The sequence below is a fragment of the Glycomyces xiaoerkulensis genome, from assembly GCF_002798405.1.
GTDB classification, from domain to species: domain Bacteria; phylum Actinomycetota; class Actinomycetes; order Mycobacteriales; family Micromonosporaceae; genus Glycomyces; species Glycomyces xiaoerkulensis.
Map to the genome: position 1 here is coordinate 1 of NZ_PGGV01000017.1, position 56,729 is coordinate 56,729.

Below are 56,729 nucleotides of genomic sequence, written 5' to 3' on the forward strand. Positions count from 1 at the left end.
GCCATCGCGAGGTCGGCGCAACCGGCCGCGTAGACCTCTTTGGAGTTCTCGGCCCACCATGACGTGCCGTCCCCGCGGCCGGTGGCCGCCTCCTTGCGGGCGTTCCAGGATTTGCGAAGCCCGTAGGCCGACCAGTTCACATACGGGGTCAGATCGGCCTCGGCCAGGCCGTAGGTCCGCTCGGCCTCCCGCTGGTCCAGGTTCGCCCGCACCACCCCGAGCATGTGGTTGAACGCGAACCGCTTCCCACCGCAGTGGGAGCCGAACGCCTCGGCCTGCACCGGGGTCGGGTCGAGCGCGTACCGGTAGGCCTTGATGACTTTCACGACGCGGACTCCGAAGCGGCTTTCATGGCGGCCCGGGCGCGGCGCTGGGCCGACCGGCGGCCGTACAGGCGCGCGCACATCCAGATCAACACCTCGGTCATCTCCGGCACCAAGTCGTCCTCGACCTCGGCCTCATCCAGCACGACAATGGAACGGCCTTGCGCTGCAAGCGCGGCCTCCACCTGCTCGAACCCGAACCTGGCCAGCCGGTCCCGGTGCTCGACCACGATCGTCGACACCGAAGCGTCGGCCAGCAGCCGCCGCAGCTCGACCAGGTTCCCCTCCAAGCCCGAACCGGTCTCGCACACCGTCCGGCCCAGCCCGATCCCGCGCCGCGAGCAGGACAGGGCCACGCGCCCGGCCTGCCGCTCCAGATCGTCCTTCTGGTCGGCGCTGGAGACTCGGCAGTAGGCCACGGCATCGCCGTCGTCCTCGGCCTGCGGTTCGATCAGGATCGTGCCTGTGGGCAGTTGCCGCGCCGGAGCCGGGAGCGTGCCGGAGTGGAACCAGTTCAGGGCGGTCCGGTACGACACGCCCTGCTTCGCGGCCCACTCCTTCAACCTCATGGGCACCATCTTACACTGATTGCATCAGAACAACACAATCGGAGGGACAGCTAACTACCCCCGCGATCGACCGGGCCCGCCGCTTCGGCCCTATATCCTATAGGATCTTGTATTCGGCGTAGTCGAAGTCGGCGAAGCCGCCCTCGCCCGCCAGATCCTGCACCCACAGCCCCGCGAAGGCGCCCGTGAAGCCCCCGATGTAGGAATGCTCGCCGGCCACGCGCGAGGCGTACTCGTCGGAGAGGATCGTCGCGTCGCGTTCGGCCTCCAGTTCGGTCCACTCCTCCTCGCGGTAGGCGAAGCGCAGCACCGGGCCGTCGAAGGCGATGCGGAGGTCGAGCCTCGGGCCCACCTCGGCGACCGGAAGATGATCGCGCCGCCCGCCGTCCGAGGTGACCAGGGTCAGCCGCCGGCTGCCGTCGTCCAGGGCGACCTGGAGGAAGTGCCAGTTGTGGCTGTTGTAGTAGGCGACCACCCCGGCGACCTGGTGCTCGGTGGCCGGGTCGAACTCCATGCCCGCCTCGAACACGCCGCGCCGGGCGGTGACGCGCTGGGCGACCAGGCTCGGGGCGCGGCGGGCGAAGGCCGACTGTCCGCCGGTGATCCGCAGGTGCGAGGGGCGCGCCTCCAAGCTCAGCCACCCCGGGTCCGGGTGGCGGCGCAGGGTGCTCCAGCGCGGGTCGAGTCCGGCGGCCTCGAAGTCGTCGCGGGCCGGGACCTCGGGCCACGGGTGGGGCGGCAGGTCCGGTGCCGGGACCTCGACGGCAGGCTCGGCCCCGGCGACGCGCGGCCACCCGTCGGCCCAATGCACCGGGGCGATCGCGGTCTCACGCCCCAGGACGCAGCGGTCGGTCTTGTCGCGCTCGCGGACGGGCAGGTCGGGGGTCCGGTTGTAGGGGCGCCCGGTCAGGTAGGGCAGGTACCACTCCCCCGCCGGGGTCTCGACCAGGCTGCCGTGTCCGGCCTTCTGCAGCTCGGCGTAGGGCTTGTCCCGGGAGGTGATGAGCGGACCGTTCGGATCGAACCCGTAGGGGCCGGTCAGGTCGCGCGAGCGCGCGACGATCGCGCCGTGGCCGTAGCCGGTGCCGCCCTCGGCCACCAGCAGGTAGTACCAGCCGTCCCTGCGGTACAGGTGCGGCCCTTCGGTGATGCCCGCCGGGGAGTCGGCCAGGATCCGGTGCGGCTCGCCGGCGGGCGCGCCGTCCTCGAGCCGCTGGATCTCGATGCCGGAGAACGCCTTCCCCGGTTTGGACACCGCGATCATGTTGAGCAGCCAGGTGGAGCCGTCGTCATCGTGGAACAGGGCCGCGTCGAAGCCCCTCCCGGGCAGCCGGATCGGGTCGGACCAGGGCCCTTCGACGTCTTCGGCGGTGATGAGGTAGTTCGCGCAGTCCTTGGAGCCGAACGCGAAGCTGTCCATGACGCTGTAGACCAGGTGGAAGCGACCGTTCGCATGGGTCAGGTCGGGGGCCCACACGCCGCCGGAGTCGGGCACGCCGGTGAGGTCGAGCAGCCGCGGCGAGTCGGCGATGCCGCCGAGGGGCCGCCAGTGCCGCAGGTCGCGGGAGTGGTGCAGCCGGACGCCCGGGCACCATTCGAACGTCGAGGTCGCCAGGTAGTAGTCCTCGCCGACGCGCACGATCGAGGGGTCGGGGTGGAAGCCGGGCAGGATGGGGTTGCGGATGCGCTGCTCGCTCACGGTCGATTCCTTCCAGTGCTCTCGGATGCGCCCTCGGCGTCCTTCAATCCCGGTCGAGGCCGTCGACGAACCGACCGTAGTCGCCGAAGGCCCGTTCGATCGCGGCGGAGTCGAGACCGTAGCGGCCGAGGTCGTAGACGTGCCCCTTGCCGCCGCCGGCGCGGACTTGGGCGCGTTCCAGATTGAGGCGTTCGGCGGTGCCCCAGCGGGCCCCGAGGCGTTCGAACAGTTCGGGGAAGCGCCGCTCGGGCTCGCCGGTCAAGTGCCGGTAGGAGACGTCGACGACGGCCCCGTCGGGGAGGTCGCGGCGGGCGTCGCGGGCCCGGTCGACGCCGGTGGCGAGCATCTCGAGCCAGGTGCTGCCGATCCGGTGCAGGTCGGGGCGGGCGACGTGGACGGACATGGTGGTCTCGGCCAGGGAGCACATGGAGCCCATGACGGTGGCCGGGTCGCGGTGGGTCCACACGATCTGCGCGTCGGGGAACACCTTCAGCAGCGTCCGGAGGTTCCACAGGTGCGCCGGGGATTTGAGGACCCAGCGGCGGCGTTCGCGTCCGTGCTGGAGCACCTGGAGGGCCTGCTTGAGGTACCGGTAGTCGCCGATGGGGTCGCGGTCGAGCATCCACCGCTCGTAGCGGGGCATGTGGGCGCGGACGACGTAGATGAGCCCGTGCGGGAGTACGAAGACGCACTCTTCGGGCTTGTCGGCGCCGAGCTTGTGGATGTGCGGCATCATCGGAGAGGCCTTGACGCTGCCGAGGGCGACCTTCTCGGTCCGCTTGACGTATTCGGCGCGGGTGGCCGCGGGGATGTCGCCGAGGTCGCAGTGCATCAGCTCCCACATCAGCGGGGCCCGGTGGTCGGCGGACTGGGCCAGGACGTGGTGGGCGAGGGTGGTGCCGGTGCGGGGCATGCCGACCACGACGATGGGCCGCTCGACCTGCTCGTCGGCGATCTCGGGGTGCCGGGCGTGGAGCCTGCGGATGCGGAAGCGGTTCTCCAGCCGGCCGGCGATGTCGTCTACGGTGCCCTTCCAGCCGGCGGGGGTGAGTCCTTCGACCTCGGCGAAGCTGGCGAGCACGAAGCGCATCTGGTCGATGAACTCCTCGTCGCCCGAGGCGGTGCCGTCGGTCCTGCGTTCGGCGTCGCGGACGGCGCGGTCGATGATCCGGTCCACCTTGTGCCGTCTGTTCGCGATCGTCGGGGCGAGCACGACGTTGATCGCCTTGAGCCACGGGGCAACTCGGCGCATGCGACCCTCTCCTCTTGGCGCGGTTCAAATATGAAACAAGCCTACATGCAGACGGGGCGCCGCTCCAGGGCCGCGACCGGGGCCCGGGGTCCGCATCCGGTTACCGCGCAGCGGGTCCGGTGCGGCCTACTGCACCTCGAACCGGGCCGGATCCTCCGGATCGCCTTCGATGGGCATCGCGGCGGCCAGTTGCGGTGCCAGCTCGGCGGCGAAGCTGGACGACAGGTGGTTGTCGTCGCGGTAGACCAGGAGGTTGCCGACGACCACCGGGCACTTGCCCTCGTCGACGTCGCAGGTCCACGGGATCGGATCGATCACGGTCGCCTCGGTCTCGGCGACGGCCTCCATCGCGGCCTCGCGCCGCTCGGGGTGGACGATCGCGTCGTCGAGGTCGTTGACGCACTCGGTGGCCTCGTCGGGGTGCTCGGACAGGCAGTCGGGGACGTTGCCGACGCCCCAAGCGGTGTCGGCGAGGACGTAGACGCCGCCGGCCGCGCCGGTGAGGCGCTCGGCGGTCTCCGCCCAGCCGTCGACCCACGCCCAGTCGGGGTCGTCGCCGAGCACGTCCTTGTTGTCGGAGGTGGAGGCGACCACCAGCTCGGGTTCCAGGTCCTCGATCTCGGCGAGGGCCTTCTCGCGCCACTCGGTGCACTCGGTGTACTCGCGTTCGAGCTTGCTGTTGAGCTCGTCGACCACCGGTACGCTGCAACCGGCCTTGGTCAGCACCAGCAGCTCGTAGCCGGAGGCCTGGGCGAGCTGGTTGAGCGGGGGGAACCATTGGGCGGCGTGGGAGTCGCCGAACAGGACCGCCGTCCTGCCGCCCTCGGGGTCGCCGAACCAGCAGTCCTCGCCCAGGTCGGTCTCCTTCTGCTTGACCAGGCAGCCGTTGTCGTACGACTGGGGCTTGTCCTCGCGGGCGTCGTCAAGGGAGGGCCGCAGGTTGGCCGGGACGGCCTCGACCTCGGAGGAGTCCTCCAGCAGTTGCCACACGGTGGCGTCGTTGCCGGTGACCTCCTCGGCGGTGGCGCCGTCCTCCTGCTGGGCCGGCTGGGTGACGGCGACGAACGAGGCCGCCAGCGCGCAGGTCATGAGCGCCCCTCCCATGGCCAGGGCCCGGGAGGGCACCTTGATCAGGGGCTTGCGGGAACGGATCGGATGCTCGATGAAGTGGAACATGAGCACGCTGAGCGCGAACGCCAGGCCCATCATGGGGATGAGGAACCGCAGCCGGGGCTCGGCGCCGAGGGCGGCGGGCGCGATCATGACGACCGGCCAGTGCCAGAGGTACAGTCCATAGGAGATCTTGCCGACGTACTGGGCCGGGGCGATGGCGAGCAGGGTCTCGGCACCGCCGCGGTGGGGGGCGCAGCCGGCGGCGACGACGAGCGCGGCCCCGGCCACCGGCAGGGCGGCGGCGTAGCCGGGGAAGACGGTGTCGTCGTCCAGTGCGAGGACGGCGGCGGCAATCATGGCCAGGCCGGCCCAGGAGGCGGCCGCGGCCACCGGTCCCGGCAGTCTCCGGAGCCTGGCGGCGGCGACGGCGACGAGGGCGCCGGAGGCCAGTTCCCAAGCGCGGGTGTGGATACCGAAGTAGGACCAGACGGGGTCGGCTGCGGTTCCGGTGGCGCTGAGGTAGAACGAGCCGGCCGCGGCGGCGGTGAGCAGGACGGTCACGACCGCCATGCGGCGGCGCCGGGTCCATCGGGCGGTCAGCAGCGCGACCGCGAGCAGGAGCAGCGGCCAGGCCAGGTAGAACTGCTCTTCGACCGCGAGCGACCAGAAGTGCTGCAGCGGCGAGGGCTCGGTGTCGGCGTTGAGGTAGTCGGTGCCCTCCGACGCGAGCCGGAAGTTGACGACGTTCAGCGCCGCCGCGGCGGTGTCGGCGGCGATGTCGCCGAGCCGGGTGCGCGGCAGCCAGAGCCAGGCGGCCACGAGCGTGGCCAGCAGGACGGTGGCCGCCGCCGGTAGGAGGCGGACGGCGCGGCGGGCGTAGAACTTCGTGATCGAGACCCGGCCGGTGCGGTCGATCTCGCGCAGGAGCAGGGCGGTGATGAGGAAGCCCGAGATCACGAAGAACACGTCGACGCCGACGTAACCGCCCGCCGTGAACGGGAATCCGATGTGGGCGGCGATGACGACGCCGACGGCCACGGCGCGGAGCCCTTCGATGTCGGGGCGCCAGTGCTCGGGGCGTTCGGCGGGCCGGGAGGCCCGTGCGTCGGTGGTCGGGTGGTGCTCCGTCGGTCGTTCGCTGGTCGAACGCATAGGTTTCGGTCTCCGGTCGATGTCACCGGGCAAGCCTGTTTCCAGCGGGCACGACTGGGCGGATGTGCAGGGCATCGGGGGCGGATGCCGGGGGACGGTTGGTGACCATAACACTGTCGGCCCCTTGGCATCGCCCCACACCGGGAAAGTGGCGCCGGTCTCGATCGATAACGGTTTCAAGCGATTTCGGGGTGTGTCCGGCGGCACCCCGGCGCGACTAGGGGACGCCCGGGGGCACGGCCGGGGTCTCGCGCAGCAGGCCCTCCTGGGTCGCCGAGGCGATGTGGTGCCCGTCCCGGTCGAAGAAGCGGCCCTGGGCCAGGCCGCGCCCGCCGGAGGCCGTGGGCGACTCGGCGTCGTAGAGGAACCATTCGTCGGCGCGGAACGTCCGGTGGAACCACAGAGCGTGGTCCAGGCTGGTGCCGAGGTACCCGCCGGGGCCCCACACGGCGCCGTGGCGGCTCAGGACGGTGTCCAGCAGCGTCAGGTCCGAGGCGTAGGTGAGGACGCAGACGTGGATGAGGGGGTCGTCGGGGAGCTTCCCGTCGGCCTTCATCCAGACGCTCTGCCGGGCCTCGGCGGGCCGCTGGCCGGAGCGGACGTATCCGGAGCCGCCGAGGTAGCGCACGTCGATCGGGCGCGGGATGCGGTGCCAGATACTCAGGCGCTCGGGGTCGGCCTTCAGGCGCTCGCCGAGGGTCGGGACCTGGTCGGGGTCCGGCAGGTCGGCCGGCGGGGGGTCGGCGTGGTCGAGGCCGGGCTCGCCGATGTGGAAAGAGGCCGACATGAAGAAGATCGGCTGGCCGCCCTGGAGGGCGACGGTGCGGCGCACCGAGAACGAGCGGCCGTCGCGGATGTTCTCGACCTGGTACAGGATCGGCTTGGAGGAGTCGCCGGGGCGCACGAAGTAGCCGTGGAGGGAGTGGACGCGCCGCTCGGCCGGGACGGTCCGCCCGGCGGCGACGAGCGCCTGGCCGGCCACCTGGCCGCCGAAGACGCGCTGGAGCCCGACCTCGGCGCGGGGCCCCCGGTAGAGGCCGGTGTCGATCAGTTCCAGGTCGAGGACGCCGAGGAGCGAGTCCACGGCGTCCTGACCGACGAGCACTTCGGTCACTTAGGTTCCGATCTGGTGGACTCGGACGGTGTTGGTCGAGCCGGGCGTACCGGCCGGGGTGCCGGCGACGATGACGACCAGGTCGCCGGGCACTGCCACGCCGTGCTCCTGCATGGCCTTGTCGACCAGCGAGAACATGGCGTCGGTGTGGTCGACGTGCTCGACCAGGTAGGCGTCGGTGCCCCAGCACAGGGCCATCTGGTTCCGCACGCTTTCCAGGGAGGTCAGGCCCACGATGGGCAGGTCCGGCTTGAGACGGGCCAGGCGCTTGACCGTGTCGCCGGTCTGGGTGAACGCGGCCAGGGCCTTCGCGTTGATCGAGTCGGCGACCTGGGCGGCGGCGGCCGTGATCGCACCGGGCTTGGTCCGGGGCTCGTGGTCCATGGAGGCGGAGTCGATCGGGCCGCTCTCGGTGGTCTCGACGATCTTGGCCATGGTGCGGACGGTCCCGATCGGGTATCTGCCGACCGAGGTCTCACCGGAGAGCATGACCGCGTCGGTGCCGTCGAGGACGGCGTTGGCGACGTCGGAGACCTCGGCGCGGGTCGGCCGGGCGTTCTCGATCATCGAGTCGAGCATCTGGGTGGCGACGATGGCCGGTTTGGCGTTCCAGCGGCACAGCCGGATGATCTCCTTCTGCACCAGCGGGACCTCGTCGAGCGGCATCTCCACGCCGAGGTCGCCGCGGGCGACCATCGCGCCGTCGAAGGCCAGGACGATCTCCTCGAGCCGGGAGACGGCCTCGGGCTTCTCGATCTTGGCGATGATGGGGCGCCGCACCCCGACCTCGTCCATCACCTTGTGGCCCAGGCGGGCGTCGTCGGGGTGGCGCACGAACGACATGGCGATGAGGTCGACGCCGAGGTTGAGGGCGAACTTCATGTCGGAGACGTCCTTCTCCGACAGGGCGGGCACGGAGATCGCGACGTTGGGCAGCGACAGGCCCTTGTGGTTGGAGACCGGGCCGCCCTCGACGACGAGGCATTCGACGTCGGTCTCGTCGGCGCCGAGCACCTCGAGGGCGAGCTTGCCGTCGTCGACCAGGAGCCGGTCGCCCTTGGTGACTTCGCCGGGGAGCTTCTTGTAGGTGCACGAGACGCGGTCGTGAGTGCCCTCGACCTCCTCGGAGGTGATGTGGACGCGGTCGCCAGCCTCCCACCGCTCCGAGCCGTTCGCGAAGGCGCCGAGGCGGATCTTGGGGCCCTGCATGTCGGCCAGGATCGCGACGGGCTTGCCGGCGGCGTCGGAGGCTTCGCGGACCATCTTGTACACGGCTTCGTGGTCGGCCTGGGTGCCGTGGCTGAAGTTCATTCGGGCGACGTTCATGCCGGCGTCGATCAGGCCGGCCATGCGTTCCGGAGTGGCGGTCGCGGGCCCGATGGTGCAGACGATTTTTGCTCTACGAGTCACCCTGCGAGCCTATATCGGGCGCGGATTCGCCTCCGGCGGGTCTCCGCAGATGAGAGGCGGAATTCACCGCCGCCGAATGCGGCCCGAACGCACGAAGAGAATGCGCGGAATTGAGTGCGGCGCATTGGTCGCGCCAATTCGCGGCCGCGCCGCGGCCGGCACTCGATTCCGCGTCCATTCGCGTCTATACGGCGAGCGGTTGCTCTTCGGAGGTGATCGGTTCGGGCAGCGGCACTTCGCCGCCGAGGTAGCGGTGGGCGGCGGCGGCCGCCGCCCGGCCCTCGGCGATGGCCCACACGATCAGCGAGGCGCCGCGGTGGGCGTCGCCGGCGACGAACACGCCGGGCACGTCGGTCTGCCAGTCGGGCCCGCAGTCGATGACGTCGCGCCGGCTGCGCTCGATGCCGAGCTGGCGCAGCAGGAGCTGGTCCTCGGTGCCGGAGAAGCCGATCGCCAGCAGCACCAGGTCGGCAGGGACGAGCTGCTCGGTGCCGGGCACCGGGATGATGTCCCGGCGGCCCTGGGACTTGTCGACCTTGACCTCGCTGAGCCGCATCTGGCGGACATGGCCGTGCTCGTCCCCCACGAACTCGAGCGCGGCGCTGCCGTAGTTGCGGTCGCCGCCCTCCTCGTGCGCCGGGTAGTCGCGGACGATCATCGGCCAGGTCGGCCACGGGTCGCGGTTCTCGTCGCGCTCCAGCGGCGGCATCGGGTACAGGTCGAGCTGCCGGACCGAGGCCGCGCCCTGGCGGTGGGCCACGCCGAGGCAGTCGGCGCCGGTGTCGCCGCCGCCGATGATGATCACGTGCTTGTCGCGTGCGTCGATCGGGGCGAACGGGGCCTTGCCGGCCACGACCTGGTTGGCGCCCACCAGGTGCTCCATCGCCTGGTGGATACCGGCGAGCTCGCGGCCGGCCTGGTCGGTCTCGCGGCCCTCGAGCGCGCCGACGGCCAGCACGACCGCGTCGTGCCGCTCGTTCAGGTCCTCGGCCGACAGGTCGAGTCCGACGTTGACGCCGCAGGCGAACTCGACGCCCTCGGCCTCCATCTGGGCGACCCGGCGGTCGATCTGGTGCTTCTCGAGCTTGAAGTCGGGGATGCCGTACCGCAGGAGCCCGCCGGGCGCGTCGTCGCGCTCGTAGACGGTGACCGAGTGGCCGGCGCGGGCCAACTGCTGGGCCGCGGCCAGGCCGGCCGGGCCGGAGCCGACCACGCCCACCGACTTTCCGGTGGAGCGCTCGGGCGGGCTGGGCTTGACGTTGTCGTCCTCGAAGGCCCGGTCGATGATCTCGACCTCGATGTTCTTGATCGTCACCGGATCGTCGCCGATGCCGAGCACGCACGCGGCCTCGCACGGGGCCGGGCACAGGCGGCCGGTGAACTCCGGGAAGTTGTTGGTGGCGTGGAGCTGCTCGATCGCCGCGCCCCAGCGGCCGACCCGGGACAGGTCGTTCCACTCCGGGATCCGGTTGCCCAGGGGGCAGCCGTTGTGGCAGAACGGGACGCCGCAGTCCATGCACCGCGAGGCCTGGGCGTGGATCACCGCGGGATCGTTGCGCTCGTACACCTCGCGGTTGTCGTGGATGCGCACCGGGACCGGGCGCTTCTTCTGCGTTTCGCGGTCGTGTCGGAGGAAACCGCTCGGGTCAGGCATTCTCGGCCTCCTTCTCGCCCTCGGCGGGCTCGTTGGCCGTCAACCGGCTCTGTTCTTGGCGGGCGAGCACGGCCTTGTACTCGGCGGGGATGACCTTGGTGAAACCGGACGCGGCCCGGGGCCAGTTGGCGAGCAGTTCGGCGGCCACGGCCGAGCCGGTGGCGCGGCCGTGCCGCAGCAGCAGGCTGTGGACCAGGTCGATGTCGGCCGCGCCGAGCTCGTCGAGGTCGACCAGCGTGGTGTTGGTGCGGCCCTCGTCGAGCCGCCAGACGTAGGCGACGCCGCCGGACATGCCCGCGGCGAAGTTGCGCCCGGTGGGACCGAGGACCAGCGCGGTCCCGCCGGTCATGTACTCGCAGCCGTGGTCGCCGACGCCCTCGACGACGGCGATGGCGCCGGAGTTGCGGACGCCGAAGCGCTCGCCGACCTTGCCGCGGATGTAGACCTCGCCGCTGGTGGCCCCGTAAAGGATGGTGTTGCCGGCGATGACGTTGTCCTCGGCCTTGAACGGCGCCCCGGCGTCGGGCAGGACCACGATCCGGCCGCCCGACAGGCCCTTGGCGAGGTAGTCGTTGGCGTCGCCGACGAGCTTGAAGTTCGCGCCGCGGGTGAGGAACGCGCCGAACGACTGGCCGGCGGTGCCGCGGAAGGTCACGTCGATCGACCCGTCGGGCAGGCCCTCGCGGTGGGTGCGGCTGACCTCGGCCCCCAGCAGCGCCCCGACCGAGCGGTCGGTGTTGCGGATGTCGAGCTCGGCCGAGACGGTCCGGCCCTCGTCGACGGCGGGCCTGGCGATCTCCACCAGTTCGGCGCCGAGGGTCTGGTCGATGCCGTGGTCCTGGAGGCGGACGCGGGAGCGCGTGCCCTCGGGCGGGTCGGCGATCACGTTCGACAGGTCGATGCGGGCGGCCTTGCGGGACTCGGCCGGGGCCTGCCGCAGCCGCTCGACGCGGCCGACGGCCTCGTCGAGGCTGCGGTAGCCCAGCCGGGCCAGCAGCTCGCGGACCTCTTCGGCGATGTAGAGGAAGAAGTTGACCACGTGGTCGGCCTGGCCGTTGTAGCGGTCGCGCAGGACCGGGTCCTGGGTGGCCACGCCCACCGGGCAGGTGTCCAGGTGGCACACGCGCATCATCACGCAGCCGGCGACCACCAGCGGCGCGGTGGCGAAGCCGTAGCCTTCGGCGCCCAGGAGGGCGGCGACGACGACGTCGCGGCCGGTCTTCATCGCGCCGTCCACCTCGAGCTTGACGCGGTCGCGGAGGCCGTTGCCGATGAGGGTCTGCTGGGCCTCGGCCAGTCCGATCTCCCAGGGCGTGCCGGCGTGCTTGACCGAGTTGGCCGGGGCCGCGCCGGTGCCGCCGTCGTGGCCGGAGATGAGGATGTTGTCGGCCTTGGCCTTGGAGACGCCGGCGGCGACGGTGCCGACCCCGACCTCGCTGACCAGCTTCACGTGGACCTCGGCGTCGCCGCCGCCGGCGTGCTTGAGGTCGTGGATGAGCTGGGCCAGGTCTTCGATCGAGTAGATGTCGTGGTGGGGCGGCGGGCTGATCAGGCCCACACCCGGGGTCGCGTTGCGGGTCTTGGCGATCCACGGGTGGACCTTCTTGCCCGGCAACTGGCCGCCCTCGCCGGGCTTGGCGCCCTGGGCCATCTTGATCTGGATGGCGTCGGCGGTGGCCAGGTATTCGCTGGTGACGCCGAAGCGGCCGGAGGCGACCTGCTTGATGGCGCTGCGGCGCTCAGGGTCGTAGAGGCGGTCGACGTCCTCGCCGCCCTCGCCGGAGTTGGAGCGGCCGCCGAGGCGGTTCATCGCGATCGCGAGGGTCTCGTGCGCCTCCTGGGAGAGCGCGCCGTAGCTCATCGCGCCGGTGTGGAACCGCTTGACGATGTTCTCGGCCGGCTCGACCTCCTCGATCGGGACCGGCTCCCGCGAGCCGGTCTCGAACTCGAGCAGACCGCGCAGCAGGCCGGAGTCGGAGGCCAGGTCGTTGACCTTGTCGGTGTAGCGCTTGAACACCTCGTACTGGCCGGCGCGGGCGGCGTGCTGGAGCAGGAACACCGTCTCGGGGTTGAACAGGTGGACCTCGCCTTCGCGGCGCCACTGGTAGTCGCCGCCGGGCGGCAGCGGCTGGTCGGGGTCGACCGTCTGCTCGTAGGCGCGTCGGTGGCGCTCGGCCACCTCCTTGCTGAGCGTCTGCAGGCCGATGCCGCCGATGCGGGAGTCGGTGCCCTTGAAGTAGCGGCCGACGAAGCCCTCGTCGAGGCCCACGGCCTCGAAGACCTGCGCGCCGGTGTAGGAGGCGACCGTGGAGATGCCCATCTTGGACATGACCTTGAGGATGCCCTTGCACATGCCGTCGATGTAGTTCTCGACCGCCTGGGCCGGCTCGAGGTCGACCACGCCGACGTCGCACATCTCCTCGACCGAGTCGAAGGCCAGGTAGGGGTTGATGGCGGCGGCGCCGTAGCCGAGCAGCACCGAGGCGTGGTGGACGGTGCGGCAGTCGCCGGTCTCGACGATGAGCGCGACCTTGGTGCGGGTCTGCTCGCGCACCAGGTGCTGGTGTACCGCGGCGGTCAGCAGCAGCGACGGGATCGGCGCGAGGTCGGCGGTGGTGTCGCGGTCGGACAGCACCAGGATGCGCACGCCGTCCTCGATGGCCTCGGAGACGTGGCGGCAGATCTCGACCAGGCGGTCCTTCAGGCCCTTGGAGCCGTGGCGGGCCTTGTACAGGCCGGAGACGCGCACGGCGCGGAATCCGGGCATGTCGCCGTCGTCGTCGATGTGCAGGATCTTGGCGAGCTCGTCGTTGCTCAGGATCGGGCGGGACAGCTCGATCTGGCGGCACGAGTGCGGGCCGGGCTCGAGGATGTTGCCCTCGGGGCCGATCATGTTACCCAGGGCCGTGACCAGGCGCTCCCGGATCCCGTCGAGCGGCGGGTTGGTGACCTGCGCGAACAACTGGGTGAAGTAGTCGTAGAGCAGCTTGGGGCGCTTGGACAGGCCGGCGACGGGCGTGTCCGATCCCATGGACACGACCGGTTCGGCGCCGGAGGAGGCCATGGGCGCCAGGATCATGCGCAGTTCCTCGTCGGTGTAGCCGAAGGTCATCTGGCGGCGGCGCACGATCTCGGAGTTGTAGACCACGTGCTCGCGGTCGGGCAGCTCCTCGAGGTGGATGAGTCCGGCGTGGAGCCAGTCGCCGTAGGCGTGCTCCTTGGCCAGGGCGTCCTTGACCTCCTCGTCGTCGACGATGCGGCCCTCGGCGGTGTCGACCAGGAACATGCGGCCGGGCTGGAGGCGGCCCTTCTCGGCGACCTCGCTGGGGTCGAAGTCGACCACGCCGGCCTCGGAGGCGAGGACGACGACGTCGTCGGTGGTGCGCCACCAGCGGGCCGGGCGCAGGCCGTTGCGGTCGAGGACGGCGCCGATCTGGTCGCCGTCGGTGAAACAGACCGCCGCCGGGCCGTCCCAGGGCTCCATGATGGCGGCGTGGTAGCGGTAGAAATCGCGCCGCTTGGGGTCCATGGTCGCGTTGTGCTCCCAGGCCTCCGGCATCATCATCAGCATCGCGTGCGGCAGGCTGCGCCCGCCGAGGTGGAGCAGCTCGACGACCTCGTCGAAGTGCATCGAGTCTGAGGCGCCGGGCGTGTTGATCGGGAACAGGCGGCGCAGGCGGTCCGGCAGGTGCTCGCTGGCCAGCTCGGCCTGGCGGGCGGTCATCCAGTTCCGGTTGCCGCGGATGGTGTTGATCTCGCCGTTGTGCGCCACCATCCGGTACGGGTGGGCCAGCGGCCAGGCCGGGAAGGTGTTGGTGGAGAACCGCGAGTGGACCAGCGCCAGGACGCTGGCCATGCGCCCGTCGCGCAGGTCCGGGTAGAACTGCGGTACCTGCGCGGGGGTGAGCATGCCCTTGTAGACGATGGTGCGGGCCGAGAGGGTGACGATCGCGGTGTGGTCGAGCCGCCGCTCGCGCATCTCGCGCTCGGACTGCTTGCGGACGGCGTAGGTGAGCCGGTCGAGCTCGATGCCGGCGGCGGACTCGTCTTCGGCGGCCACGAAGACCTGGCTGACGCGCGGCATGGTGTCCAGGGCGGCCTCGCCGAGCCCGGTGGGGTCGACCGGCACGTCGCGCCAACCGAGGACGCGGCAGCCTTCGGCGATGGCGTACTTCTCGATGATGTCGCGGGCGAGCGCGGTGGTCTCCTCGTCTTCGGGCGTGAAGACCAGGCCGGCGGCGTAGCGGCCGGCCTCGGGCAGGCGGAAGTCCACTACCTCGCGCAGGAAGGCGTCGGGGATCTGCATGAGGATGCCGGCGCCGTCGCCGGAGTCGGGATCCGGGGCGGTGGCGCCGCGGTGCTCCATGCGCACCAGCGCGGACAGCCCGCGCTCGATGACGCTGTGGTCGACCCGACCTTGGAGATCCGCGACGAAGGCGACGCCGCAGGCGTCGTGCTCCCATTCGGGGCGGTAAAGACCGGGACCGGTGCTCAAGGCAGAACTCAACCGTGGCCTCCTTCGTCGTCGAGGGCTCCAGCAGAGGTGGGGGCGCTGGAACACGGCGGTGTTTCATACGGGACGACGTCGGCCCGAAAGATGCAAAGTGTCTGACGAGTGTAATCCATGGCTCATCTGCCGGACACCCTCGTCCTACGATCCGAGCAGTCGGCGGCATTTCCCGGGCTCGGGCCCTGGTTGCGGGCACTCACCTCGTAACGGCGCTGTTACCGGTGATGTTCAGGGGAACGGCGTACGACCGCGTCGCGCCGGGTGGTTAGAGTGTTCGGATCGCACGGCCCCTGTTTTCCGGGATCGAGACACCCCCCATGGCGAAGCGTGCGAGCCATAGGTCGTTCCCGCAAGAGTACGTGTTCAAGGAGCATTGCACCAATGAGCTTTCCCCCACCCGGCGCCCACCCCCCGCCGGCCGGCCAGGGCGGACACCAACCGGGATACCCGCAGCAGCCGGGATACGGGCCGCCTCCCCCGCAGCAGCCCGGTTACGGGCAACCGCCCCAGCAGCCCCAGCAACCGCCTCCGGGCTACGCGGCGCCGCAGCAGCCCGGTTACGGAGGCCCCGGGGCGCCCCCGCCGGCCCCGCCGTCCACCGGAGGCGGCGGCATGGCCGGCAAGATCCTCGGCGTCCTCGGTTCGGTGGTCGTGCTCGGGGCCGTCGCCGCCTTCGCCATCCTCAACAACGACGATGACGGCGGTGGCGCCGGTGACGATGGCGACGGCACCGAGAACACGCTTTCGAACGACGAGGTCGAGGCGGCCGAGCAGGCCGAGGTCGGCGACTGCATGTCGAAGGAGTACGGCAGCGCCGTCGGCGAGGACTTCATCGTCGACTGCTCCGACGCGACCGCGTTCTGGGAGATCACCACGGTCGACAACGACGCCGAGATCACGATCTCCGGCGCCGACGTGGCCGACTACCAGGACGCCTTCGACCAGTGCGGCGAGTCGGTCGGCGCCCGGATCCCCGGGCAGGGCTGGACCGACTACAACTTCGTCTACGACCAGGAGACGGGGATCACCGACCAGTTCTTCTGCATGGAGGCGGTGCAGGAGCCCGACGAGCTCGGGCAACTGCCGCAGACGCCCGGGGCCGGGGACTGCTTCAGCGACACCGCCGACGACTGGTACACCCTGGACTGCGCCGACGGTTCGGCGACCCACCGGGTCGCCGACGCCGTCCCGGTCGACCCACCGGCCGAGATGACGCAGGATGAGATCGATGCCCTGTCGGCGGAGTGCTCCGGCGGCGAATACTACTGGGGCGCCGCCGACTTCATGGGTCGCACCGGCGGCGTGATCTGCGCCGATCCACTCTGACCGAGTCCGACCCCGGGGCCGCCGGGCAGCGCCGGCGGTCCCCGTTCTCGACCGAGGCGCGCAGTCGCACGCTCCTCATATGATGGAAGGCGGGACCACAACCCGCGCCCCTGCCCGGCGACGCAACGGAGAACCGACCATGAGCTACCCGCCCCCGAACCCCTACGATCCCAATCAGCAGCCGCCGCCCGGGTACGGACAGCCCTCGCCCCAGCAGCCGCAGCACTTCACCACCGACTCCGATCCGTACTCCCGTCCCGACCCGTACGGACAGCAGAACCCCTACTCGAACCCGCCGATGAACGTGCAGCCCGGCAGCGTGCCGCCCGGAAGCGCCATGGGCCCGCCGCCGGGGCAATTCCCGCCCCCGGGCCAGGCGTTCCAGCCCGGCCAGCCCGCGCCTCCGCCCCCGGGCGGCCGCTCTACGAACACGCCGCTGCTGGTCACGCTCGTGGTGGTGGTCGCGGCGGTCGCGGCCGGGGCCATCATCGTCGGCCTCACCCTGACCGGCGACGACGACGGCGACGACGTGGCCACCGACGACGAGACCACGGTGGAGGAGACCTCCGCCGAGGAGGAGACCACCGAGCCCTCCCCCACCCCCGAGGAGGAGACCACCGAGGCCGTCGAGTCCGAGTTCCGCCTGCCCGAAGTGGACGAATGCATCGAGAACGTCGATTCCGGGTTCTACGTCGTGCCCTGCGACCACGACGACGCCTACTGGAAGGTGCTCCACATCGAGCAGGACCCCGACGACCCGGACCCGGAGGACGAGTGGCACGCCACCGCGGCCCACGACGCCTGCCAGGGCTACGACAACACGAACTACTACTTCACCGACACCGCGGTGGCGGCCGACCGCGACTGGGACCCCGAGATCGACTCGATCACCGCGATCTACTGCGTCCGCGAGGTCAACGGTTAGCGCCCGACGACCTAGGATCGACCCATGCCGCTGAGTCCGCACGAGGTCGACCGTTTCGAGGCCTCCAGGGCCCGCCTGGAGGCCATCGCCTACCGCCTGCTCGGATCGGCGAGCGAGGCCGAGGACGCCGTGCAGGAGACGTTCCTGCGCTGGCAGGCGGCCGATCGCGAGCGCATCGAGTCGCCGGAGGCGTGGCTGACCAAGGTCCTCACCAACCTGTGCCTCAATCAGCTCACCTCGGCGCGCGCCCGGCGCGAGACCTATGTGGGCCAGTGGCTGCCGGAGCCGGTCCTCGAGGGCGACCCGATGCTCGGCCCGGCCGAGACCGCCGAGCAGCGCGAATCGGTCTCCCTGGCCGTGCTGACGCTCATGGAGCGTCTGTCCCCGGTCGAACGCGGCGTCTACGTGCTGCGGGAGGCGTTCTCGTACCCGCACGCCGAGATCGCCCGGATCCTCGACATCACCGAGGCCAACTGCCAGCAGATCTACCACCGCGCCAAGGGACACGTCGCCTCCGGCCGCACCCGCGCCGCGGTCGACCGGGCCGCCGCGCACCGGATCGTCACCGAGTTCCTGGCCGCCGCCGACAGCGGCGAGACCGAGCCGCTGGTGCGGATGCTGACCGCCGACGCGATCAGCGTCGGCGACGGCGGCGGGAGGATTCCGGCCCGGCCCAGGCCGATCGTGGGCGCGACGGCGGTCGCGAAGTTCCTGCGCGGCCTGTTCAAACCCGCCGACTCCAAGCGGGCGCTCCTGGGCGGCCCGATCGACATGTACGCCGGCATCGCCAACGGATCCCCGGCGCTCATCGGCGTCGTCGGCGGCCGCGTCGGCGCGGTCATGGAACTCGACGTCGCCGACGGCGCCGTCGCGGCCGTCCGCAGCGTCGTCAACCCCGACAAACTGGTCCGGGCCGACCGGATCTGGAACGGTGCCGAACCCGGAGAACCGCTGGTCCGGGACTGGTGACCTCCGTCATGGCCGCTGCTGTCATGAAACCGGGCGCCGCCTCGTTCAAGAGGCGAGCGAACCGGACAGGAGCAACACCATGAAACACCGCATTCTCGTCCTCGGCGCCGGATACGCCGGAGTCGGACTCGCCGGGAGCCTGGCGCGCCGACTCCACCCCGCCGAAACCGAAATCACCCTGGTCAACGCCGAACCCGACTTCGTCGAACGGATTCGCCTGCACCAGCTCGCCGTGGGCCGGGACCTGCCGCGCCGCGACCTGGCCGACGTCTTCGCGGGGACCGGCGTGCGGGTCCGGATCGCCCGCGTCACCGCCGTCGACCCCGAACGCCGGACCGTCGCCGTCCACGACGACGAAGCCGCCGACGAGCTCGCCTACGACACCCTGGTCTACGCGCTGGGCAGCACCGCCGACGACGGAGGCGTCCCCGGCGTCGGCGAGCACGCCTTCGACATCGCCGGACGTGCATCGGCACTGCGCCTGCGCGAACACCTGGCGGGACTCGGCCCGGGCTCGGACGTCCTCGTCGCCGGCGGGGGCCTGACCGGCATCGAGGCCGCCACCGAGATCGCCGAGACCCGCCCCGAGCTTGAGGTCGCGCTCGCCACCCGCGGCGAGATCGGCGACTGGCTCGCCCCGAAGGCCCGACGGCACCTCCAACGGGCCCTCGACCGGCTGGGCGTGGCCGTCCGCGAGCACACCCCGATCGAACGGGTCGAGGCCGAACGGGCCGTCGCTGCCGACGGGACGTCCCTTCCGGCCGCGGCGACCGTGTGGGCGGCCGGGTTCGCCGTCCACTCCATCGCCGCCGCCGGCGGTCTCGAGGTCGCCGACACCGGCCGGATCGTCGCCGACCGCACCCTGCGATCGGTCTCACACCCGGAGGTCTACGCCCTCGGCGACAGCGTCCACGTCATCGGCGAGAACGGACGGCCGCTGCCGATGTCCTGCGCCTCGGCCGGCTTCACCCGCATCCAGGCGGCGGACTCGATCGCGGCCCGCCTCACCGGACGCCGGGTCCCGACCGCCAAGCTGCGGTACGTCGGCAATAACATCGGCCTCGGCCGTCGGGACGCGGTCTTCCAAGTCGTCGGCTCCGACCTGCGCCCGAAGTCCTGGTGCATCCGCGGGCGGAAGGCCGTGGCCCTGAAAAACCTCGTCTACCGGGGCACCGCCTGGAACGCGACCCACCCGACCGCCGGACCGCCGCAGCGGCGGCGCCGCCTCGCCGCATCCGACCGGACCACCGCGGTGGCCGCCTAGGAGGACACTTGCCGATCGACCGCACCGCGACCGAACGGTTCGAGACCGACCGGGGGCGACTGGCCGCTCTGGCCTACCGCCTGCTCGGTTCGGCGGCCGACGCCGAGGACGCGGTGCAGGACGCGTTCGTCCGCTGGCAGGCCGCCGACCGGGAGTGCATCGAGTCGCCGGAGGCGTGGCTGACCAAGGTCGTCACGAATCTGTGCCTCGACCGGCTCCGCTCGGCGCGGGCGCGGCGCGAGCGCGCCGCGGGCGACCGGCTGCCCGAACCGCTGCTCGAGGGCGACCCGATGCTCGGCCCGGCCGAGACCGCCGAGCAGCGCGAATCGGTCTCCCTGGCCGTGCTGACCCTCATGGAGCGTCTCTCACCGGTGGAACGGGCCGTCTACGTGCTGCGGGAGGCGTTCTCGTACCCGCACGCCGAGATCGCCCGGATCCTGGACATCACCGAGTCCGGCAGCCAGCAGCACGCCCACAGGGCCCGCCGCCGCGTCGCCGCCGCGCGGCACGACACCGAAGTCGACCGCGCCACCGCGCGCCGGATCGTGGAGGCGTTCCTCGACGCCGCCGCCTCGGGGCGCACCGAGGAGCTGGTCGAGCTGCTCACCGAGGACGCGACCGGCTTCTCCGACGGCGCCGGACTGTTCGAGCACCCGATGTGGTTCGCCACCCGGGAGCGGGTGGCGACCGCCTTCCTCCGGGGCTTCAAACCGTCCGATGCCAAGCGGCGGCTGGCCGGCGGGACCCCCGCGATCCACCTCGACCGGGTCAACGGCGCCCCCGCCGCACTCGCCGTGGTCGGCGACCGGGTCGTGGGCGTGGTCGCATTCGACATCAGCGACGGCGGGATCGCGGCCGTGCGCGGCTTCGCCGCCCGGGACAAGTGCGTCAGGATCACCGCCGCCTGGCGGGAACGCGAACCGGGGGATCCGTTCATCGCCCGGTGGTGACCGGGTTCATAACCGGCGTCTGTCAGATTTCGCTACCCCGTCCGGTTCAGGGGACGAACCGACCGAGACAGGAGACAGACCATGAAGCACCGCATCGTCGTTCTCGGGGCCGGATACGCCGGAACCACCGCCGCCGGACGCCTCGCCCGGCGGTTGCACCCCGACGACACCGAGATCACGCTCGTCAACGCCGAGGCCGACTTCGTCGAACGGGTCCGCATGCACCAGCTCGCGACCGGCCAGGACCTCAAGCGGCGCCGGCTGGAGCAGATGCTCGACGGCACCGGGGTGCGGGTGCGGATCGCCCGCGTCACCGCCGTCGACCCCGAACGCAGGACCGTCGCGCTCGCCGACGACGAGCTCGCCTACGACACCCTGGTCTACGCGCTGGGCAGCACCGGCGCCGACCGCGGCGTCCCCGGCGTCGCCGAGCACGCCCACCAGATCGCCGGCCGCCGGTCGGCACTGCGGCTGCGCGAGCGGCTCCAGGGCCTGGCCGCCGGTGGAACGGTCATGGTCGTCGGCGGGGGGCTGACCGGCATCGAGGCCGCCACCGAGATCGCCGAGGCCCGCCCCGAGCTGGAGGTGGCCCTGGCCACCAGGGGCGGCCTCGGCGACTGGCTCGCCCCGAAGGCCCGGCGGCACCTGCGCGGGGTGTTCGGCCGGCTCGGCATCACCGCTCACGAGCGGACCGAGGTGGCGCGCGTCGAGGCCGGCGGCGTCGCCACCGGCGAGGGCCGGGCGATCGGCGCGGACGTGACCGTGTGGACCACCGGGTTCGCCGTCCACCCGATCGCCGCCGCCAGCGGCCTCGAGGTATCGGACTCGGGGCAGATCGAGGTCGACCGGACCATGCGGTCGGTCTCGCACCCGGAGGTGTACGCGGTCGGCGACGCCGCCCGTGCCGAAGGGCCCGGCGGCAAGCCGCTGCGCATGTCGTGCGCCTCGGGCACTCCGGCCGCCTGGCAGGCCGCCGACGCCATCGCCGCTCGCCTGGCCGGTCGGGAGGTCCCGACCGTGCCGATCCGGTACTTCAACCAGTGCATCAGCCTCGGCCGCGGCGACGGCATCATCCAGTTCGTGACCGCCGACGACCGGGCTAAGTCGGCGGTCCTCAAGGGCAGGTCCGCCGCCCGCTTCAAGGAGCTGATCTGCAAGGGCGCCGCTTGGGGCGTGGCCAACCCGACCTTCGGCAAGCCGACCCGGCGCCGCCGCCTGTCCGAGCGGTCGGCCTCCGGCAGCGAGGCGGCGGCCGCGTAGGCGTCGCGTCAGGCGGCGACGATCCGCGGGTGGAGGTCCTCGGCGGGCGGCTCCCAGGAGTCGACGTCCACCGGGGACTGCTCCCCCGAGCGGATGTCCTTGATCTCCGGGTCCTGCCCGCCGTCTCCGGGGAAGAGCACGAACGGGATGCCGCGCTTGTCGGCGAACTTGATCTGCTTGCCGAACTTGGCCGCCGACGGCGACACCTGGACCGGGATGCCGCGGGCGCGCAGGCGCCGCGCCAGCGCGTTCGCGTCCGCGCGGCCCTCCTCTTCGGCGAGCGCGACCAGCACGCAGGTCGGCACCTCGCGGGTGGCGCTCAGGGCGCCGGTGCTCAGCAGCGGCACCAGCAGCCGCGAGATGCCGATCGACAGGCCCACGCCCGGGTAGGTGGTCCTGCCGTCCGAGGCTAGCGTGTCGTAGCGCCCGCCCGAGCACACCGAGCCGAGGCCCTCGTGGCCCTCCAGGACGGTCTCGTAGACGGTGCCGGTGTAGTAGTCCAGGCCGCGGGCGATCCGGAGGTCGGCGACGACCAGGCCGGGGGCCTCCTGCTCGGCGGCCGCGACGACGGCGGCGAGCTCCTCGAGGCCCTCGTCCAGCAGCGGGTCGGTGACGCCGAGGGCCCTGACGCGGTCGGCGAACGAGGTGTCGGGGGCGCTGATCCCGGCCAGTTCGAGGCAGGCGTCGGCCTGGTCGGGGCTCGCCTCGATCTCCTCGACGAGGAGCTTGCGGACCGCCTCGGGTCCGAGCTTGTCGAGTTTGTCGATGATCCGCAGGGCCGCTTCGGTGTCGCCGATGCCGAGGCCGCGGTAGAAGCCCTGGGAGAGCTTGCGGTTGTTGACGTGCATGCGCACCGGCGGCAGCGGCAGGCCGCGCAGTGCGTCGGCGATGACCAGCGGGATCTCGACCTCGTAGTGCGCCGGCAGCTCGTCGCGGTCGACGATGTCGATGTCGGCCTGCCAGAATTCCCGGTATCGGCCCTCCTGGGGGCGCTCGCCGCGCCAGCAAGGCTGGATCTGGTAGCGGCGGAACGGAAACTGCAGCTTCCCGGCGTGTTCGAGGACGTAGCGGGCGAACGGTACGGTCAGGTCGAAGTGGAGGCCGAGCCCGGCGTCGCCGGATTCGGCGTCGGCCTGGAGCCGCCGCAGCACGTATACCTCTTTGGACGTCTCGCCCTTGCGCAGGAGCTGGTCCAGCGGTTCGACCGCGCGGGTCTGGATTCCGGCGAAGCCGTGGAGTTCGAAGGCCCGGCGGAGATGGTCGACCACCTGCTGCTCGACGATGTGCTGCCGTGGCAGCAGTTCGGGGAATCCCGAGAGCGGCTGGGGTCGTGGCATGGCTGTCTCCTGGTTCGGGCTGGCTGCGTTCGGATTGACTGACCGGCGGGCGCGGGTCAGCGGCGATGATGCTCGGCGGCCTGCCGGAGGAACGGGTTGGACGCGCGCTCGGTGGCGATGTCGGTGCGCGGGCCGTGGCCGGGCAGGACGATCGTCTCGTCGGCGAGCGGCAACACCTTGTTCTCGAGGCTGTCGCGCATCTGGGTCTCGCTGCCTCCGGGGAGGTCGACCCGGCCGATCGCGCCGGCGAACAGGACGTCGCCGCTGAGCGTGTAGGGCGTGGCCTCGTCGCCGGTGGTGTGGAACATGGTCGAGCCCTGGGTGTGGCCGGGGGCGTGGTCGACCTTGAAGCGGATCCCGGCCAGGTCGAGGACGCCGCCGTCGGGGAGGATCTCGACGTCGTCGGGCTCGGTCCAGTCCAGGCCGGTGCCGAACATGGCGGCGGTGCCGGGGCCGAAGCCGCGGGCCGGGTCCTCCAGCAGGTGGGTGTCGTCGGCGTGGATGTAGGCCGGGACCTCGTTGGAACCGCAGACGGGCGCGACCGAGAAGGTGTGGTCCAAGTGCCCGTGGGTGAGGACGACCGCAACCGGCTTGAGCCGGTGCTCGGCGAGGAGGTCGTCGAGGCGCGGCTCGATGCCGATGCCGGGATCGACCACGACGCATTCGGAGCCGCGGCCGTCGGCCAGTACGTAGCAGTTCGTGCCGAACGCGTCCGCGACCAGCGTCTCGATGAGCACTCGGGTTTCCCTCCTTCGCCGCGCCTCAGGATACACCCGCGGGGGTGGGTGACGCCGCTGACAATCCACCGGCAATGCCCGGATACACTCCAATCCGCGTAACCCCAGAACGTACCGGGCCGTCATGCGGCTCGTAAGCTCTGCCTAAACCGGTATTTCGAGGAGGCCCCGCAGTGCCCGCCAAGTCCAAGCACATGGAGCGGCGCAAGCAGCGCATCGCGAACGCGAAGAAGAACGCGCGCCTGGCCGGCAAGATGCGGCGGCGGCGCCGACTCCAGGCGACGCTCGGACTTCTGGTGATCGCGGCCCTGCTCACTCTCGGCTACCTGTGGCAGAGCGGCTTCTTCGACGAGGAGGAGCCGGTGGACCCGGCCACCGACGTCCCCCCGACGGAGATGACCGGCCTCCCGACCGAGGAGGCCCCGGCCGAAGGCGACCAGGAGCCCCCGGCCGACGAACCGACCGAATAGCAGCCCCGCACCGCCCACGACTTCGAAGGAGAACCGACGGTGGCGTCGAAACAGGCTCAGCGGATTGCCGCCCGCGCCCAGCTCCAGCAGCGCATGGCCGAGAAGGCCGAGGAGGAGAAGAAGCGACGCACCGTCCTGTGGAGCCTCGGCGGGGTGGGGGCGCTGGTCGTCCTGGTGGTGGCCGCCTGGATCACCTTCGGGATCGTCTCCGGCGACGACGAGGACGACGGCGAGGCGGCCGAGGCGCCGACCACCGCCCCGGCGGAGGAGGAGCCCGCCGAGGAGGAGCCCGCGCAGCCCACCGACGGCCTGCCGGCCCAGGAGGTCATCATCGACTCCCTGGCCATGAGCGAGCCCGAGTCGGGCGCGACCGCCGAGTGCGAGTACAGCCCCTCCCAGGGCTCCGAGGGCGCCGAGACCCCGCCGGCCACCCAGCCGGCCGCGGGCACCCAGGAGATGACGATCGAGACCGGCCTGGGGACCATCACCGCCGACATCGACACCGAGGCGGCGCCCTGCACCGCGGGGGCCTTCACCTACCTGTCGGGGCAGGGCTACTTCGACACCTCGCAGTGCCACCGGCTCACCACCGAGGGAATCTTCGTCCTCCAATGCGGTGATCCCACCGCGCGCGAAGCGATCGAGGCCGGCATGCCCGAGCAGGCCGGTACGGGCGGCCCGGGCTTCCAGTACGCCGAGGAGAACCTCCCCGAGGACGGCGAGAACAACTACCCGGCCGGGACCATCGCGATGGCCAACGCCGGGCCCGGGACCACCGGAAGCCAGTTCTTCATCGTCTACGACGACTCCACGCTGAGCCCGGCGAACTACACGATCCTGGGCGAGATCACCGGCGGTCTCGACATCGTCGAAGAGGTCGCCGACGCCGGGGCCATGTGATCCACCCGCCCGGCCCCGCCGCTGGTCCCCGCTACGATGTGCACCTAAGCTTGAGGAGCGGGCAGGCAAGCCGCGGCGAAGCTTGCAAGCCGTGCATTGGCACAGCGAGTGGCAGGAGGCGACGGTGGTGACCGAACGAGCCGCAGGGCCCGGCGGCAAGTCCCCGGGCACCGAGACACAGGCCTCCGATTCCTCGGAGGCCGTCTCGGTCGGCCCTCCCACCGGCCGGCGGATGCGCGCGAGACTGGCGCGCTTCAACGCGCCCTGGCAGTCCTCGACGCTCCCCGAGGTGCTCGAGCCGCTGGTGGCGACCCACCGGGCTGCGCACCCGCGCGCCGACGTACGGCTGCTGCAGCGGGCCTACACGCGCGCCGACGAGCTCCACAGCGGCCAGTTCCGCAAGTCCGGGGACCCCTACATCACGCACCCGCTCGCGGTGGCATCGATCCTGGCCGAGCTGGGCATGGACACCAACACGCTGGTGGCCGCGCTGATGCACGACACGGTCGAGGACACCGAGTTCTCCCTTGACGAGCTCTCAGAGGAGTTCGGCGGCGAGGTCACGCTGCTGGTCGACGGGGTCACCAAGCTCGACAAGGTGAAGCTCGGCGACGCCGCCAAGGCCGAGACGATCCGCAAGATGGTCGTGGCGATGGCCAAGGACCCGCGGGTGCTGGTCATCAAGCTGGCCGACCGGCTGCACAACATGCGCACGCTGACGTTCCTGCCGCCCGAGAAGCAGGAGCAGAAGGCCCGCGAGACGCTCGAGATCCTCGCGCCGCTGGCCCACCGGCTGGGCATGAACACCATCAAGTGGGAGCTGGAGGACCTGTCGTTCGCCACGCTCTACAAGAAGCGCTACGCCGAGATCGCGCGGCTGGTCTCCGAGCACTCCCCGCAGCGGGAGATGCTGCTGCAGCAGGTCACCGCGCAGGTCAAGGAGCAACTGAAGGAATCGCGGATCAAGGCCGAGGTGTCGGGCCGGCCGAAGCACCTGTACTCGATCTACCAGAAGATGATCGTCCGGGGCCGCGATTTCAACGACATCTACGACCTGGTGGGACTTCGCATCCTGGTGGAGAGCGAGCGCGACTGCTACGCCGCGCTCGGGGTGATCCACGCGAACTGGCAGCCGGTGCCGGGCCGGTTCAAGGACTACATCGCGATGCCGAAGTTCAACATGTACCAGTCGCTGCACACCTCGGTCATCGGGCCCAACGGCAAGCCGGTGGAGCTGCAGATCCGGACGTGGGCGATGCACCGCACCGCCGAGTACGGCATCGCGGCGCACTGGAAGTACAAGGAGACCAAGAACTCCACCGTGGCCGGTCCGCCGGCGCACATCGACGACATGGCGTGGCTGCGGCAGTTGCTGGACTGGCAGCGCGAGGCCGCCGACCCCTCGGAGTTCCTCGACGCGCTGCGGTTCGACCTGGCCTCCTCCGAGGCGTACGTCTTCACCCCCAAGGGCGACGTGATCGCCCTTCCGGCCGGGTCGACGCCGGTGGACTTCGCCTACGCCGTCCACACCGAGGTCGGCGGCCGGTGCATCGGCGCGCAGGTCAACGGCAAGATCGTGCCGCTGGAGTCCACGCTGTCCAACGGCGACGTGGTCGAGATCTTCACCTCGAACTCGAAGGAGGCCAGCCCCAGCGAGGACTGGCTCAACTTCGTCAAGAGCCCGAGGGCGCGCACGAAGATCAAGCAGCACTTCAAGCGGGAGCGGCGCGAGGAGGCCATCGAGCTCGGCAAGGAGGAGCTCACGCGGGCGATGCGCAAGCGGCGGCTGCCGATGCAGCGCATGCTCTCGCACGACAACCTGACCTCGATCGCCAAGGACCTCAACCTCAAGGATGTGGAGGCGCTGTACGCCGCGCTGGGCGAGCGCCACTTCGGCCCCACCCACGTGGTGAACCGGCTGCTCGAGCTCCAGGGCGGCGCCGAGGGCGCCACCGAGGACATGGCCGAGGCCACGGCCCCGACCCAGCCGGCGCGGATCGTCCCCGAGGAGCACGGCGACATCCACGCCGCGGTCACGATCGCGGGCATGAACGAGGGCGACATGCCGGTGCGCCTGGCGCACTGCTGCAATCCGATCCCGGGCGACTCGATCATCGGCTTCGCCACCCGCTACCACGTGGTCAGCATCCACCGCCGGGACTGCGAGAACGCCGAGGAGCGCGTCGAGCTCCAGCCCGACCGCACGGTGGAGGTCCGCTGGTCGGAGGAGGACGAGAAGGCGACGTTCGTCGCCACCGTGCAGGTCGAGGCGCTGGACCGGCACCGCCTGCTGGCAGACGTCACCCAGGTGCTGTCGGGCGAGCGGGTGTCGATCCTGTCGGCGACGGTGACCACCACCCGCGACCGGGTGGCTCTGTCCCGGTTCACGTTCGAGATGGCCAACCCCGAGCATCTGGACCACATCCTGAAGGTGATCCGCAAGATCGACGGCGTCTACGACGCCTACCGCCTCACCGGCGCCGATTCCAAGTCCTGAGCCTCGTCCGGCAGTCGGGCGCTCTCTTCGTCGACTGGCCTCCCAGAGCCGCTCCAGTCCCTATAGTCACAGGTGACACCCGCTTACCGAGGAGGTACTGGCCGTGGGATTCGGAGACAGGTTCGAGGAAATGAAGGACAAGGCCGGCGAATACGCCGAGGACGCCAAGGACAAGGGGGAAGAGCTCTACGAGAGGGCCAAGGATTCGCCGCTCGGCGAGAAGGCGGAGGAACACGCCGAGAGCGCGAAGGACCGGGCCGAAGAGGAGCTGTCGAAGTTCAAGCGCGACGGTTAGGGCCGCCTTGTCCTTATTCCTTCCCGAACGTCACGAGGGCGTGCGATCCGGCCGGATCGCACGCCCTCGGTCGTGTCGGGGGTCAGCGGCGCTTCTTGCGGCGCTGCCGACTTCCGGAGCCGCTGGGGCGGGCGCCCGGGCGCGGGCCGCCGCCGCCTCCGCCGCCGCTGCGGCTGGCGGCGCCGGCCGTGGCGGGCTCGGGGTCGAGGACCTCGAGTTCGACTTCGTCGCTCCGGTCGGCGGTCTTCGGCCGCGCGGTCTCGTCGTCGTCGCCCTTGCCGGCCCGCTTGTTGGCGACCTTCTGGTTGTGCTTCTTGTAGACCGGGCTGCGTTCGGCCATGTCGACCACCCACGGGGCGGCCAGGAATACTGAGGAGTACGTACCGGTGATGATGCCGACGAACAGCACCAGCGCCAGGTCCTTGAGCGTGCCGACGCCGAGCATGCCGACGCCGATGAACAGCAGCGCCCCGACCGGCAGCGCGCCGATCAGCGAGGTGTTCAACGAACGCATCAGGGTCATGTTGACCGCGTCGTTGACGCCTTCGGCGAAGGTCTGCCGACGCGACTGGAGCAGGTTCGAGGTGTTCTCCTGGACCTTGTCGAACACGACCACGGTGTCGTACAGCGAGTAGGCGAGGATCGTCAGCATGCCGACCATCGTCGACGGCGTGACCTCGAAGCCGATCAGCGAGAAGATCCCGGCGGTCAGCAGCAGGTCGTGGCCGAGGGCCCCCAGCGCGGCGACGGCCATGCGCCGCTCGAACCGCAGCCAGATGAACGCGGTGATGAGGATCAGGAACACCACCAGCGCGATGAGCGCCTGCTGGGACACCGCGGCGCCCCAGGTGGCCGAGACCTCGGAGACCGAGATCTGGTCGGAGCCGACCCCGACCTCGTCGGCCATCGCCTGGCGCGCCTCCTGGGAGGTGTCGAGGTCGGTGACGGCGGTGCGGATGATGAACGACTGGTCCTCGCCGGAGCCGGCCATCTGCCCGGAGGCGATCTCGACGCCCGCGCCCGCGGCGGCGGCCTCGACCTCGGTGAGGGTCGCCTGGCCGGTGTCGGGGACGTTGTACTGGTTGCCGCCGGCGAAGTCGATGCCCATGACGAAGCCCTTGACGAGCATGACGGCGATGCACGCGGCGATGAGGACCGCCGAGAACAGGTACCAGCGGCGCCGTTTGGGTATGAACTGGAAGTCGTTCTCGCCTCGGTAGAGCTTGCTCCACACGGAGCGCGGCTTCTGGGCGTTCTTCTGCTCGGTGCTCATGGATGCTCCTTAGCCGCGCGAGGCCGCTTTGCCGGGGACCGCGAGGGTCCGGGTGTGCAGGCCGGAGAGGTGGACGTTGTTCAGCAGCTTGCCGCGGGCCAGCCATTCGGCGATCGGGTGGGTGAACAGGAACACCACCATGACGTTCACGAGCGTCGACAGGCCGAGCGCGAAGGCGAATGCGCGGACCGGGCCGATCGCCAGCATGTACAGGACCAGCGCGGCGATGATCGAGATGGCGTTGGCCGACAGCAGCGTGCGCCTGGTGCGGACCCAGGCCCGCGGCACGGCCGAGCGGGCCGACCGGCCGCCGCGCATCTCTTCCTTGATGCGTTCGAAGTAGACCACGAACGAGTCGGCGGTGATGCCGATGGCGACCACGAACCCGGCGACGCCGGCGAGGGTGAGGGTGAGGCCGATCTGGGAGCCCAGGAGCGACACGGTCGGATACAGCACGACGGTGGCGGTCAGGAGGCTGCCGAGGACGATGAAGCCCATGACCCGGTAGTAGGCCAGGCAGTAGAGGAACACCAGCAGGAGCCCGATCGCCATGGCCAGCAGGCCGGCCTCGAGCTGGACCACGCCGAGGGTGGCGGTGACCTCGTTGATGGTCTCGACGACGAAGTTGATCGGCAGGGAGCCGAAGTTGAGCTGCTCGGCCAACTGGTTGGCCTCCTCGGAGGAGAAGTCGCCGGAGATCTGGGTCGAGTTCCGGGAGGCCTCCCGGATGGTCGGGGCACTCACGACCTCGTTGTCGAGGACGATCGCGACGTCCTGTCCGACGTTCTCCTGGGTGAGGGTGCCCCACCGGTCGGCACCGTCTGCGGTGAACTGGACGTTCACGACGAACCGGTTGAGGTTGGCCTGGTCGACGCCGACGTCGGCTTCGGCGACGTCGGAGCCGACCACGTCCGCCGGCTGGAGCAGGAACTTCTCGGAGTAGGTGCCGGTGGTCTCGCCGTCGGCGACCTCCTCGGGGGACGAGCAGGCGGCGACCGCGACCTCGGGGTCCTGGACCGAGCCCGGCGGGCGGGCGTCCAACTGCTCGCAGGTGATGTTCGGGACGTAGAACTGGACGTTGGCCGGCAGCACGCCGACCTCCTCGGCGGTGAGCTCGCCGAACGGCTCCAGCGTCGCGGCGGAGGCCGCGTCGGGCGCGGAGTTCAGCGACTGCGCCATCTCGGCGGCCTCGGGGCCGACCTTCTCCCACACGTCTTCGATGGTGACGTCCCCTTGCGGGGCCTGTTCGTCCTCGGGGTCGGTGGAGTCGACCTGGGCGCCGCCGGCGGCGGCGTCGTCGGTGGTGTCCTCCTGGGGCTCCTCGGAAGTCTCATCGGCGGGCTCCTGGCCGCCTTCGCCCTCGGTGGCCTCCTCTTCGGCGCCCTCTTCGGAGCCGTCCTGCTCGGGTTCGGGCAGGCCTTCGAGGCCGGAGGTGTCCGTGATGCGCTCGGTGACGATGCGGAAGCGCAGTTCCGCGGGGGCACCGACGTCACGCAGGGCCTCTTCGTCGGAGTCGCTTCCGGCCACGTTGACGACGACGTTCTCGGTGCCCTCGACGAAGACCTCGGGCTCGCTCACACCGGTGGAGTTGACGCGGCTCTCGATGATCTGCCGCGCCTGCTCCATGGTCTCGTCGTCCGGCTCCTGGTCGGAGTCCTGGAGGTAGGCCGAGAGCGTCATGGACAGACCGCCCTGCAGGTCGAGACCGAGCTTCGGGGTGGGGAACTTCAACCCCGCACCGGCCACCGAGGCCGCCCACAGCAATCCGATGACGGCCAGGAGCGCCAGGAAATAGGGGGCGACGGGCAGGCGCTTACGCTGAATCTTCTTTCTTGGGCGGTCAGCGCCCGTAACTGAAGCCAATGGTCAGTCTCTTCCTCAAGGAGTGGTCTTGGACACGCCGGTAGGCGCGGCTCATTCTAAACGGCCGCGATCTGACGCTTGTCCCGGTATGGGGGTCCCGCGGCAACCGCCTGCTGCGGAGCCGTGAACGCGCTCAGTACTCCTTGCGGTCGGACTTGCCGGAGTGCTTGTCGTCGCCGCCGCCTTCGTCGGTGGCGCGGAGGCGCTCGAGGTCCTCGTCGGTGAGCGTCGCCTCCTCCTCGGTGAGCGGGGCCGACTCCTCGGCCTCCTCGGCGGCCGGCTCGTCGGTGGTGAGGATCTTGGCGATGGCCTGGCGGGCGAACACGAGGAACACGTCGTCGGAGGCCTCGACGGTGACGGTCTCGTCGTCGGAGTCGACGACGGTTCCGTAGAGGCCGCCGATGGTCATGACGCGGGCGCCCGCTTCGACCTTGGTCTGCATTTCCTGCTGCTCGCGCTGGCGCCTCCGCTGAGGCCGGATCATCACGAAGTACATGAGCACGATGAAGCCCACGATCATGACCAGGAAGAGCAGGTTGCCGCCTCCGGCATCCTCCTGCGCGAGAACGTCTACGGCTGAGAGCACGGTGTGCCTTTCGTTGAATGTTCGGATCGATCGAGACGTGGGCTGGAAGTCTATCGCGGACGTCCCGACATATCCCACCCTACGCGCCGCCGCCGCCGAACAGCCCTTCGGTGGGCGGGGGCTCCAGGCCCAGGTGCCGCCAGGCGTCGGCGGTGCCCACGCGCCCGCGGGGGGTGCGCGCGAGCAGCCCGGCGCGCACCAGGTAGGGCTCGCACACCTCTTCGACGGTGTCGGACTGCTCGCCCACGGCCACCGCCAGGGTGGTCAGGCCGACCGGTCCCCCGCCGAAGGTCTTGACCAGGGCGCTGAGGACGGCCCGGTCGAGGCGGTCGAGGCCCCGCTCGTCGACGTCGTAGAGGGCCAGGGCGTCGGCGGCGACCCGGGCGTCGATGACGCCGTCGGCCCGGACTTGGGCGAAATCGCGGACCCGGCGGAGCAGCCGGTTGGCGACGCGGGGCGTGCCGCGCGAGCGCGAGGCGATCTCGACCGCGCCCGGCCCGGTGACCTCGACCTCGAGGATGCCCGCCGAGCGCTCGACGATGGCCTCGAGGTCGGCCTGCTCGTAGAACTCGAGCTGGCCGAGGAAGCCGAAGCGGTCGCGCAGCGGCCCGGTCAGGAGTCCGGCGCGGGTGGTGGCGCCGACGAGGGTGAACGGCTCGAGTTCGAGCGGGATGGCCGTCGCGCCCGGGCCCTTGCCGACGACGACGTCGACGCGGAAGTCCTCCATGGCGGTGTAGAGGAGCTCTTCGGCGGGCCGGGCCATGCGGTGGATCTCGTCGATGAACAGGACCTCGCCGGGGCCGAGGCCGGTGAGGATGGCGGCCAGGTCGCCGGAGCGCTCGATGGCCGGACCGGAGGTCTGGCGGAGGCCGACGCCGAGCTCGGCGGCGACGATCATGGCGAGGGTGGTCTTGCCGAGGCCGGGCGGGCCGGACAGCAGCAGGTGGTCGGGGGCGGCGCCGCGGCGGCGGGCGCCTTCGAGCAGGAGACCGATCTGCTCGCGGACCCGGTTCTGCCCGATGACGTCATCGAGCTTGCCGGGCCGGATGCCGGCCTCGGCGACCCGGTCGAGCTCGGTGGCCTCGGCGGCGGTCAGCGCGCGGTCCCACTCCTCGGCGGTGTACTCCGGTTCGTCCATGGCCTATCGCTTTCCGAGCAGTCGGATGGCTTGCTTCAACAGCGTAGGGACGTCGGCGCCGTCGACGCCTTCGGCGTCGAGCTTCTCGATGGCGGTCTGGGCGTCCTTGGACGACCAGCCGAGGGCTTGGAGCCCCTGGCCGACCTGGCTGCGCCATCCGCCGGGGCGGGATCCGGACTGCTTGGGGGCGGCGGTCTCCACCACCGGGCCGATCTTGTCGGCCAGGTCGAGGACGATGCGTTCGGCGCTCTTCTTGCCGACCCCGGGGATGCGCGAGAGGGTGGCGGTGTCGCCGGTGGCGATGGCGTGGCGGATGACGTCGGGCCGCAGGGAGTCGAGCGCGTCGCCGGCGATGCGCGGCCCGATCTTCTGGGCGGTCTGGAGCAGTTCGAACAGGTCGCGCTCGTCGGGGTCGTTGAAGCCGAACAGGGTGATCGAGTCCTCGCGGACGATCGTGGAGGTGTGGAGGACGACCTTGGAGCCGACCTTGAGGTCGGCCAGGGTCCGGGCGCCGGCGTGGACGGCGTAGCCGACGCCGGCGACGTCGACCACGGCGTAGGACTCGCCCACGGCGGCGACGGTTCCGGTCAACTGCGCGATCATCGCCGGCCGCCTTTCCGGGCCGCGGCGGCGAGCTTGAACTTCATGCCGCCCCGCCACAGGTGGCAGACGGCGATCGCCAGCGCGTCGGCGGCGTCGGCCGGTTTCGGGGGAGCCTCGAGCCGCAGGATGCGGGTGACCATGGCGGTCACCTGGCGTTTGTCGGCGGTGCCGTTGCCGCAGATGGCGGCCTTGGCTTCGGAGGGGGTGTAGGTGGCGGCGGGCAGGCCGGCGCGGGCGGCGGCGAGCAGCGCGACGCCGGAGGCCTGGGCGGTGCCGATGACGCTGGCGACGTTGTGCTGGCTGAACACCCGTTCGACGGCGACGGCCTCCGGTTTGCAGTCGACCAGGTGGCGGCGCAGGCCGTCGTCGAGTCGGAGCAGCCGGTCGGCGAGGTCGGCGTCGGGGTCGGTGCGGATGACTTCGACGGCGATCATCCTTCCGGGGGCGCCGGGGCGCCCTTCGACGACGCCGACGCCGCAGCGGGTGAGTCCCGGGTCGATCCCCATCACGCGCACTCGCTCCTCCGTTCCGTGGTCGGGGTCAGCTTATCGGTCCGGGGCGACAGCGGCGTCCGGTGACGCTCGCGGCATTCCCCATAAACTACTTGCCGACCGGTTAGGCCGAGGACTAGCCTCGAGGGGACCGGGCAACGACGCTTCCGCACGTTTTCGACCCGAATCCCAATGTCCTCCAACGACTTTATTGTGAGTTGACTGTGTCCGCCGCAGCGTTCAACCCCGAGGCCGCCAACGGCGCCCACTCGCGCCGCTACATCGTCATGATGGTCTTCGTGCTCGGCGCCCTGACCGCGACCGCGCCGCTGGCCACGGACCTCTATCTCCCCGCGTTCCCGGACATGGCCGAGGCGCTGGGCTCGACCGAGAACCACATCCAGCTCACCCTTACGTCCATGATGGTCGGTCTGGCGGCCGGCCAGGCGGTCCTCGGCCCGCTCTCGGACCGGTTCGGCCGGCGGGTGCCGCTGCTGGCCGGCATGGGCGTGTTCACCGTGACCGCGCTGCTGTGCGCGGTCGCCACCAGCGCCGAGCAGTTGATCGCCATCCGCTTCGCGCAGGGCCTGAGCGGCGCGGCGGGGATGGTCATCGCCCGCGCGGTCATCCGCGACCACTTCAAGGGCGACGACATGACCCGCTTCACCGCCAAGATGCTCTTCATCACCATGCTGGCGCCCATGCTGGGGCCGCTCATCGGCGCCCAGTTGATCCATATAGGGCCGTGGCCGGTGATCTTCGTGTTCATGGGCGTCATGGCCGCCCTGGCGACGGGGCTGGTGTGGCGGTTCCTGCCCGAGAGCCTCCCGGCCGACCAGCGGCAGGAGTTCAACGGCCGCGAGTTCGTGCTGACCCTGGGCCGCCTGGTGCGGGACCCGCGGTTCATCGCCCCGACGCTGGTGGTGATCTTCAACTTCTCGATGCTGTTCACCTACGTGTCGACCTTCAGCTTCGTCTCCCAGAACGAGATGGGCGCCTCGCCCGGGGTGTACTCGCTGCTGTTCGCGGCCGGCACCGTGGCGATCCTGGCCGACAACCAGACGAACATGTTCATGATCAAGCGGGTCGAGTCGACCCGGCGCATGCTGGTGGGCCTGACGGTCTCCATGTCGGGCGTCGCCTGGATCGCGGGCGTGCAACTGGCCGGCATCGACGGCCTCGTCACGGTCCCGATCGGGATCGCGGTGATGATGTTCGGATGCGGAATCATCTTCCCGAACGCCGGCGCGGCGGCCATGTCCTCGCAGCGGCCCCAGATCGCCGGGACCGCCTCGGCGTTCATGGGCTGCCTCCAGATGGCCGCCGGCGGCGCCATGCCGGCGCTGGCGACGCTCGGCGGGGTGAGCCTGCTGAGCATGACCGGTGGCATGGTCGTCTACGGGCTCGGGACCGCGATCGCGGTCCTGGCCACCGTCCGCATCTACCGGGCCCAGCCGGTAGCGGCCAGCGCATAGAGCACCGGCCGGGCGCCTGGTTTACCCGCGCTCGGGCGCGGGCATCTACCGGGTATGCCTGATCGGGTGTTCCGCGATCGGCACGACGCCGGGGTCGCGCTGGCGGCCCTGCTCGACCACCACCGGGGCCGGGCCGACGTCCTGGTGCTGGGCCTGCCGCGCGGCGGCGTGCCGGTGGCCTACGAGGTCGCCCGGGCGCTCGAGGCGCCGCTGGACGTGTTCACCGTCCGCAAGCTGGGCGTGCCCGGTCACGAGGAGCTCGCCATGGGCGCGATCGCCACCGGCGAGGTGGTGGTGACCAACGACCGGGTCGTCAACGGTTTCGGCATCGCCCCCGAGGAGCTCGACCGGGTCGCCGAGCGCGAAGGCGAGGAACTGCGCCGCCGCGAGCGGGCCTACCGGGGCGACCGGCCCGCTCCCCCGGTGCGCGGGCGGACGGTCTTGCTGGTCGACGACGGCCTGGCGACCGGGGCGACCATGCGGGCCGCGATCGACGCCGTCCGGCGGCAGCGGCCGGCTCACCTGGTCGTGGCCGTGCCGACCGCCCCGGCGAGCACCTGCCGGGAACTGACCGACCAGGTCGACGAGATGGTGTGCGCGACACAGCCCGAGCCGTTCATGGCGGTCGGCCAGTCCTACCGCAGCTTCGGCCAGACCGGAGACGACGAGGTCAGGGAGCTGCTGGAAGAACACCTCACCGCGTGAGCGCCGGGGAAGGGGCCGGGCCTTCAGCCGAGGCCCGGTGAAGCCACGCGAATTCCCTCGGCTTCGGCCGCGGCGGCTTGGCGCTTGTCGTACGTGACGAAGAAGTCCAAGGCGTCGTTCAAACTGAGTGCCGCGGCCACATGTATCGCATCCAGCGATCGCAGAGACGTCCCGGTTTGCAGCTCACCGGCAGCCTCGTATATCGCGGCGGGGAGCGCGATCACCGCGGTTCGTTCGAGCCAATGGAAGGCTTGCGCGCGGGCCTCCTGCTGCGCACCCGCGGCATGAAGCCCTCGGCGCACTTCGGTCCGAGTGAGGTATGACGTGATTTGACGCCCCCGGCATGGCCTGCTATCCAGTCCTCCAACTCTACGGAGCATTCCTCGTCGAGGAACAGCTTCATCGCCGCACAGGAGTCAAGGTAGAGAAACCGCATCAGTACTCTCGCTCCTCACGCATGCTGAGGACCGCGTCGCTTCCCCGGTTCGTTCCGGGTGGGGACGACTCACGAACCAGTTCGCGGACTTCAGCCCCGGTGGGGAGTGAATCCAGGGTTGTCGGATCGAGGATCCCGGCCGCAATCGCTCGGTCGATTGCGGCGTTCGCCGGATCGGGCGGATTGATCTGGCCGACGATCTCGCCCCACCGAGTCACCTGGACCGTGTGGCCCTCCTGAACACGCTTGAAGATCTCGGCGGCATTCCGCTGAAGTTCCCGGATCGTCACCTGTTCTTCGGTCATGACATCCATCATGACGCACATTCTCGACAAGATGTCATGCGTTTCCCGGCAACGACGCAACTTTCGCGCTGTCGTGTCGGCCACATACCGCGGGACGGGGTGCCACGAGCGCGTCCGGCCCGGTCGAATCGCCCCGTCAGGTGTCGAGCTGCGCCCAGACCTCGTCGGGGACGTCCACGTTGGTGAACACGTTCTGGACCTCGTCGGAGTCCTCGAGGGCGTCGACGACCCTCATCACCTTCTTGGCGCCGTCGGCGTCCACCGGGACGCTCGTAGAGGGCTCGAAGCCGGTGTCGGCCGAGTCGTAGTCGATCTCGGCCTTCTGCAGCGCGGTGCGCACCTCGACCAGGTCGGTCGGCTCGCACACCACCTCGAAGCCGCCCTCCCCGAGGTCCCTGACCTCCTCGGCGCCGGCGTCCAGCACCGCCACGAGCACGTCGTCCTCGGTCAGCCCGTCGGCCTTCGAGACCACGATGATGCCCTTGCGGGAGAACAGGTAGTTGACGCTGCCGGCCTCGCCGAGGGTGCCGCCGTTGCGGGTCAGCGCCACCCGGACCTCGGAGGCGGCGCGGTTCTTGTTGTCGGTCAGGCACTCGATGAGGATCGCCACGCCACCGGGCGCGTAGCCCTCGTACATGAGGGTCTCGTAGTTGACCGCGCCGCCGTCTAGGCCGCCGCCGCGCCTGACCGCCCGGTCGATGTTGTCATTGGGCACCGAGCTCTTCTTGGCCTTCTGTATGGCGTCGAACAGCGTGGGGTTGCCCTCCGGGTCCGGGCCGCCGGTGCGGGCCGCCACTTCGATGTTCTTGATCAGCTTGGCGAAGAGCTTGCCCCGCTTGGCATCGATGGCGGCCTTCTTGTGCTTGGTCGTCGCCCACTTGGAGTGGCCACTCATTCCGGCGCTCCCTCGTTCCTCTCATCGGCCTGCCCGGCACCGGAGCGCCGGACCATATCCACGAAGTATCGGTGCACCCGCGCGTCATCGGTCACCTCCGGGTGGAAGGAGGTCGCCATGCAGGCACCCGCGCGTACGGCGACGATCCTACCGTCCGGGGTGTCCGCGGCTCGGCGCCCGCCGCCGACGCGACCGAGGACCTCGGTGCCCTCGCCGACCCGCTCGACCCAAGGGGCGCGGATGAACACGCCGCGGAAGGGTCCGCCGTCGACGCCCTCCAGCGGGACCTCGTCCTCGAACGAATCGACCTGCCGACCGAAAGCGTTGCGGCGCACCGTCATGGGAATGGCACCGAACGAGCGCTGGTCGGGACGGCCGTCGAGCACCTCCTCGGCGAGCATGATCATGCCCGCGCAGGAGCCGAAGGCGGGCATACCGGCGTCGAGCCGCTTGCTCACGGGCTCGAACAGGTCGAACACCTCCAGCAGGCGGCTCATGGTCGTCGACTCCCCGCCCGGGATGACCAGGCCGTCGACCGCGTCGAGTTCGGAGGCCCGGCGCACCGGCACCGGCCGTCCGCCGGCGGCCTCGATCGCGCGCACATGGTCGACCACGTCGCCTTGCAGCGCCAGAATGCCGATCTGAGGCAGGCCGCTCATCAGAGAACTCCAAGAAACTCGCTTCCACGGGCGCCTCAAGGGTAGTTCCGGACCACGACCCGCGACTACCTGGGCGATCGCCGCGGGGGCCGGTGCGGGGGGAAGCCGGGCCGCCGGTGGTGATCCGCTAGGCTCTCCGGGCGAACGTGCCGCACCCCTTAGGAGCTAGAGAATCAAATGCCTGAGATCGTGAAGCGCAATCCCAAGCCCCGCTCGGTCCGCGCCGGGCGCAACGCGATGTGGCTGCAGGCGGCGATCTGCGTCGCCGCAGGGGGCCTGCTGGTGCTGCTCCATCACAGCTTCCGCGACCTGGTCCCGCCCGCCGCCGAGCACGACGTCTACCGGGGCGCGGTGGGGCTAGGCGCCCTCGCCGTGTTCCTGGTCATCGCGACGCTGCTGCTGAGCACCCAGTGGCGGGTCCTGTGGCTCCTGATCCTGCTCAGCCAGATCGCGGCACTGGCGGGACTGGTGTGGCTGATCATCACCGGCGGCCTCTACTGGGCGCTGTGCATCGCGTTGGCTATCGTTCCCATTACGATCATCGGAACGTTGACCGAGCGGTTCGCTCGCCGCTGGTTCAACCACTAACCGGCTCCGGAGGCTGACGCCCATGCTCCCGCAACCCAACTTCGGTCCCCCCTCTCAGCCCGGAGGCGGCGACGACGAGGACGAACGCCCTCCGAAGCAAGTCGGGCGACTGCGCATCGCCCTGTGGGTCGAAGCGGTCTGCGGCGTGCTCGCGGGGAACATCCTCACCCTGCTGATCTTCTCCTCGCGCAGTCAGACCATCGACGACATCATCGAGCGCTACGAGGCGCAGGAGGGAGTCGAGGACGTCGAGACGCTCGCCCAGGAGACGTTCGACTTCTACCAGAGCTCGGGCTTCCTCACCCTCTATCTGTCGTTGGCGATCGGGACCGCGCTGGCGGCGATCGTGGTCGCCCTCTGCGCGATGCGTCTCAAGACCCGGCTGCGGGCCGTCCGCTGGACCGCGCTGGGCGGCTCGGTCGTGCTGGGCGTGGCGGCGGTGCTGATGATGCCGATGTTCGCCCTGCTGGTCGCCCCGTGGATGTTCGCCTCGATCCTGTCGTTGTGGTGGCTGCTCACCGCCGATGTCCGGCACTGGGCCGACCAGCGGCGCGGCTAACCGCGAGTCGTCGTCCGCGGCTCGTTCGTGCTGACGGATGTAGTCGATGAACACCGCGCGGGCCAGCGGTTCGGTCCCGCCCCACTGGCCGCGGGTGGCCTCGCGCCACATCGCGATCAGGTCGTCGATGGCCACGCCGATCTCGGCCACGTCCGGGTCGAGGTTGTCGGCCTCCCCCGCCGCCGGGGTGTGGCGGAACAGGTCGATGAAGAACCGCCAGTCGCGGCGGTGCCGCGCCAGCGAGAATGCCCGGTGCTGCAGATCGGTGGTCGGCAGCCGGTCGAGGTCCTCTGCGTTCATGCCAACAGCCTAGGACGCCGGGCCGGTCCGGGTGTGTCGATGGGGGTTCGCGCGCTTCGGGCTACTTAGGATCGCGTCATGATCAGCAAGCTCATCCGCGCCGCGGCGGTGGTCGCCGTGGCCGCGCTCGTCTCGGCGGCCGCCCCCGTGCAGGCCCACTCGGTCGCGCGCCCGCAGGGCGGGGCCTACTACCTGGAAGTGGCATTCGACGACGGCCCCCGCTACGACGCGGTGCTCACCTGCCCCGACGGGCGGACCCATCCGCGCGGGCCCCGGGCGTGCGACCAGCTCGCGGCCGTCGACGGCGACATCGGCTCGATCCGGTGGGCCGGAACGGTCTGCACCACCGAGCACCGGCCGGTGACGGTGCGGGCGCACGGCGTCTGGGAGGGCCGATACCGCCACTACCGGGGCCGGTTCGGGAACCTGTGCACGGCGGTCAGCTACACCGGCGGGCACGTGTTCGCCATCGCCGAGCGCTGAGGCGGCGCGGGGAGGGCCCGCGGGCCCTCCCGCCGAGTCCGGGGCTACCAGCCCCGCTTGGCGAGCTTCTGGTCCTCGTCGAGGGTGTCGACGTTGAGGCCGACCATCGCCTCGCCCAGGCCGCGCGAGACCTCGGCGAGCACCTTCGGGTCGTCGTGGAACGCCGTCGCCTTGACGATCGCGGCGGCGCGCCCGGCCGGGTCGCCGGACTTGAAGATCCCCGAGCCGACGAAGACGCCCTCGGCGCCCAGTTGCATCATCATCGCCGCGTCCGCCGGAGTGGCGATGCCGCCGGCGGTGAACAGCACCACCGGGAGCTTGCCGAGCCTCGCGACCTCGGCGACCAGCTCGTAGGGCGCACGCAGCTCCTTGGCCGCCACGAACAGCTCGGCCTGGTCGAGCTTGGTGAGGCGGCCGATCTCGGCGCGGATCTGCCGCATATGGCGAGTGGCCTCCACGACGTTGCCGGTGCCGGCCTCGCCCTTGGAGCGGATCATGGCCGCGCCCTCGCCGATGCGGCGCAGGGCCTCGCCCAGGTTGGTCGCCCCGCACACGAACGGCACGGTGAACTGCCACTTGTCGATGTGGTGGGCCTCGTCGGCGGGGGTGAGGACCTCGGACTCGTCGACGTAGTCGACGCCGACCGCCTCCAGGACCTGCGCCTCGACGAAGTGGCCGATGCGGGCCTTGGCCATGACCGGGATGGAGACGGCCTCGACGATCCCGTCGATCATGTCGGGGTCGCTCATCCGGGAGACGCCGCCTTCGGCTCGGATGTCGGCGGGGACGCGTTCGAGCGCCATGACCGCCACCGCCCCGGCGTCTTCGGCGATCCGCGCCTGCTCCGGCGTGACGACGTCCATGATGACGCCGCCCTTCAACATGTCGGCCATGCCCCGCTTGACACGGGCAGTGCCGAGTTCGGGCTCGGTCTTCTGGGTCTCTGACACGGTCACCGGCTCCATCTCGAGGTCGTCTGAGTAGGGATTGCCTGACCCGGCCGATTCTACGCCGCGATCGACCTCACAGCCCTGTTGATACAGGCCGGGCGCCGCCTGGTACAAACCGGCCGCTCAATGCACCGGGTCTTCGATGTCCCAGTACTGGGGGCGGGGCAGGCGATGATGCATGCGCAGCACCACCGCCATCGGCAGGGAGCGGGAGGCGACGGCGTCGCGCACGAAGTCGGTGTGGATCTGCCGGGCCAGCGCGACCCGGCGGTTGGCGGACTCCAGGTCGTCGGCCCAGGCCGGGTCGGGTTCGAGCTCGCGCAGGGCGTGGGTGAGGTCGTTCTCGGCGTATTCGCGCAGCTCGCGCTGCCGGTGGGTTTCGGCCGGGACTGCGATGACCGAGAGGGCGAGCGCGACGACCTCCTCGAATCCGGGCCGGCCTACGAACTTGAGGACCGTCTCGGCACGGTCGTCAAGTTTGGACAGCAGGGCGGTCTCGGCGGAGCGGGCGCGCCGGTGCAGGCGCTCGACGCGCGTGACCGTCCACGTCGCGTAGGCGCCGACGGCGGCCACGACCGCTACGAGTACTGCCAGCCACCACATCGGGAACATCGTAATGGTGGCTCACACGCGGACGCCCGCCGCCGTCTTGTACGGGGACAAGTACGGCGCGGGCGCCTTTCCTCAGTGCAGTACGTCCATCTCGATACGCATCACTCCCCTGCTGAGTTCTTCACTCGCCGGCTCATCGCCTGCTTGGCGCAGGCGAGACCCAGGAGGAAGACGATCGCGCCGAGGATCACCATGGTCCAGACGATGCCCGCCGCCGGACTCGCCCCTCCGACGACCCAGGGAGAGATGACCAACCACAGGCCGATCGCCGACATGGCCCAGCTCAGGCCGTACATGCGCTCGGGGGCCGTGGTGAATCCCAGGGCCAGCAGCCCGATCGCGATGCCCACGATCAGGTTGTGCGGAATGAACTCGGCCGGACCGGTGGCATAGGCGTCGACCACCCACGGCGAGATCGCGCAGAACAGGCCGGCCAGGAAGACCGGCGCGTCCACGAGTACGACGTCGCGCTTGCCCATCATTCGGGCGTATCTGGCGCTCATCTCGGTGGCGTCCGGGTGGCTGGTGAGGTCGCCCCGGTGTGAGAGATCGGCCATTGCGACTGCCCTCCGTTCGATCCGTGCGCGTGCGGCTGCACGGGGCAACACGGACCCTCGTCTCAATTATGCGACCGCAGGCCGCGGTCCGTAAAGATTCCGCCGTGATTTCCCGGGCCGCGGAAGTCAGCGGCGATCCGTGCCGGCCTCGATGGCGGCGCGGTAGACCTCGACGACGCGGTCGGCAACTTCGGGCCAGTCGTAGCGTTTGACCCATTCGTCGGCCTTCTCGACGTAGTCGGTGCGCAGGGAGGCGTCGTCGAGGAGGCGTCCGGCGACGTCGGCGAGCGCGGCGGCGTCGCCGGTGGGGAACAGTCCGCCGACGCGGCCGTCGTCGAGGACGCTTTTGAACGCCTCGATGTCGGAGGCGAGCACGCAGGTGCCTGCGGCCATGGCCTCGGTGAGGACCATGCCGAAGGACTCGCCGCCGGTATTGGGGGCGACGTAGAGGTCGACGCCGGCGAGCATGCCGGCCTTCTCCTCGTTGGAGACCGCGCCGAGGAAGTGGACGCGTTCGGCGATCCGGGGTTCGAGGCCCGCGAGGGCGACGTCGGGGTCGCCGCGGCCGACCACCAGCAGTTGGAGGTCGGGCCGGTCGGCGGCCAGCCGCGCGAAGGCCTCGCGCAGCAGGTCGAAGCCCTTCCGGGGCTCGTTGTAGCGGCCCATGAACCCGATGGTGGGGCCGTCGGGTTTCGGCCGCAGGGGCGGGGCTTTGCGGTAGAAGGCGACCGGGACGCCGTTGGGGATCTCGACCGCGCCGCCGCCGAGGTGCTCGACCTGGACTTTGCGGGCGTGGGTGCTGACGGCGATGCGGGCCGAGAGGTTCTCCAGCACCAGTTGGGCCATGTGCTTGCCGGCGGCGAGCATCCTCGAGCGGGTGATGGCGGTGTGGAAGGTCGCCACGACCGGGCATCTGGCGGTGAGCACGGCCAGGCACGAGAGGCTGGGCGTGAGCGGTTCGTGGACGTGGACGACGTCGAAGTCGCCCGCGGTGCACCAGCGGCGGACCCGCGCGGCCGAGCGGGGTCCGAACGCCAGGCGGGCGATCGAGCCGTTGTAGGGGACGGCGACGGCCTTGCCGCCGGAGACGACGAAGTCGGGCAAGGTCTCGGTCTCGCTGGCCGGGGCGAGCACGGAGACGTCGTGTCCGGCGCCGATGAGGGTCTCGGCGAGGTCGCGGATGTGGAATTGGACGCCGCCGGGCACGTCGAAGGAGTACGGGCTGACGATCCCGATCCGCAGGTCCCCCATCAGGCCTCCGGGGGGTCGAAGTCGGCCGACCAGAGCCGCTGGAGCATGTGCCAGTCGGCCGGGTGGGAGGCGATCCCGTCTGCGAACTCGTCGGCCAGCGCCTGGGTGGTGGAGGCGATCCGGGTGCGCAGTCGCCCGGTGCCGGTGTCGACCGGGCCGGTGATGTGGCAGACGGCCCGGTCGCGCTCGTAGTGGAGGGCGGCGGTGTAGAGCGGGACGTCGTTGCGGATCGCCAGCAGGGCGGGGCCGGAGGGGAAGGTGGTGGTCTCGCCGAAGAACTTCACCTCGACGCCGCTGCGGCCCAGGTCGCGGTCGGCGACCAGGGCGAGGACGTGGCCGGCCTGGAGGGCCTCGCCGAGGGCGGCCTGGGGGTCGCGTTCGCCGCCGTCGGAGGGGACGATGGTCATGCCGAGCGATTCGCGGTATTCGAGGAAGCGGCGGAAGACCGCCTCGGGTTTGAGGCGTTCGGCGACGACGGTCAGGGGGTCCCGGGCGACCCGGCAGACCCAGGCGCCGGCCAGGTCCCAGTTGGCCGAGTGTGGGAGCGCCACGATCGAGCCGAGCCCGGCGGCGGCGCGTTCGGCCACCGGCTCGTAGCCGTTCATCTCGAAGCGGGCGGCGATGTCGTCGCGGCTCATCGCCGGCAGCCGGAAGGCTTCGGTCCAGTAGCGGGCGTAGGAGCGCATCGCTTCGCGGACCAGCGGCTCGGGGGCCTCGCCGCCGACCACGCGGGCGAGGTTGCGGCGCAACTGCCGGACCGGGCGGCCGTTCTTGCGCCGGGCCCGGTCGGCGAAGCGGCGGGAGGCTGCGGCGGCGGCCCGTTCGGGCAGGAGGCGGACGCCTTTCCAGGCGGCCAGGTAGCCCCATTCGATGAGCTTGTCACGCGTCGGCACGGTGCTGGTGCTCCTCCCGGTCGTTGTCGAGGGCCGCGCGGGCGCGGACCAGGCGCTGGGCGACGGTGATGCAGGTGAGGACCACCAGCAGGCCGAGGCCGGCCTCCATGGCGTAGGGGGCGCCGAGGATCTCGACCAGCACGGTGAGGCCGGACAGGATGAGCCGCTCGGGCCGCTCGGCGATGCCGACCTCGCAGCGGGCGCCCAGGCCCTCGCAGCGGGCCTTGATGTAGGAGACGACCTGCGCGGTGATCAGGGCCGTGAGCGCGAGCGCGCAGGCGAGGAAGCGCTCCTCGGCCAGCAGCCAGTAGGCGAGTCCGGCGAGGATGGCGCCGTCGGCGATGCGGTCGCAGGTGGAGTCGAGGAGTGCGCCGAAGCGGGACTGGGTGCCTTTGACGCGGGCGATGGCCCCGTCGAACATGTCGGTGAAGACCGAGACGGAGACGACGATGAGGCCGGCCAGGAGGTGGCCCTGCGAGAGAAGGAAGATCGCGGCCGCTACTACGACGGCGGTGCCGGCGACGGTGACGGCGTTGGCGGACACGCCGATGCGGATGAGGATCTTCGCCGCGGCGTCGACGTAGCGCCGCAGCCCGGCTCGTCCGGAGGTCCGAAGGAACTTCGCCATGGTCTCCTGATTTCTTCGGCGTCGCCCTGTGGGTGTTCGGGCATCGGGCTGGTGGGACTGACTCTATAGTGCGCCTCGCCTCAGTGGCGTTCCCAGGCGGCGGCGAGCTCAGACCGGGTATCGGTGAGCATTTGGGGCAGGGTCTTGGTGTGGCCGATGATCGGCATGAAGTTCGCGTCTCCGCCCCAGCGCGGCACGATGTGCTGGTGGAGGTGCCCGGCGATGCCGGCGCCGGCGATCTGGCCCTGGTTCATGCCGATGTTGAACCCGTGGGCGCCCATCACCTCGCGGATCACCCGCATCGCCTCCTGGGTGAACCGGCCCATCTCGGCGATCTCGTCGGCGTCGAGGTCGGTGTAGTCGGGCACGTGCCGGAAGGGCACGACCATCAGGTGGCCGGCGTTGTAGGGGAACTTGTTCATGACCGCGTACATGCCGGGCCCGCGGGCGACGATGAGGCCGTCGACGTCGTCGAGCTTGGGGATCTCGCAGAACGGGCATCCCTCTATGTCGGTGTCCTCGCCGGTCGGTTTGCCCTCGCCTTTGATGTAGGCCATGCGATGCGGTGTCCACAATCGCTCATAGCCGTCCGGGACGCCGACGCCTTCGGGTGCTTGTTCGCTCACGGGGACGATCCTAGGCCACGCCGCCGCGCGCCGGTACTCCGACGAAACGCCCGGGGCCGAGCGTTTCGGTTAGGCTCCAGGCGTGACGTTGCCGCAGTTGTACCTGGTGCTGCTGGTCGGCTGCGCCACGGTGCTGGTCTCGATCGCGGCGATCCGCGCCACTCACCGTCTGGGACTGCCCGCGCTGCTGGTCTTCCTGGGCGTGGGCATGGCGCTGGGCGAGGACGGGGTGGGCATCCCGTTCGAGGATTTCGAGCTCGCGCAGGTGCTGGGCACGTTCGCGCTGGCGCTGATCCTGATCGAGGGCGGGCTGTCGACCCGGTGGAGGGCGATCTCGCGGCAACTGGCACCGGCGAGCCTGCTGGCGACGCTCGGGGTGGGCGTCAGCGTGATGGTGGTGGCCTCGGGGGCGCATTTCGTGCTGGGCTTCTCGTGGCAGACGTCGCTGATCCTGGGCGCGGTGCTGGCCTCGACGGACGCGGCGGCGGTGTTCTCGGAGCTGCGCGGGGTGGGGTTGCCGAAGCGGCTTTCGGGAACGCTGGAGGCCGAATCGGGCTTCAACGACGCCCCGGCGGTGATCCTGGTGCTGGCGTTCTCCTCGGCGGCGGGCGTGCCGAATCCGCTGGAACTGCTGGGGACGCTGGTGTGGCAGTTGGCGGCGGGCACGGCGATCGGGGTGGCCGTCGGCTGGGGCGGGGCGTGGCTGCTGCGGCGGCTGGCGCTGCCGGTGTCGGGCCTGTACCCGCTGGCGGTGTTCGGTCTGGGGCTGGCGGCGTTCGCCGCCGCCGGGGCGCTGAGCGCCTCGGGGTTCATCGCCGCCTATCTGGCGGCGCTGATCCTGGGCAATTCGCACCTGCCGCACCGGGCGACGACCCTCTCCTTCGCGACCGGCCTGGGCTGGGTGGCCCAGTTGGGGATGTTCGTGATGCTGGGCATGCTCGCGGGCCCGGCCAACCTGCTGCACGCGGTGGTCCCGGCGCTGATCCTGGGCGCGGTCCTGACGCTGGTGGCCCGGCCGCTGTCGGTGATGGTGTGCCTGGTGCCGTTCCGGTTCTCGATCCGCGAGCAGACGCTTGTCTCGTGGGCGGGGCTGCGCGGCGCGGTCCCGATCGTGTTGGCCACGATCCCGCAGTCGGAGCGCCTGCCGGGGGGCCAGGCGCTGTGGGACCACGTGTTCATCCTGGTCGTGGCCTTCACGCTGCTGCAGGGCCCGACGCTGCCGTGGATGGCCAGGCGGCTGGGGCTCGCCGGTCGCGAGGTGATCCGGGAGGTCGAGATCGAGGCCGCGCCGCTCGACGCGGTCAACGGCGAGGTTCTCACCATCACCGTCCCCAAGCTCTCGGGGCTGGCGGGCCTGCGCCTGTTCGAGCTGCGGCTGCCGCGCGGCAGCGCGATCGCGGGCGTGGTCCGCGACCGGAGCCTGTTCGTCCCGGAGATGGCCGACCGGCTCCGCTCCGGGGACCAGTTGATCGTCATCACCTCGCCGCACCTACGGGAGGCCACCGAGCAGCGGTTGACCGCCTTGGCCAGGGCCGGGCGGCTGGCCCGCTGGCTCGGCGAGTCCGGCGGCGCCTGACCTGCGGCTCAGTCCCGCCCGGTCTCGGCCGAGGGGCCGTGGTTGAGGCGGGATTCGACCACGTCGGCCACGTGGGCGACCGCTTCGTCGGCCGGGACGCCGTTGCGCTGGGATCCGTCCCGGTAACGGAAGGAGACGGTGCCGGCCTCCTGGTCGTCGTCGCCGACGATCACCATGAACGGGATCTTCTGCTTCTGGGCGTTCCGGATCTTCTTCTGCATCCGGTCGTCGGAGTGGTCGACCTCGGCGCGGATGCCGCGGGCGCGGAGCCGGGCGACGAAGCCGTCGAGGTAGTTGGCGTTCTCGTCGCGGACCGGGATGCCGACCGCCTGCACCGGCGCCAGCCAGGCCGGGAAGGCCCCGCCGTAGTGCTCGGTGAGGACGCCGAAGAACCGCTCGATCGAGCCGAACAGGGCTCGGTGGATCATGACCGGGCGCTGCCGGGAGCCGTCCGGGGCGACGTACTCCAGCTTGAACAGCTCGGGTTCGAAGAAGTCGAGCTGGATGGTCGACATCTGCCAGGTGCGGCCGATCGCGTCCCGGGCCTGGATGGAGATCTTGGGGCCGTAGAAGGCCGCCCCTCCGGGGTCGGCGACCAGTTCGAGCCCGGAGTCCTTCCCGACCTCGGCGAGGGCCTTGGTGGCCTCCTCCCAGGCCAGGTCGTCGCCGACGAACTTGTCGGGGTCCTTGGTCGACAGCTCGAGGTAGAAGTCGTCGAGGCCGTAGTCGCGCAGCAGCTCCAGCACGAACGCGAGGATGGACTTCAGCTCCTCGCCCATCTGCTCCTTGGTGGTGTAGATGTGCGCGTCGTCCTGGGTGAAGCCGCGGGCGCGCGTAAGGCCGTGCACCACGCCGGACTTCTCGTACCGGTAGACCGCCCCGAACTCGAACAGCCGCAGCGGCAGCTCCCGGTAGGAGCGGCCGCGGGAGGCGTAGATCAGGTTGTGCATGGGGCAGTTCATCGGCTTGAGGTAGTACTCGGCGCCCTCCATCTCCATGGGCGGGAACATGCCTTCGGCGTACCACTCCAGGTGCTTGGAGGTCTCGAACAACTGCTTCTTGGTGATGTGCGGGGTGTTGACGAACGAATAGCCGCCTTCGACGTGCTTGCGGCGGGAGTAGTCCTCCATCACCATGCGGACCACGCCGCCGTGCGGGTGGAACACCGGCAGGCCCGAGCCGAGCTCCTCGGGGAAGCTGAACAGGTCGAGCTGGCTGCCGAGCCTGCGGTGGTCGCGCTTCTCGGCCTCGGCCAGGCGCTCCAGGTACTCCTTCTGCTCGGCCTTGGTCGGCCAGGCGGTGCCGTAGACGCGCTGGAGCTGCGGGTTCTTCTCCGAACCCATCCAGTAGGCGGCGGCCGAGCGCATCAGCTTGACCGCGCCGATGAGCTTGGTGGAGGGCAGGTGCGGGCCGCGGCACAGGTCGGACCAGGTCCGCTCCCCCGACTTGGGGTCGACGTTGTCGTAGGCGGTCAGCTCGCCGCCGCCGACCTCCATGATCTCCTCGTCGTCGCCGCCGGCGCCCTTGGTGTCGATCAGTTCGAGCTTGTAGGGCTCGTCGGCGAGCTCGGCGCGGGCCTGGTCGAGCGAGTCGTAGGCGCGGCGGTGGAAGGTCTGCCCCTGCTTGATGATCTGGAGCATCCGCTTCTCGATCTGCTTCAGGTCCTCGGGGGTGAACGGCTCGTCGACGTCGAAGTCGTAGTAGAAGCCGTCGGTGACCGGCGGCCCGACGCCGAGCTTGGCCTCGCGCAGCTCCTGCACGGCCTGGGCCATCACGTGAGCCGCCGAGTGGCGCATGACCCCCAGCCCGTCGGGGCTGTTCAGCGGCACCGGCTCGACCTTGGCGTCGGCCTGCGGCACCCACGACAGGTCGCGCAGCCGGCCATCGGCGTCGCGGACGACGACGATCGCCTCCGGCCCGCCGGCGGGGAGACCGGCCTCGGCGACCGCGTCGGCGCACGTAGTGCCAGCCGTGACCCAGAGCGGTTCGACGACGGCTGGACTGGTGTTCGGCGCTGCGGATGCCACGGTTCTCCCTCGATCGCATTTCGGCCGGGTCTTCCCGGCGTTCGACATTCGCGTCAATGGTAGTCGTCGGTCCAGGCCGGACTCCAACGCATTGCCCGGCCCGAAATTCCTTGCCGAGGCGACTTGACCTTGGAGCCGACTCCAAGGTTTAGGTTCGGACCATGCACACCGCAACCGCGAAACTCACCGTCGGGAGACTCGCCGGGACCGTCGGCGTCTCGGCCGACACCATCCGCTTCTGGGAGCGTGAGGGCCTGTTCCCGGCCGCCGAGCGCAGCCCGGCCGGGTACCGCCGCTACGGCGAGGAGGCGGTCGAACGGGCCCGGTTCATCCGCACCTGCCAGCGCGCCGGGCTGCGCCTGAGCGACATCGCCGACCTGCTGGCCGTCCGAGACACCGGCGTGTGCCCGTGCGAGCCGGCCGAGCAGCACCTGGAGCGGCGCATCGGCGAGGTGACCGCCGAGATCGCGCGCCTGGAGGGGCTGCGAGACCAGTTGACGTCCATGCTGCGGGCCGTGGAGTCGGGCGAGTGCCGCGAGCCGCTGCCCGCGAACTGGTGCCCGCCCGATCTGAGACGGGAAGGAGGTGCGAGATGAGCGACGACTGCTGCGAGGACTGCTGCCCCGAGTGCTGCGAGTAGGGGTTACGTTTGACCGGACATCGTGTCCGCCGCTCCGCGGCGGGCACGCCCGACTCGTCCAGGGGAGGCCGCCCGTGCGCCGACTGCTGCTGACCGGGTTCGAGCCGTTCGGTTCGGTGCCGGGGAACGCGTCCCGGGAGGCGGTGCGGGCCGCCGCCGAGCGCGGGTTCGACGGGGCGGCGGTGGAGACGGCGCTGCTGCCGGTGGCGTTCGAGGCCGCGCCGGAGGCGCTGGAGGCGGCGATCGACCGCACCGACCCGGACCTGGTGCTAGCGGTGGGGCAGGCCGAGGGCCGCCGGGCGGTGACGCTCGAGCGGGTGGCGGTGAACCTGGTGAACGCCCCGATTCCGGACAATGACGGCGAGCAGCCGGTGGGCGAGCCGCTGGCGCCCGGCGGACCGGACGCGTACCTCTCGAATCTGCCGCTGCGCCGGTGCGTGGCGGCCGTCCGCGCGGCCGGGGTGCCGGCGGCGGAGTCGCTGACGGCCGGGTCGTACGTGTGCAATGCGGTGTTCTACCGGCTGATGCGTCTGGTCGCAACCTCCCGGCCGGGTCTGCTGGGAGGATTCGCGCACGTGCCGCTGGTGCCGTGGCAGTCGCTGGAGGGGCGGCAGCCGACGATGCCTGCGGAGACGGTGGCCGCGGCGCTGGGCGCGATCGCCGAGGCCGCCTTCGCGGGGTCCGAGGAGGGCGGGCCGCCCACCGGCGGGCTGCACTAGGCGGCGGTCAGGACGATCTTGCCGAGGTGGCCGCCCGCCTGCATGATCGAGTGGGCCTCGGCGGCCTGCTTCAGCGGGAGGCGGGTGCCGACGACCGGTTTGATGAGTCCGTCGTCGACTACCGGCCAGACGCGTTCGAACACTTCGCCGACGATCTGGCGGCGCTGTTCGATCGGGCGGCTGCGCAGGGTGGTCCCGGTGATCTTCTGGCGCTTGGCGAGCAGGGTGCCGAGGTCGATCTCGGCGGTGCGTCCCTTCTGGAGGCCGATGATGTTGAGCTGCCCGTCGACGCCGAGCGCCTTGAGGTTGTCCTCCAGGTTGGCCGCTCCGATGTGGTCGAGCACCGCCCTGGCGCCGCCCGCGGCGCGCATCTCGGCGGCGAAGTCGTCCTCGCGGTAGTCCAGGACGCGGTCGGCGCCGAGCGCCTCGAGGTCCTCGGTGAACTGGGCGCGTGCGGTGGTCCAGACCTCTGCGCCGAGGATCCGCTTGGCGTACTGGAGAGCGAACGTCCCGATGCCGCCGGCGCCGCCGTGCAGGAGGACCTTCGGGGAGAACTCCTCGACGATCGGGCTGATGAGGTAGCTCAGGTTGGAGTGGACGGTGGCGGCGGCCTCGGGCAGGGCGGCCGCCTCGACCAGCTCGACGCCTTCGGGTCTGGGCAGGACCAGTCCGGCGTCGACGGTGACGAGCTCGGCGTAGCCGCCGCCGGGGAGCAGGGCGCACACTTCGGTGCCGACCAGGCTGGAGTTGTCGTCGCCGCCGACGGCGACGATGGTGCCGGCGACTTCGAGGCCGGGCCAGGCCGGCGCCCCGGCCGGGGGCGGGTAGTGGCCGGCCACTTGGAGCAGGTCGGCGCGGTTGACACCGGCTGCGGCGACCTCGATGAGGACTTCTTCGGGACCCGGCTCGGGGTCGGGCACGGTGTCGGGAACGAGGTTCCCGTCTGCGACGGTCAAGGCAAGCATGAACGGAATCCTAGCTACCGGTGCCCGGCCGGGTGCCCGCCGATGGAGAAGTGTCGGCCCGCGCGGGGGCCGCTAGGTTCCGTCGCTGGAGTGGCCGGGGAACAGGCGGGCGTCGGGGTCGATGGCGACCGCGGCGTTGTTCACGGCGGTGGCGGCCTCGCCGAAGCCGGTGGCGATGAGCCGGACCTTGCCGGGGTACTGGGTGATGTCGCCGGCGGCGTAGACGCGCGGCAGGTTGGTGGCCATGGTGGAGTCGACCAGGATGGTGCGTTTCTCGATCTCGAGCCCCCATTCGGTGAGGGGGCCGAGGTCGGCGGTGAAGCCGAGCGCGGCGACGATCGTGTCTGCCGGCAGGTGGCGCGACTCGTCCTCGCCCTTGACCTCGATGTCGACGCCGTCGACGTGCTCGTCGCCGTGGATGCGGGTGATCTGGGCGTTGACGATGATCGGGATGCCGAGCTCGCGGACGCGATCGACGCTGGAGGCGTGGGCGCGGAACCGCTCGCGGCGGTGCAGGAGGGTGACGCTGCGGGCGAGCGGATGGAGCGACAGCGCCCAGTCGAAGGCCGAGTCGCCGCCGCCGACGATCACCACGTCGTGGCCCTCGTGAGCGGCGAGCTCGGGAACGAAGTAGACCACGCCCGCACCGGCGAAGTCGGCGGCCGCCGGCAGCGGCCGGGAGCTGAAGCTTCCGAGACCGCCGGTGATGATCACCGCCTTGCAGGTCACGCGGGTGCCGTCGTCGAACTCGAGGACGCGGCCGTCGCCGAGGTGCTCGAGCTTCTCGGCGCGGCGGTGGAGCAGGTAGCGGGGGTTGAACGGCTCGGCCTGGCGGACCAGATTGTCGACCAGGTCGCGGCCCTTGATCTCGGGGAAGCCGCCGACGTCGAGGATGAGCTTCTCGGGGTACATGGCGGTGACCTGCCCGCCCGCCTCGGGCAGGGCGTCGGCGACGACGGTCGACAGGCCCCGGAAACCGGCGTAGTAAGCCGCGTACAGGCCCGTCGGGCCGGCGCCGATGATGGCCAGATCGACTTCGATATCCGACATTCACGATCACCGACTCCTTCTGCGGTCTGCCTGAATGCCATGGTAGTCGCAGCCTCGGGTCCCGCACGACGCCCGTCCGCCCGCACCCTCGGAGCCCGCCTCCGGGGCCGTGGACGGCCTCGGCGGGTGCGGCCCGGGGCTCGTGGGCCTCTAGTATTGGCCGCCGCACCACGACCGGGAGGCGGCATACGAATGAACGGCAAGACCGCGCTGATCACCGGGATCAGCGGCCAGGACGGCTCCTACCTGACCGAGCTGCTGCTGTCCAAGGGCTACGAGGTCCACGGGATCGTGCGGCAGACTTCGTCGCTGATCGCCAATACCTCCCGCCTCGACGGGGTCTACCAGGACCCGCACGAGCCCGAACGGCGGCTCTTCCTCCACAAGGGCGACGTCACCGACGCCGGGATGCTGGTCAACCTCGTGCGCGACATCCGGCCCGACGAGATCTACAACCTCGCCTCCCAGAGCCACGTGCAGGTGAGCTTCGACCTGCCCGAGTACACCGCCAACGTCACCGCGCTCGGCGCGATCCGGCTGCTGGAGGCGGTGCGCGCCTCCGGGGTGGACACCCGGATCTACCAGGCGTCCTCCTCGGAGATGTTCGGACCCGCCGCCCCGCCGCAAGACGAGACCACCGCCTTCCACCCCAGGAGCCCCTACGGGGTGGCGAAGCTGTACGCGCACTGGGCGACGGTGAACTACCGGGAGTCGTACGGGATGTTCGCGGTCAGCGGGATCGCGTTCAACCACGAGAGCCCGCGGCGCGGCGAGACGTTCGTGACCCGCAAGATCACCCGCGCGGCGGCCCGCATCGCGGCCGGGATCGAGAAGCGGGTCTACCTGGGGAACCTGGAGGCGGTGCGCGACTGGGGCTACGCGCCCGAGTACGCCGAGGCGATGTGGCTGATGCTCCAGCACGACGAGCCGGTGGACTACGTCCTGGCCACCGGGCGGGCCGCGACCGTCCGCGACTTCGCCGAGGCCGCGTTCGCGCACGCCGGGCTCGACTGGCGCGACCACGTCGAGCACGACGAGCGCTACGAGCGCCCCGCCGAGGTCCCCGAACTGGTCGGCGACGCGGCCAAGATCGGCCGGGAGATCGGCTGGCGGGCCGAGGTCGGCTGGGACCGGCTGGCCCGCATCATGGTCGACGCCGACCTCGCCGCCCTGGCCGACCGCGGCTGAGTCCGCGGTACGCCCGGCGGCGGCCGGGGCGCCCGGATACCATCGCGGGCATGACCGATCTCAGCGCACCGATCACCCTCAACGACGGCGTCTCCATGCCGCGCATCGGATACGGCACCTACAAGGTCGGCGACTCCGAGGCCCGGCGGACGGTCGAGGCCGCGCTCGAGGCCGGCTACCGCCTGATCGACACCGCCGAGATGTACGGCAACGAGACCGGCGTGGGCCGGGCGGTCCGGGAATCCGGCCTCGCCCGCGAGGGCCTGTTCCTCACCAGCAAGGTGTGGAACGACCACCACGGCTACGACGCGGCCCGGCGGGCGCTGGAGGACTCCCTCGAACGCCTCGGCACCGACTACCTCGACCTGTTCCTCATCCACTGGCCCTCCCCCAGACAGGACCTGTACGTCGAGACGTTCCAGGCCCTGCTCCAGGCCAAGGAGGAGGGCCTGATCCGCTCGGCCGGGGTTTCGAACTTCCTGCCCGAGCACCTGGAGCGGGTCCGGGACGAGACCGGCGATTGGCCGTCGGTCAACCAGGTCGAGCTGCACCCGTACTTCAACCAGGCCGGGCTGCGCGACTGGCACCGCGAGCGCGGCATCGCCACCCAGTCGTGGGGTCCGCTCGGCCAGCGCACCGGTTCGCTGCTGGGCGAGAAGCCGGTGGCGGCCGCGGCCGAGGCCCACGGCAGGACGCCCGCGCAGGTGGTCATCCGGTGGCATCTGCAGCACGGGTGCGTGGTGATCCCGAAGTCCTCGCGCCCCGAGCGCATCGCCGCCAACCTCGACGTGTTCGGTTTCGAGCTGAGCGGCGCCGAGATGGACGCCATCGACGGGCTGGAGACCGGCCGCCGCCAGGGCATCGACCCCGGCGGCACCGAGCGCTGAGGGGCGGGAGTGGACGATTCGCTCCTCGCGCTGGTGCACAGCCCGCTGACCGGTCCGTCGACCTGGGAGCCGACCGCGGAGGCGCTGCGGGGGCTGGGCCGCCGGGCGGTGGTGCCGGCCTTCGGGGCGGTGTTCGAGCGGGATCCGCCGTTCCACGACGCCGTGGCCGCCGTGGTCGGCGACCGGCTGACCGAGGACGGCGGGCCGGTGACGCTGGTGGCGCACAGCGGCGCGGGGGCGCTGCTGCCGGCGATCGCGGCGGCCGTGCCGCGGGTCGGGGGCGCCGTGTTCGTCGACGCGCTGCTGCCGCATCCGGGAAAGAACTGGTTCGGGACCGTGCCGGAAGCGATGCGCGAGCGGCTGCTCGGCATGGGCGAGGACGGCATGCTGCCGAAATGGAGCGACTGGTTCCCGCCCGAGGCGATCGCCGAGCTGCTGCCCGATGCCGTGCAGCGGAGCCGGGTCGTCGCCGAGCTGCCGCGGCTGTCGCTGTCGTATTTCGAGGAGATCGCACCCGAGGTCGAGGCGTGGCCGCCCGACCGGTGCGCCTACCTGCGGTTGAGCGAGGCGTACGGCGACGAGGCCGCCGAGGCCGAGCGCCGGGGCTGGACCGTGCGGACCCTGGAGAGCGACCACCTGGCGGTCGCGACCCGGCCCTATCAGGTGGCCGAGGTCCTGGCCGCGGTCACCGCGGACCGGCGGTGAGTCCGAGGCCGTCGGCCAGGGACGCGACGGCGTCGATGACTCGGGGGCCGTGGACCAGCGCGGGGTCGTTGTGGCCGGGGCCGTCGATCGCGACCTCGGTGACCGGGGCACCGGTGTCCTCGGCGGCTTCGGCCACGCGGCGGCTGAGGTCAGCGGGGATGATCTCGTCGGCGTCGCTGTAGACGACCGTCACCGGGGCGGCGTTGGATTCGAGGTGCTCGGTGACCGGGTACCGGTCGCGGAGCAGGACGCCGACCGGCAGCAGCGGGTAGTGCTCGGCTCCGGCGTCGGCCAGGCCGGTGAACGGCGAGCGCAGCACCAGGCCGGCCGGGTCGGTCTCGGTGGCCAGTCCGGTGACGACCCCGGCGCCGAGGCTCTCGCCGAACAGCAGGATCCGGTCGGCCGGGAAGTCCTCCCGCAGCCGGTCCCAGGCGGCGCGGGCGTCGTCGTAGAGGCCGGTCTCGCTGGGGGAGCCGGGGTTGCCGCCGTAGCCCCGGTACTCCAGCAGCAGCGCGGTGAAGCCCTCGTCGGCGAGCGCGGCGCCCAGGTCGAAGCGCGAGGCGCGGTTCCCGGCGTTGCCGGGCGCGACCAGGACGGCGGCCCTGCGGTCGGTGTCGGCCGGGGGCGCGAGGGTCCAGGCGGTGAGGTCGAGGCCGTCGGCGGTGCGGAGGGTGACCTCGGCGGCGCCGTCCGGGGCGGCCGGGTCGGTGTGGTCGGGGTGGTAGATCAGGGCGCGCTGGCCGAGCCAGAGGGCGAGCAGCAGCACCGCCGCGATGAGGACGACGACGGTGGCGACGCGCAGTATCCCGGCCCAAGGCATGTCCGCATTATGCGCGCGGTCAGAAAAGGTACATCCACTCGGTGGCTTCGGGGAGGTTCCGCAACCTGTAGCGGTCGCCGGTCTCGTGCTCGATGATTTCGGAGACGGGTGTGAAATCGGCGATGAGAACATCGGTTTCCACGGGCACCTCGAAGACGACGGTGACGTCGAGGCCGCGTTCTTCGCCGCGATTCTCGGTTTCGCTCCAATCGACCGGGTCCAGGTATCGGTCGCCGTCCCAGACCTTTATCGCGCGTTCGGTATCGAGCTCCCAGGTGACCTCGTCGAAGGTGTGGTCGCCCCCGCACCACCAGAAGTCGACGGTGAGCCAGGCGCTTCCGGCGGGCGCCCAGCCGCGCTCCCGGTCCCACAGTGCTCGGGTGACGTACGACCAGTCCGACCAGCAGCCGATCTCCCAGTAGCGGCCGCCCTTCCAGAGCTTGACGTCTTCATACTTCCAGCCGTCGTCCTTCCGCTTTTTGAGGCTGACGCCGTTGTAGTAGGCGGCGACCGGGTCGACTCGGTCGCCGGTGCGGAAGTCGAGGCCCTG

Annotated in this window: 54 protein-coding genes (1 of these 54 running past the window's edge); 21 read left to right on the forward strand and 33 right to left on the reverse strand. The window is 70.9% G+C overall.

Annotated elements, in window-relative coordinates:
* The 9 genes from CUT39_RS07565 to gltB form a co-directional block, all read right to left on the reverse strand.
* The coding region (locus tag CUT39_RS07565; protein WP_198586839.1) for a helix-turn-helix domain-containing protein at window positions 1–326 on the reverse strand (326 nt) is incomplete at its 3' end.
* The gene (locus CUT39_RS07570) at window positions 323–892 is read right to left on the reverse strand and encodes an IS607 family transposase (protein ID WP_100445432.1); all 570 of its coding nucleotides are present in this window, start codon (window positions 890–892) and stop codon (window positions 323–325) included. The genes CUT39_RS07565 and CUT39_RS07570, both read right to left, overlap by 4 nt.
* A gap of 97 nt (window positions 893–989) precedes the next feature.
* Entirely contained in the window at window positions 990–2,591 is a 1,602-nt protein-coding gene (locus tag CUT39_RS07575) for a glycoside hydrolase family 43 protein (protein WP_198586952.1), read from the reverse strand.
* Between the two features lie 43 nt (window positions 2,592–2,634).
* Window positions 2,635–3,843: a sulfotransferase family protein gene (locus CUT39_RS07580; protein ID WP_100445372.1), complete on the reverse strand. Its 1,209-nt coding sequence runs from the start codon at window positions 3,841–3,843 to the stop codon at window positions 2,635–2,637.
* Window positions 3,844–3,969: 126 nt separating this feature from the next.
* A complete protein-coding gene (locus CUT39_RS07585) occupies window positions 3,970–6,108 on the reverse strand; it encodes an acyltransferase family protein (protein ID WP_198586953.1) in 2,139 nt (712 codons plus the stop codon).
* 217 nt (window positions 6,109–6,325) lie between these two features.
* Window positions 6,326–7,213 carry an acyl-CoA thioesterase gene (locus CUT39_RS07590; protein WP_100445434.1) on the reverse strand — a complete coding sequence of 296 codons (888 nt, stop codon included), beginning with the start codon at window positions 7,211–7,213 and terminating at the stop codon, window positions 6,326–6,328.
* Between the two features lie 9 nt (window positions 7,214–7,222).
* Window positions 7,223–8,632 (reverse strand): pyruvate kinase, encoded by a 1,410-nt coding sequence (gene pyk, locus CUT39_RS07595; RefSeq protein ID WP_100445374.1) that lies wholly within the window; start codon window positions 8,630–8,632, stop codon window positions 7,223–7,225.
* 184 nt (window positions 8,633–8,816) lie between these two features.
* A complete protein-coding gene (locus tag CUT39_RS07600) occupies window positions 8,817–10,286 on the reverse strand; it encodes a glutamate synthase subunit beta (RefSeq protein WP_100445375.1) in 1,470 nt (489 codons plus the stop codon).
* Window positions 10,279–14,793, reverse strand: coding sequence for a glutamate synthase large subunit (gene gltB / locus CUT39_RS07605; RefSeq protein ID WP_100445376.1), 4,515 nt, complete (start codon window positions 14,791–14,793; stop codon window positions 10,279–10,281). Before gltB ends, CUT39_RS07600 begins: the two co-directional genes overlap by 8 nt.
* A gap of 384 nt (window positions 14,794–15,177) precedes the next feature.
* On the opposite strand from gltB, the gene CUT39_RS20685 reads away from it, so the two are divergent.
* The 6 genes from CUT39_RS20685 (at window position 15,178) to CUT39_RS07635 (ending at window position 21,490) form a co-directional block, all read left to right on the forward strand.
* The gene (locus tag CUT39_RS20685) at window positions 15,178–16,122 is read left to right on the forward strand and encodes a hypothetical protein (RefSeq protein WP_100445377.1); all 945 of its coding nucleotides are present in this window, start codon (window positions 15,178–15,180) and stop codon (window positions 16,120–16,122) included.
* Between the two features lie 139 nt (window positions 16,123–16,261).
* Entirely contained in the window at window positions 16,262–17,047 is a 786-nt protein-coding gene (locus CUT39_RS07615; RefSeq protein WP_100445378.1) for a hypothetical protein, read from the forward strand.
* Between the two features lie 24 nt (window positions 17,048–17,071).
* Window positions 17,072–18,016, forward strand: coding sequence for an RNA polymerase sigma-70 factor (locus CUT39_RS07620; RefSeq protein WP_100445379.1), 945 nt, complete (start codon window positions 17,072–17,074; stop codon window positions 18,014–18,016).
* 79 nt (window positions 18,017–18,095) lie between these two features.
* Complete coding sequence (locus tag CUT39_RS07625; protein WP_100445380.1) at window positions 18,096–19,280, forward strand: NAD(P)/FAD-dependent oxidoreductase; 1,185 nt, start codon at window positions 18,096–18,098, stop codon at window positions 19,278–19,280.
* Window positions 19,281–19,294: 14 nt separating this feature from the next.
* Window positions 19,295–20,230 carry a sigma-70 family RNA polymerase sigma factor gene (locus tag CUT39_RS07630; protein ID WP_100445435.1) on the forward strand — a complete coding sequence of 312 codons (936 nt, stop codon included), beginning with the start codon at window positions 19,295–19,297 and terminating at the stop codon, window positions 20,228–20,230.
* Between the two features lie 81 nt (window positions 20,231–20,311).
* Window positions 20,312–21,490 (forward strand): NAD(P)/FAD-dependent oxidoreductase, encoded by a 1,179-nt coding sequence (locus CUT39_RS07635; RefSeq protein WP_100445381.1) that lies wholly within the window; start codon window positions 20,312–20,314, stop codon window positions 21,488–21,490.
* Window positions 21,491–21,498: 8 nt separating this feature from the next.
* Here CUT39_RS07635 and hisS read toward each other — a convergent pair whose 3' ends face one another.
* Together hisS and CUT39_RS07645 are read right to left on the reverse strand one after the other, a co-directional pair.
* Entirely contained in the window at window positions 21,499–22,827 is a 1,329-nt protein-coding gene (gene hisS, locus CUT39_RS07640) for a histidine--tRNA ligase (protein WP_100445382.1), read from the reverse strand.
* Between the two features lie 56 nt (window positions 22,828–22,883).
* Window positions 22,884–23,564: an MBL fold metallo-hydrolase gene (locus CUT39_RS07645; RefSeq protein ID WP_232805654.1), complete on the reverse strand. Its 681-nt coding sequence runs from the start codon at window positions 23,562–23,564 to the stop codon at window positions 22,884–22,886.
* A gap of 173 nt (window positions 23,565–23,737) precedes the next feature.
* On the opposite strand from CUT39_RS07645, the gene CUT39_RS07650 reads away from it, so the two are divergent.
* The 4 genes from CUT39_RS07650 (at window position 23,738) to CUT39_RS07665 (ending at window position 27,726) form a co-directional block, all read left to right on the forward strand.
* Window positions 23,738–24,034: a hypothetical protein gene (locus tag CUT39_RS07650; RefSeq protein ID WP_100445384.1), complete on the forward strand. Its 297-nt coding sequence runs from the start codon at window positions 23,738–23,740 to the stop codon at window positions 24,032–24,034.
* Between the two features lie 39 nt (window positions 24,035–24,073).
* The gene (locus CUT39_RS20690; RefSeq protein ID WP_198586955.1) at window positions 24,074–24,934 is read left to right on the forward strand and encodes a peptidylprolyl isomerase; all 861 of its coding nucleotides are present in this window, start codon (window positions 24,074–24,076) and stop codon (window positions 24,932–24,934) included.
* A 91-nt stretch (window positions 24,935–25,025) separates the two neighbouring features.
* Window positions 25,026–27,431 carry a RelA/SpoT family protein gene (locus tag CUT39_RS07660; protein ID WP_269799151.1) on the forward strand — a complete coding sequence of 802 codons (2,406 nt, stop codon included), beginning with the start codon at window positions 25,026–25,028 and terminating at the stop codon, window positions 27,429–27,431.
* 103 nt (window positions 27,432–27,534) lie between these two features.
* Window positions 27,535–27,726 (forward strand): YtxH domain-containing protein, encoded by a 192-nt coding sequence (locus CUT39_RS07665; RefSeq protein ID WP_100445385.1) that lies wholly within the window; start codon window positions 27,535–27,537, stop codon window positions 27,724–27,726.
* 82 nt (window positions 27,727–27,808) lie between these two features.
* Here the strand turns inward: CUT39_RS07665 and secF are convergent, their stop codons facing one another.
* From secF to ruvC, 6 genes are all read right to left on the reverse strand, one after another.
* Window positions 27,809–28,999: a protein translocase subunit SecF gene (gene secF / locus CUT39_RS07670; RefSeq protein WP_100445386.1), complete on the reverse strand. Its 1,191-nt coding sequence runs from the start codon at window positions 28,997–28,999 to the stop codon at window positions 27,809–27,811.
* Window positions 29,000–29,008: 9 nt separating this feature from the next.
* A complete protein-coding gene (gene secD / locus CUT39_RS07675; RefSeq protein ID WP_157930537.1) occupies window positions 29,009–30,862 on the reverse strand; it encodes a protein translocase subunit SecD in 1,854 nt (617 codons plus the stop codon).
* Between the two features lie 133 nt (window positions 30,863–30,995).
* Complete coding sequence (yajC, locus tag CUT39_RS07680; RefSeq protein ID WP_198586956.1) at window positions 30,996–31,448, reverse strand: preprotein translocase subunit YajC; 453 nt, start codon at window positions 31,446–31,448, stop codon at window positions 30,996–30,998.
* A 79-nt stretch (window positions 31,449–31,527) separates the two neighbouring features.
* Window positions 31,528–32,586, reverse strand: a complete 1,059-nt coding sequence (gene ruvB / locus CUT39_RS07685; RefSeq protein WP_100445388.1) for a Holliday junction branch migration DNA helicase RuvB — start codon at window positions 32,584–32,586, stop codon at window positions 31,528–31,530.
* A 3-nt stretch (window positions 32,587–32,589) separates the two neighbouring features.
* A complete protein-coding gene (gene ruvA / locus CUT39_RS07690) occupies window positions 32,590–33,189 on the reverse strand; it encodes a Holliday junction branch migration protein RuvA (RefSeq protein WP_100445389.1) in 600 nt (199 codons plus the stop codon).
* A complete protein-coding gene (gene ruvC, locus CUT39_RS07695) occupies window positions 33,186–33,704 on the reverse strand; it encodes a crossover junction endodeoxyribonuclease RuvC (protein ID WP_198586957.1) in 519 nt (172 codons plus the stop codon). The genes ruvA and ruvC overlap by 4 nt, the downstream gene beginning before the upstream one ends.
* A gap of 200 nt (window positions 33,705–33,904) precedes the next feature.
* Between ruvC and CUT39_RS07700 the strand changes: the two genes are divergently transcribed.
* Entirely contained in the window at window positions 33,905–35,155 is a 1,251-nt protein-coding gene (locus CUT39_RS07700; protein WP_198586958.1) for a multidrug effflux MFS transporter, read from the forward strand.
* Window positions 35,156–35,209: 54 nt separating this feature from the next.
* The gene (locus CUT39_RS07705; RefSeq protein ID WP_100445391.1) at window positions 35,210–35,860 is read left to right on the forward strand and encodes a phosphoribosyltransferase; all 651 of its coding nucleotides are present in this window, start codon (window positions 35,210–35,212) and stop codon (window positions 35,858–35,860) included.
* 23 nt (window positions 35,861–35,883) lie between these two features.
* Here the strand turns inward: CUT39_RS07705 and CUT39_RS07710 are convergent, their stop codons facing one another.
* From CUT39_RS07710 to pdxT, 4 genes are all read right to left on the reverse strand, one after another.
* Window positions 35,884–36,240 (reverse strand): type II toxin-antitoxin system VapC family toxin, encoded by a 357-nt coding sequence (locus CUT39_RS07710; RefSeq protein WP_100445392.1) that lies wholly within the window; start codon window positions 36,238–36,240, stop codon window positions 35,884–35,886.
* A 55-nt stretch (window positions 36,241–36,295) separates the two neighbouring features.
* The gene (locus CUT39_RS07715; RefSeq protein ID WP_157930539.1) at window positions 36,296–36,601 is read right to left on the reverse strand and encodes a type II toxin-antitoxin system Phd/YefM family antitoxin; all 306 of its coding nucleotides are present in this window, start codon (window positions 36,599–36,601) and stop codon (window positions 36,296–36,298) included.
* Between the two features lie 136 nt (window positions 36,602–36,737).
* The gene (locus CUT39_RS07720; protein WP_100445394.1) at window positions 36,738–37,496 is read right to left on the reverse strand and encodes a YebC/PmpR family DNA-binding transcriptional regulator; all 759 of its coding nucleotides are present in this window, start codon (window positions 37,494–37,496) and stop codon (window positions 36,738–36,740) included.
* Window positions 37,493–38,155, reverse strand: a complete 663-nt coding sequence (gene pdxT, locus CUT39_RS07725) for a pyridoxal 5'-phosphate synthase glutaminase subunit PdxT (protein WP_100445395.1) — start codon at window positions 38,153–38,155, stop codon at window positions 37,493–37,495. Before pdxT ends, CUT39_RS07720 begins: the two co-directional genes overlap by 4 nt.
* Window positions 38,156–38,332: 177 nt before the next feature.
* On the opposite strand from pdxT, the gene CUT39_RS07730 reads away from it, so the two are divergent.
* From CUT39_RS07730 to CUT39_RS07740, 3 genes are all read left to right on the forward strand, one after another.
* The gene (locus tag CUT39_RS07730) at window positions 38,333–38,743 is read left to right on the forward strand and encodes a hypothetical protein (protein WP_100445396.1); all 411 of its coding nucleotides are present in this window, start codon (window positions 38,333–38,335) and stop codon (window positions 38,741–38,743) included.
* Window positions 38,744–38,765: 22 nt separating this feature from the next.
* Window positions 38,766–39,302, forward strand: a complete 537-nt coding sequence (locus tag CUT39_RS07735; RefSeq protein WP_100445397.1) for an AdipoR/hemolysin III family protein — start codon at window positions 38,766–38,768, stop codon at window positions 39,300–39,302.
* A 378-nt stretch (window positions 39,303–39,680) separates the two neighbouring features.
* A complete protein-coding gene (locus CUT39_RS07740; protein WP_100445398.1) occupies window positions 39,681–40,085 on the forward strand; it encodes an SSI family serine proteinase inhibitor in 405 nt (134 codons plus the stop codon).
* Between the two features lie 44 nt (window positions 40,086–40,129).
* On the opposite strand, the gene pdxS is transcribed toward CUT39_RS07740, so the two are convergent.
* The 7 genes from pdxS to CUT39_RS07775 all read right to left on the reverse strand — a co-directional run bounded on the left by pdxS (window position 40,130) and on the right by CUT39_RS07775 (window position 45,602).
* Window positions 40,130–41,050, reverse strand: coding sequence for a pyridoxal 5'-phosphate synthase lyase subunit PdxS (pdxS, locus tag CUT39_RS07745; RefSeq protein WP_100445440.1), 921 nt, complete (start codon window positions 41,048–41,050; stop codon window positions 40,130–40,132).
* Between the two features lie 108 nt (window positions 41,051–41,158).
* Window positions 41,159–41,638, reverse strand: coding sequence for a hypothetical protein (locus CUT39_RS07750; protein ID WP_100445399.1), 480 nt, complete (start codon window positions 41,636–41,638; stop codon window positions 41,159–41,161).
* Between the two features lie 110 nt (window positions 41,639–41,748).
* Window positions 41,749–42,204, reverse strand: a complete 456-nt coding sequence (locus CUT39_RS07755) for an SPW repeat protein (RefSeq protein WP_100445400.1) — start codon at window positions 42,202–42,204, stop codon at window positions 41,749–41,751.
* 126 nt (window positions 42,205–42,330) lie between these two features.
* Complete coding sequence (locus CUT39_RS07760) at window positions 42,331–43,446, reverse strand: glycosyltransferase family 4 protein (protein WP_100445441.1); 1,116 nt, start codon at window positions 43,444–43,446, stop codon at window positions 42,331–42,333.
* 8 nt (window positions 43,447–43,454) lie between these two features.
* The gene (locus tag CUT39_RS07765) at window positions 43,455–44,348 is read right to left on the reverse strand and encodes a phosphatidylinositol mannoside acyltransferase (protein ID WP_100445401.1); all 894 of its coding nucleotides are present in this window, start codon (window positions 44,346–44,348) and stop codon (window positions 43,455–43,457) included.
* Window positions 44,335–44,976 (reverse strand): phosphatidylinositol phosphate synthase, encoded by a 642-nt coding sequence (gene pgsA / locus CUT39_RS07770; RefSeq protein WP_100445402.1) that lies wholly within the window; start codon window positions 44,974–44,976, stop codon window positions 44,335–44,337. The genes CUT39_RS07765 and pgsA overlap by 14 nt, the downstream gene beginning before the upstream one ends.
* Before the next feature lie 80 nt (window positions 44,977–45,056).
* Window positions 45,057–45,602, reverse strand: a complete 546-nt coding sequence (locus CUT39_RS07775) for an HIT family protein (RefSeq protein ID WP_269799153.1) — start codon at window positions 45,600–45,602, stop codon at window positions 45,057–45,059.
* Between the two features lie 82 nt (window positions 45,603–45,684).
* Here CUT39_RS07775 and CUT39_RS07780 point away from each other — a divergent pair, with 82 nt between their 5' ends.
* Window positions 45,685–47,178, forward strand: a complete 1,494-nt coding sequence (locus CUT39_RS07780) for a potassium/proton antiporter (protein ID WP_100445404.1) — start codon at window positions 45,685–45,687, stop codon at window positions 47,176–47,178.
* A gap of 8 nt (window positions 47,179–47,186) precedes the next feature.
* Here the strand turns inward: CUT39_RS07780 and thrS are convergent, their stop codons facing one another.
* The gene (gene thrS / locus CUT39_RS07785) at window positions 47,187–49,205 is read right to left on the reverse strand and encodes a threonine--tRNA ligase (RefSeq protein WP_232805656.1); all 2,019 of its coding nucleotides are present in this window, start codon (window positions 49,203–49,205) and stop codon (window positions 47,187–47,189) included.
* A gap of 161 nt (window positions 49,206–49,366) precedes the next feature.
* Here thrS and CUT39_RS07790 point away from each other — a divergent pair, with 161 nt between their 5' ends.
* On the forward strand, window positions 49,367–49,801 hold the full coding sequence (locus CUT39_RS07790; RefSeq protein ID WP_100445406.1) for a MerR family transcriptional regulator: 435 nt from the start codon (window positions 49,367–49,369) through the stop codon (window positions 49,799–49,801).
* A gap of 118 nt (window positions 49,802–49,919) precedes the next feature.
* Window positions 49,920–50,564, forward strand: coding sequence for a pyroglutamyl-peptidase I (locus tag CUT39_RS07795; RefSeq protein WP_100445407.1), 645 nt, complete (start codon window positions 49,920–49,922; stop codon window positions 50,562–50,564).
* Here the strand turns inward: CUT39_RS07795 and CUT39_RS07800 are convergent.
* The gene (locus tag CUT39_RS07800; RefSeq protein ID WP_100445408.1) at window positions 50,561–51,529 is read right to left on the reverse strand and encodes a zinc-binding dehydrogenase; all 969 of its coding nucleotides are present in this window, start codon (window positions 51,527–51,529) and stop codon (window positions 50,561–50,563) included. The genes CUT39_RS07795 and CUT39_RS07800 overlap by 4 nt on opposite strands.
* A gap of 72 nt (window positions 51,530–51,601) precedes the next feature.
* The gene (locus tag CUT39_RS07805) at window positions 51,602–52,579 is read right to left on the reverse strand and encodes an NAD(P)/FAD-dependent oxidoreductase (RefSeq protein ID WP_100445409.1); all 978 of its coding nucleotides are present in this window, start codon (window positions 52,577–52,579) and stop codon (window positions 51,602–51,604) included.
* Between the two features lie 192 nt (window positions 52,580–52,771).
* On the opposite strand from CUT39_RS07805, the gene gmd reads away from it, so the two are divergent.
* Genes gmd through CUT39_RS07820 form a run of 3 tightly spaced genes read left to right on the forward strand, consistent with a single transcriptional unit; the run spans window position 52,772 to window position 55,359 of the window.
* Entirely contained in the window at window positions 52,772–53,767 is a 996-nt protein-coding gene (gmd, locus tag CUT39_RS07810; protein ID WP_100445410.1) for a GDP-mannose 4,6-dehydratase, read from the forward strand.
* A 50-nt stretch (window positions 53,768–53,817) separates the two neighbouring features.
* A complete protein-coding gene (locus tag CUT39_RS07815) occupies window positions 53,818–54,654 on the forward strand; it encodes an aldo/keto reductase (protein ID WP_100445411.1) in 837 nt (278 codons plus the stop codon).
* A gap of 9 nt (window positions 54,655–54,663) precedes the next feature.
* Entirely contained in the window at window positions 54,664–55,359 is a 696-nt protein-coding gene (locus CUT39_RS07820; protein WP_100445412.1) for an alpha/beta fold hydrolase, read from the forward strand.
* Here the strand turns inward: CUT39_RS07820 and CUT39_RS07825 are convergent.
* Together CUT39_RS07825 and CUT39_RS07830 are read right to left on the reverse strand one after the other, a co-directional pair.
* A complete protein-coding gene (locus tag CUT39_RS07825) occupies window positions 55,340–56,179 on the reverse strand; it encodes an alpha/beta hydrolase (RefSeq protein WP_198586959.1) in 840 nt (279 codons plus the stop codon). The genes CUT39_RS07820 and CUT39_RS07825 overlap by 20 nt on opposite strands.
* A 19-nt stretch (window positions 56,180–56,198) precedes the next feature.
* Window positions 56,199–56,729, reverse strand: the 3' portion of a protein-coding gene (locus CUT39_RS07830; protein ID WP_157930540.1) for a hypothetical protein. 513 nt of this gene lie beyond the right edge of the window; 531 of the gene's 1,044 nt are visible here — the last part of the coding sequence; its start codon lies beyond the right edge, outside the window; its stop codon occupies window positions 56,199–56,201.

Excerpts from the sequence above, each read along its gene's own strand:
- CUT39_RS07570 (WP_100445432.1), bottom strand. The coding sequence starts at position 892 with ATGAGGTTGAAGGAGTGGGCCGCGAAGCAGGGCGTGTCGTACCGGACC.
- CUT39_RS07580 (WP_100445372.1), bottom strand. The coding sequence starts at position 3,843 with ATGCGCCGAGTTGCCCCGTGGCTCAAGGCGATCAACGTCGTGCTCGCC.
- CUT39_RS07585 (WP_198586953.1), bottom strand. The coding sequence starts at position 6,108 with ATGCGTTCGACCAGCGAACGACCGACGGAGCACCACCCGACCACCGAC.
- CUT39_RS07600 (WP_100445375.1), bottom strand. The coding sequence starts at position 10,286 with ATGCCTGACCCGAGCGGTTTCCTCCGACACGACCGCGAAACGCAGAAG.
- CUT39_RS20685 (WP_100445377.1), top strand. The coding sequence starts at position 15,178 with ATGAGCTTTCCCCCACCCGGCGCCCACCCCCCGCCGGCCGGCCAGGGC.
- CUT39_RS07615 (WP_100445378.1), top strand. The coding sequence starts at position 16,262 with ATGAGCTACCCGCCCCCGAACCCCTACGATCCCAATCAGCAGCCGCCG.
- CUT39_RS07620 (WP_100445379.1), top strand. The coding sequence starts at position 17,072 with ATGCCGCTGAGTCCGCACGAGGTCGACCGTTTCGAGGCCTCCAGGGCC.
- CUT39_RS07625 (WP_100445380.1), top strand. The coding sequence starts at position 18,096 with ATGAAACACCGCATTCTCGTCCTCGGCGCCGGATACGCCGGAGTCGGA.
- CUT39_RS07635 (WP_100445381.1), top strand. The coding sequence starts at position 20,312 with ATGAAGCACCGCATCGTCGTTCTCGGGGCCGGATACGCCGGAACCACC.
- hisS (WP_100445382.1), bottom strand. The coding sequence starts at position 22,827 with ATGCCACGACCCCAGCCGCTCTCGGGATTCCCCGAACTGCTGCCACGG.
- secF (WP_100445386.1), bottom strand. The coding sequence starts at position 28,999 with ATGAGCACCGAGCAGAAGAACGCCCAGAAGCCGCGCTCCGTGTGGAGC.
- ruvB (WP_100445388.1), bottom strand. The coding sequence starts at position 32,586 with ATGGACGAACCGGAGTACACCGCCGAGGAGTGGGACCGCGCGCTGACC.
- ruvA (WP_100445389.1), bottom strand. The coding sequence starts at position 33,189 with ATGATCGCGCAGTTGACCGGAACCGTCGCCGCCGTGGGCGAGTCCTAC.
- CUT39_RS07705 (WP_100445391.1), top strand. The coding sequence starts at position 35,210 with ATGCCTGATCGGGTGTTCCGCGATCGGCACGACGCCGGGGTCGCGCTG.
- CUT39_RS07710 (WP_100445392.1), bottom strand. The coding sequence starts at position 36,240 with ATGCTCCGTAGAGTTGGAGGACTGGATAGCAGGCCATGCCGGGGGCGT.
- CUT39_RS07715 (WP_157930539.1), bottom strand. The coding sequence starts at position 36,601 with ATGACCGAAGAACAGGTGACGATCCGGGAACTTCAGCGGAATGCCGCC.
- CUT39_RS07720 (WP_100445394.1), bottom strand. The coding sequence starts at position 37,496 with ATGAGTGGCCACTCCAAGTGGGCGACGACCAAGCACAAGAAGGCCGCC.
- pdxT (WP_100445395.1), bottom strand. The coding sequence starts at position 38,155 with ATGAGCGGCCTGCCTCAGATCGGCATTCTGGCGCTGCAAGGCGACGTG.
- CUT39_RS07730 (WP_100445396.1), top strand. The coding sequence starts at position 38,333 with ATGCCTGAGATCGTGAAGCGCAATCCCAAGCCCCGCTCGGTCCGCGCC.
- CUT39_RS07735 (WP_100445397.1), top strand. The coding sequence starts at position 38,766 with ATGCTCCCGCAACCCAACTTCGGTCCCCCCTCTCAGCCCGGAGGCGGC.
- CUT39_RS07740 (WP_100445398.1), top strand. The coding sequence starts at position 39,681 with ATGATCAGCAAGCTCATCCGCGCCGCGGCGGTGGTCGCCGTGGCCGCG.
- pdxS (WP_100445440.1), bottom strand. The coding sequence starts at position 41,050 with ATGGAGCCGGTGACCGTGTCAGAGACCCAGAAGACCGAGCCCGAACTC.
- CUT39_RS07750 (WP_100445399.1), bottom strand. The coding sequence starts at position 41,638 with ATGTGGTGGCTGGCAGTACTCGTAGCGGTCGTGGCCGCCGTCGGCGCC.
- CUT39_RS07755 (WP_100445400.1), bottom strand. The coding sequence starts at position 42,204 with ATGGCCGATCTCTCACACCGGGGCGACCTCACCAGCCACCCGGACGCC.
- pgsA (WP_100445402.1), bottom strand. The coding sequence starts at position 44,976 with ATGGCGAAGTTCCTTCGGACCTCCGGACGAGCCGGGCTGCGGCGCTAC.
- CUT39_RS07790 (WP_100445406.1), top strand. The coding sequence starts at position 49,367 with ATGCACACCGCAACCGCGAAACTCACCGTCGGGAGACTCGCCGGGACC.
- CUT39_RS07800 (WP_100445408.1), bottom strand. The coding sequence starts at position 51,529 with ATGCTTGCCTTGACCGTCGCAGACGGGAACCTCGTTCCCGACACCGTG.
- CUT39_RS07805 (WP_100445409.1), bottom strand. The coding sequence starts at position 52,579 with ATGTCGGATATCGAAGTCGATCTGGCCATCATCGGCGCCGGCCCGACG.
- gmd (WP_100445410.1), top strand. The coding sequence starts at position 52,772 with ATGAACGGCAAGACCGCGCTGATCACCGGGATCAGCGGCCAGGACGGC.
- CUT39_RS07815 (WP_100445411.1), top strand. The coding sequence starts at position 53,818 with ATGACCGATCTCAGCGCACCGATCACCCTCAACGACGGCGTCTCCATG.
- CUT39_RS07825 (WP_198586959.1), bottom strand. The coding sequence starts at position 56,179 with ATGCCTTGGGCCGGGATACTGCGCGTCGCCACCGTCGTCGTCCTCATC.